The organism is Gaetbulibacter sp. PBL-D1, assembly GCF_050509525.1.
In the GTDB taxonomy this organism is placed as follows: domain Bacteria; phylum Bacteroidota; class Bacteroidia; order Flavobacteriales; family Flavobacteriaceae; genus Gaetbulibacter_B; species Gaetbulibacter_B jejuensis.
This window is the reverse complement of sequence record NZ_JBNWKB010000007.1, coordinates 115,344-173,014: the sequence shown is the minus strand read 5'-3', so window position 1 is coordinate 173,014 and position 57,671 is coordinate 115,344. Positions and strand designations below refer to the sequence as shown.

At 32.1% G+C, this 57,671-nt stretch carries 58 protein-coding genes and 1 tRNA gene (2 of these 59 cut by a window edge); 18 read left to right on the top strand and 41 right to left on the bottom strand.

Going from position 1 to position 57,671, the window contains the following annotated elements; translation table 11 throughout:
- From ACQ0RB_RS07970 to arsB, 4 genes are all read left to right on the top strand, one after another.
- On the top strand, positions 1-155 hold the 3' portion of the coding sequence (locus ACQ0RB_RS07970; protein WP_129760861.1) for an ArsR/SmtB family transcription factor. Its footprint begins 178 nt before the window's first position; 155 of the gene's 333 nt are visible here — the last part of the coding sequence; its start codon lies off the left edge, out of view; it ends in the stop codon at positions 153-155.
- A 48-nt stretch (positions 156-203) separates the two neighbouring features.
- Positions 204-671 carry a DUF6428 family protein gene (locus ACQ0RB_RS07965; RefSeq protein WP_430497673.1) on the top strand — a complete coding sequence of 156 codons (468 nt, stop codon included), beginning with the start codon at positions 204-206 and terminating at the stop codon, positions 669-671.
- 213 nt (positions 672-884) lie between these two features.
- Complete coding sequence (locus ACQ0RB_RS07960) at positions 885-1,496, top strand: protein-tyrosine-phosphatase (protein ID WP_430497672.1); 612 nt, start codon at positions 885-887, stop codon at positions 1,494-1,496.
- A gap of 2 nt (positions 1,497-1,498) precedes the next feature.
- A complete protein-coding gene (gene arsB / locus ACQ0RB_RS07955) occupies positions 1,499-2,539 on the top strand; it encodes an ACR3 family arsenite efflux transporter (RefSeq protein WP_430497670.1) in 1,041 nt (346 codons plus the stop codon).
- Positions 2,540-2,693: 154 nt separating this feature from the next.
- On the opposite strand, the gene ACQ0RB_RS07950 is transcribed toward arsB, so the two are convergent.
- The 15 genes from ACQ0RB_RS07950 to ACQ0RB_RS07880 form a co-directional block, all read right to left on the bottom strand.
- On the bottom strand, positions 2,694-3,140 hold the full coding sequence (locus ACQ0RB_RS07950; protein ID WP_430497668.1) for a YtxH domain-containing protein: 447 nt from the start codon (positions 3,138-3,140) through the stop codon (positions 2,694-2,696).
- 55 nt (positions 3,141-3,195) lie between these two features.
- Positions 3,196-3,582, bottom strand: a complete 387-nt coding sequence (locus ACQ0RB_RS07945; RefSeq protein WP_418510561.1) for a VOC family protein — start codon at positions 3,580-3,582, stop codon at positions 3,196-3,198.
- A gap of 1 nt (position 3,583) precedes the next feature.
- Positions 3,584-4,042: a DUF1801 domain-containing protein gene (locus tag ACQ0RB_RS07940; protein ID WP_430497665.1), complete on the bottom strand. Its 459-nt coding sequence runs from the start codon at positions 4,040-4,042 to the stop codon at positions 3,584-3,586.
- A 6-nt stretch (positions 4,043-4,048) separates the two neighbouring features.
- Positions 4,049-4,558 (bottom strand): DUF4199 domain-containing protein, encoded by a 510-nt coding sequence (locus tag ACQ0RB_RS07935; protein WP_430497664.1) that lies wholly within the window; start codon positions 4,556-4,558, stop codon positions 4,049-4,051.
- A gap of 38 nt (positions 4,559-4,596) precedes the next feature.
- Positions 4,597-4,968: a VOC family protein gene (locus ACQ0RB_RS07930; RefSeq protein ID WP_430497693.1), complete on the bottom strand. Its 372-nt coding sequence runs from the start codon at positions 4,966-4,968 to the stop codon at positions 4,597-4,599.
- 108 nt (positions 4,969-5,076) lie between these two features.
- Positions 5,077-5,487, bottom strand: coding sequence for a response regulator transcription factor (locus tag ACQ0RB_RS07925; protein WP_430497662.1), 411 nt, complete (start codon positions 5,485-5,487; stop codon positions 5,077-5,079).
- A 9-nt stretch (positions 5,488-5,496) separates the two neighbouring features.
- The gene (locus tag ACQ0RB_RS07920) at positions 5,497-6,432 is read right to left on the bottom strand and encodes a 2-hydroxyacid dehydrogenase (RefSeq protein ID WP_430497660.1); all 936 of its coding nucleotides are present in this window, start codon (positions 6,430-6,432) and stop codon (positions 5,497-5,499) included.
- A gap of 3 nt (positions 6,433-6,435) precedes the next feature.
- Positions 6,436-7,806: a magnesium transporter gene (gene mgtE, locus ACQ0RB_RS07915; protein WP_262733310.1), complete on the bottom strand. Its 1,371-nt coding sequence runs from the start codon at positions 7,804-7,806 to the stop codon at positions 6,436-6,438.
- A gap of 42 nt (positions 7,807-7,848) precedes the next feature.
- Positions 7,849-8,628, bottom strand: coding sequence for a 16S rRNA (adenine(1518)-N(6)/adenine(1519)-N(6))-dimethyltransferase RsmA (gene rsmA / locus ACQ0RB_RS07910; RefSeq protein WP_430497658.1), 780 nt, complete (start codon positions 8,626-8,628; stop codon positions 7,849-7,851).
- Between the two features lie 5 nt (positions 8,629-8,633).
- Positions 8,634-8,957 (bottom strand): DUF4286 family protein, encoded by a 324-nt coding sequence (locus tag ACQ0RB_RS07905; protein WP_430497656.1) that lies wholly within the window; start codon positions 8,955-8,957, stop codon positions 8,634-8,636.
- A gap of 51 nt (positions 8,958-9,008) precedes the next feature.
- Complete coding sequence (locus ACQ0RB_RS07900; protein ID WP_430497655.1) at positions 9,009-9,518, bottom strand: GNAT family N-acetyltransferase; 510 nt, start codon at positions 9,516-9,518, stop codon at positions 9,009-9,011.
- Between the two features lie 5 nt (positions 9,519-9,523).
- Positions 9,524-11,299, bottom strand: a complete 1,776-nt coding sequence (locus ACQ0RB_RS07895) for a tetratricopeptide repeat protein (RefSeq protein WP_430497653.1) — start codon at positions 11,297-11,299, stop codon at positions 9,524-9,526.
- Between the two features lie 433 nt (positions 11,300-11,732).
- A complete protein-coding gene (gene serS, locus ACQ0RB_RS07890; RefSeq protein WP_430497651.1) occupies positions 11,733-13,001 on the bottom strand; it encodes a serine--tRNA ligase in 1,269 nt (422 codons plus the stop codon).
- A 45-nt stretch (positions 13,002-13,046) separates the two neighbouring features.
- Positions 13,047-14,360, bottom strand: coding sequence for an HTTM domain-containing protein (locus tag ACQ0RB_RS07885; protein WP_430497650.1), 1,314 nt, complete (start codon positions 14,358-14,360; stop codon positions 13,047-13,049).
- Entirely contained in the window at positions 14,361-15,281 is a 921-nt protein-coding gene (locus ACQ0RB_RS07880) for a bifunctional riboflavin kinase/FAD synthetase (RefSeq protein WP_430497648.1), read from the bottom strand. It abuts the gene before it with no gap.
- Between the two features lie 195 nt (positions 15,282-15,476).
- On the opposite strand from ACQ0RB_RS07880, the gene ACQ0RB_RS07875 reads away from it, so the two are divergent.
- Positions 15,477-18,476, top strand: a complete 3,000-nt coding sequence (locus ACQ0RB_RS07875) for a reprolysin-like metallopeptidase (RefSeq protein WP_430497647.1) — start codon at positions 15,477-15,479, stop codon at positions 18,474-18,476.
- 50 nt (positions 18,477-18,526) lie between these two features.
- On the opposite strand, the gene pth is transcribed toward ACQ0RB_RS07875, so the two are convergent.
- From pth to ACQ0RB_RS07860, 3 genes are all read right to left on the bottom strand, one after another.
- On the bottom strand, positions 18,527-19,159 hold the full coding sequence (gene pth / locus ACQ0RB_RS07870; protein ID WP_131508746.1) for an aminoacyl-tRNA hydrolase: 633 nt from the start codon (positions 19,157-19,159) through the stop codon (positions 18,527-18,529).
- Between the two features lie 77 nt (positions 19,160-19,236).
- Entirely contained in the window at positions 19,237-19,872 is a 636-nt protein-coding gene (locus ACQ0RB_RS07865; RefSeq protein ID WP_262733301.1) for a 50S ribosomal protein L25/general stress protein Ctc, read from the bottom strand.
- A gap of 90 nt (positions 19,873-19,962) precedes the next feature.
- Positions 19,963-20,904, bottom strand: coding sequence for a ribose-phosphate pyrophosphokinase (locus ACQ0RB_RS07860; protein WP_129760882.1), 942 nt, complete (start codon positions 20,902-20,904; stop codon positions 19,963-19,965).
- Positions 20,905-21,049: 145 nt separating this feature from the next.
- Between ACQ0RB_RS07860 and ACQ0RB_RS07855 the strand changes: the two genes are divergently transcribed.
- Positions 21,050-21,131 (top strand) — tRNA-Leu (locus ACQ0RB_RS07855).
- A gap of 514 nt (positions 21,132-21,645) precedes the next feature.
- On the top strand, positions 21,646-22,608 hold the full coding sequence (locus ACQ0RB_RS07850) for a hypothetical protein (RefSeq protein WP_430497644.1): 963 nt from the start codon (positions 21,646-21,648) through the stop codon (positions 22,606-22,608).
- A gap of 371 nt (positions 22,609-22,979) precedes the next feature.
- Here ACQ0RB_RS07850 and ACQ0RB_RS07845 read toward each other — a convergent pair whose 3' ends face one another.
- Both ACQ0RB_RS07845 and ACQ0RB_RS07840 read right to left on the bottom strand, forming a co-directional pair.
- Positions 22,980-23,792 carry a hypothetical protein gene (locus tag ACQ0RB_RS07845; protein ID WP_430497642.1) on the bottom strand — a complete coding sequence of 271 codons (813 nt, stop codon included), beginning with the start codon at positions 23,790-23,792 and terminating at the stop codon, positions 22,980-22,982.
- Positions 23,793-24,103: 311 nt separating this feature from the next.
- Complete coding sequence (locus ACQ0RB_RS07840; protein WP_430497640.1) at positions 24,104-24,334, bottom strand: hypothetical protein; 231 nt, start codon at positions 24,332-24,334, stop codon at positions 24,104-24,106.
- 180 nt (positions 24,335-24,514) lie between these two features.
- Between ACQ0RB_RS07840 and ACQ0RB_RS07835 the strand changes: the two genes are divergently transcribed.
- The gene (locus tag ACQ0RB_RS07835; protein WP_430497638.1) at positions 24,515-24,676 is read left to right on the top strand and encodes a hypothetical protein; all 162 of its coding nucleotides are present in this window, start codon (positions 24,515-24,517) and stop codon (positions 24,674-24,676) included.
- Between the two features lie 514 nt (positions 24,677-25,190).
- Positions 25,191-25,433, top strand: coding sequence for a hypothetical protein (locus ACQ0RB_RS07830; protein ID WP_430497636.1), 243 nt, complete (start codon positions 25,191-25,193; stop codon positions 25,431-25,433).
- Positions 25,434-25,960: 527 nt separating this feature from the next.
- Here the strand turns inward: ACQ0RB_RS07830 and ACQ0RB_RS07825 are convergent.
- The 7 genes from ACQ0RB_RS07825 to ACQ0RB_RS07795 all read right to left on the bottom strand — a co-directional run bounded on the left by ACQ0RB_RS07825 (position 25,961) and on the right by ACQ0RB_RS07795 (position 32,864).
- Positions 25,961-26,914 (bottom strand): DUF6371 domain-containing protein, encoded by a 954-nt coding sequence (locus ACQ0RB_RS07825; RefSeq protein WP_430497634.1) that lies wholly within the window; start codon positions 26,912-26,914, stop codon positions 25,961-25,963.
- A 212-nt stretch (positions 26,915-27,126) separates the two neighbouring features.
- Positions 27,127-28,512 carry a DUF3987 domain-containing protein gene (locus tag ACQ0RB_RS07820; RefSeq protein ID WP_430497633.1) on the bottom strand — a complete coding sequence of 462 codons (1,386 nt, stop codon included), beginning with the start codon at positions 28,510-28,512 and terminating at the stop codon, positions 27,127-27,129.
- Positions 28,513-28,524: 12 nt separating this feature from the next.
- The gene (locus ACQ0RB_RS07815) at positions 28,525-28,797 is read right to left on the bottom strand and encodes a helix-turn-helix transcriptional regulator (protein WP_430497631.1); all 273 of its coding nucleotides are present in this window, start codon (positions 28,795-28,797) and stop codon (positions 28,525-28,527) included.
- Positions 28,798-28,880: 83 nt separating this feature from the next.
- Entirely contained in the window at positions 28,881-29,702 is an 822-nt protein-coding gene (locus ACQ0RB_RS07810) for a hypothetical protein (protein ID WP_430497629.1), read from the bottom strand.
- Entirely contained in the window at positions 29,699-30,958 is a 1,260-nt protein-coding gene (locus ACQ0RB_RS07805) for a tyrosine-type recombinase/integrase (RefSeq protein ID WP_430497627.1), read from the bottom strand. The genes ACQ0RB_RS07810 and ACQ0RB_RS07805 overlap by 4 nt, the downstream gene beginning before the upstream one ends.
- Before the next feature lie 203 nt (positions 30,959-31,161).
- Entirely contained in the window at positions 31,162-31,611 is a 450-nt protein-coding gene (locus tag ACQ0RB_RS07800) for a LexA family protein (RefSeq protein ID WP_131508755.1), read from the bottom strand.
- Positions 31,602-32,864 (bottom strand): Y-family DNA polymerase, encoded by a 1,263-nt coding sequence (locus tag ACQ0RB_RS07795; RefSeq protein ID WP_430497626.1) that lies wholly within the window; start codon positions 32,862-32,864, stop codon positions 31,602-31,604. The genes ACQ0RB_RS07800 and ACQ0RB_RS07795 overlap by 10 nt, the downstream gene beginning before the upstream one ends.
- A 121-nt stretch (positions 32,865-32,985) precedes the next feature.
- Here ACQ0RB_RS07795 and ACQ0RB_RS07790 point away from each other — a divergent pair, with 121 nt between their 5' ends.
- The 3 genes from ACQ0RB_RS07790 to ACQ0RB_RS07780 all read left to right on the top strand — a co-directional run bounded on the left by ACQ0RB_RS07790 (position 32,986) and on the right by ACQ0RB_RS07780 (position 35,716).
- On the top strand, positions 32,986-33,576 hold the full coding sequence (locus ACQ0RB_RS07790; RefSeq protein WP_129760885.1) for a HupE/UreJ family protein: 591 nt from the start codon (positions 32,986-32,988) through the stop codon (positions 33,574-33,576).
- A 110-nt stretch (positions 33,577-33,686) separates the two neighbouring features.
- Positions 33,687-34,118, top strand: coding sequence for a deoxycytidylate deaminase (locus ACQ0RB_RS07785; protein WP_129760886.1), 432 nt, complete (start codon positions 33,687-33,689; stop codon positions 34,116-34,118).
- On the top strand, positions 34,118-35,716 hold the full coding sequence (locus ACQ0RB_RS07780) for a S41 family peptidase (RefSeq protein WP_430497623.1): 1,599 nt from the start codon (positions 34,118-34,120) through the stop codon (positions 35,714-35,716). The genes ACQ0RB_RS07785 and ACQ0RB_RS07780 overlap by 1 nt, the downstream gene beginning before the upstream one ends.
- On the opposite strand, the gene ACQ0RB_RS07775 is transcribed toward ACQ0RB_RS07780, so the two are convergent.
- Genes ACQ0RB_RS07775 through ACQ0RB_RS07765 form a run of 3 tightly spaced genes read right to left on the bottom strand, consistent with a single transcriptional unit; the run spans position 35,713 to position 37,118 of the window.
- Entirely contained in the window at positions 35,713-36,315 is a 603-nt protein-coding gene (locus ACQ0RB_RS07775) for an NAD(P)/FAD-dependent oxidoreductase (protein WP_262733295.1), read from the bottom strand. The two genes, ACQ0RB_RS07780 and ACQ0RB_RS07775, sit on opposite strands and share 4 nt — an antisense overlap.
- A complete protein-coding gene (locus ACQ0RB_RS07770) occupies positions 36,315-36,518 on the bottom strand; it encodes a hypothetical protein (protein WP_430497621.1) in 204 nt (67 codons plus the stop codon). Before ACQ0RB_RS07770 ends, ACQ0RB_RS07775 begins: the two co-directional genes overlap by 1 nt.
- Before the next feature lie 12 nt (positions 36,519-36,530).
- On the bottom strand, positions 36,531-37,118 hold the full coding sequence (locus ACQ0RB_RS07765; protein ID WP_129760890.1) for a MarC family protein: 588 nt from the start codon (positions 37,116-37,118) through the stop codon (positions 36,531-36,533).
- 115 nt (positions 37,119-37,233) lie between these two features.
- Between ACQ0RB_RS07765 and ACQ0RB_RS07760 the strand changes: the two genes are divergently transcribed.
- Positions 37,234-37,803: a DUF3109 family protein gene (locus tag ACQ0RB_RS07760; RefSeq protein WP_131508842.1), complete on the top strand. Its 570-nt coding sequence runs from the start codon at positions 37,234-37,236 to the stop codon at positions 37,801-37,803.
- A 2-nt stretch (positions 37,804-37,805) separates the two neighbouring features.
- On the opposite strand, the gene ACQ0RB_RS07755 is transcribed toward ACQ0RB_RS07760, so the two are convergent.
- Both ACQ0RB_RS07755 and ACQ0RB_RS07750 read right to left on the bottom strand, forming a co-directional pair.
- A complete protein-coding gene (locus ACQ0RB_RS07755) occupies positions 37,806-39,794 on the bottom strand; it encodes a tetratricopeptide repeat-containing sensor histidine kinase (protein ID WP_430497618.1) in 1,989 nt (662 codons plus the stop codon).
- 1 nt (position 39,795) lies between these two features.
- Complete coding sequence (locus tag ACQ0RB_RS07750; RefSeq protein ID WP_131508762.1) at positions 39,796-40,530, bottom strand: LytR/AlgR family response regulator transcription factor; 735 nt, start codon at positions 40,528-40,530, stop codon at positions 39,796-39,798.
- 465 nt (positions 40,531-40,995) lie between these two features.
- On the opposite strand from ACQ0RB_RS07750, the gene ACQ0RB_RS07745 reads away from it, so the two are divergent.
- A complete protein-coding gene (locus ACQ0RB_RS07745) occupies positions 40,996-41,520 on the top strand; it encodes an RDD family protein (protein ID WP_430497616.1) in 525 nt (174 codons plus the stop codon).
- A 4-nt stretch (positions 41,521-41,524) separates the two neighbouring features.
- Here the strand turns inward: ACQ0RB_RS07745 and ACQ0RB_RS07740 are convergent, their stop codons facing one another.
- Positions 41,525-43,825, bottom strand: a complete 2,301-nt coding sequence (locus ACQ0RB_RS07740) for an inorganic phosphate transporter (protein WP_430497614.1) — start codon at positions 43,823-43,825, stop codon at positions 41,525-41,527.
- Positions 43,826-44,125: 300 nt separating this feature from the next.
- On the opposite strand from ACQ0RB_RS07740, the gene ACQ0RB_RS07735 reads away from it, so the two are divergent.
- The gene (locus ACQ0RB_RS07735) at positions 44,126-44,476 is read left to right on the top strand and encodes a toxin-antitoxin system YwqK family antitoxin (protein WP_129760896.1); all 351 of its coding nucleotides are present in this window, start codon (positions 44,126-44,128) and stop codon (positions 44,474-44,476) included.
- Positions 44,477-44,551: 75 nt separating this feature from the next.
- On the opposite strand, the gene ACQ0RB_RS07730 is transcribed toward ACQ0RB_RS07735, so the two are convergent.
- Together ACQ0RB_RS07730 and ACQ0RB_RS07725 are read right to left on the bottom strand one after the other, a co-directional pair.
- Positions 44,552-47,389 carry a TonB-dependent receptor gene (locus ACQ0RB_RS07730; protein WP_131508766.1) on the bottom strand — a complete coding sequence of 946 codons (2,838 nt, stop codon included), beginning with the start codon at positions 47,387-47,389 and terminating at the stop codon, positions 44,552-44,554.
- Between the two features lie 93 nt (positions 47,390-47,482).
- Positions 47,483-48,754 (bottom strand): hypothetical protein, encoded by a 1,272-nt coding sequence (locus ACQ0RB_RS07725; protein ID WP_131508767.1) that lies wholly within the window; start codon positions 48,752-48,754, stop codon positions 47,483-47,485.
- Positions 48,755-48,956: 202 nt separating this feature from the next.
- Here ACQ0RB_RS07725 and ACQ0RB_RS07720 point away from each other — a divergent pair, with 202 nt between their 5' ends.
- Entirely contained in the window at positions 48,957-50,300 is a 1,344-nt protein-coding gene (locus ACQ0RB_RS07720; protein ID WP_430497612.1) for a deoxyguanosinetriphosphate triphosphohydrolase, read from the top strand.
- Positions 50,301-50,479: 179 nt separating this feature from the next.
- Entirely contained in the window at positions 50,480-50,647 is a 168-nt protein-coding gene (locus tag ACQ0RB_RS07715; RefSeq protein ID WP_161566756.1) for a hypothetical protein, read from the top strand.
- On the opposite strand, the gene ACQ0RB_RS07710 is transcribed toward ACQ0RB_RS07715, so the two are convergent.
- Entirely contained in the window at positions 50,621-52,405 is a 1,785-nt protein-coding gene (locus ACQ0RB_RS07710) for a 1-deoxy-D-xylulose-5-phosphate synthase (protein WP_430497610.1), read from the bottom strand. The genes ACQ0RB_RS07715 and ACQ0RB_RS07710 overlap by 27 nt on opposite strands.
- Before the next feature lie 22 nt (positions 52,406-52,427).
- The gene (locus tag ACQ0RB_RS07705; RefSeq protein ID WP_430497608.1) at positions 52,428-53,453 is read right to left on the bottom strand and encodes an energy transducer TonB; all 1,026 of its coding nucleotides are present in this window, start codon (positions 53,451-53,453) and stop codon (positions 52,428-52,430) included.
- 79 nt (positions 53,454-53,532) lie between these two features.
- Between ACQ0RB_RS07705 and ACQ0RB_RS07700 the strand changes: the two genes are divergently transcribed.
- The gene (locus ACQ0RB_RS07700) at positions 53,533-53,982 is read left to right on the top strand and encodes a nucleoside deaminase (protein ID WP_131508771.1); all 450 of its coding nucleotides are present in this window, start codon (positions 53,533-53,535) and stop codon (positions 53,980-53,982) included.
- Positions 53,983-54,045: 63 nt separating this feature from the next.
- Here the strand turns inward: ACQ0RB_RS07700 and ACQ0RB_RS07695 are convergent, their stop codons facing one another.
- The 4 genes from ACQ0RB_RS07695 to aspS form a co-directional block, all read right to left on the bottom strand.
- Entirely contained in the window at positions 54,046-54,237 is a 192-nt protein-coding gene (locus ACQ0RB_RS07695; RefSeq protein WP_129760902.1) for a cold-shock protein, read from the bottom strand.
- 88 nt (positions 54,238-54,325) lie between these two features.
- Positions 54,326-54,568: a hypothetical protein gene (locus tag ACQ0RB_RS07690; RefSeq protein ID WP_131508772.1), complete on the bottom strand. Its 243-nt coding sequence runs from the start codon at positions 54,566-54,568 to the stop codon at positions 54,326-54,328.
- Positions 54,565-56,340, bottom strand: a complete 1,776-nt coding sequence (locus ACQ0RB_RS07685) for a chloride channel protein (protein WP_430497605.1) — start codon at positions 56,338-56,340, stop codon at positions 54,565-54,567. The genes ACQ0RB_RS07690 and ACQ0RB_RS07685 overlap by 4 nt, the downstream gene beginning before the upstream one ends.
- Before the next feature lie 45 nt (positions 56,341-56,385).
- Positions 56,386-57,671: the 3' portion of an aspartate--tRNA ligase gene (gene aspS / locus ACQ0RB_RS07680; protein WP_430497603.1), read on the bottom strand. It continues 469 nt past the right edge of the window; 1,286 of the gene's 1,755 nt are visible here — the last part of the coding sequence; its start codon lies beyond the right edge, outside the window; the stop codon is at positions 56,386-56,388.

Here is a 57,671-nt window from a genome sequence, read left to right as displayed (position 1 = left end):
ATTTAAAAGAACTAAAACAATTAGGTTTAATTAAAGGCACAATTGAAGGCACAAGTGTGTGTTACTGTATTGATACTAATAATTGGAGCCAAATGAAGCAATTACTTGCAGAGTTCTTAGATCAAGATATGGATGATGCATCTAATTGCTGCTAAAAAAATTTATCTTAATTAATCGCAATATCGCAATAAAACAATATTAAAATGAAACTTTCAGAATTAAAAACAAATTTAAAACCATTACAGCAGATTGCATTTCAACTGCCAAATGGTAGTTTAGTACCAAGTCATTTTCATGTGACTGAAGTAGGGCAAATTGATAAAAAATTTATCGATTGTGGAGGCACATTACGTAACGAGAGCGTTATAAGTTTACAGCTTTGGAGTGCAAATGATTATAATCACAGGCTGCATCCAGAAAAGTTAATCCATATTATAGAACTTTCTGAAGCTAAACTAGGCTTGGAAAATTTAGACATTGAAGTAGAATACCAAGGAGAGTCTATTCAAAAATATGGGTTAGAGTTTGATGGTACTCACTTTTTATTAACCACAAAACAGACTGATTGTTTAGCAAAAGACAATTGTGGAATTCCTGTAAAAAAACCAAAACTAAAACTAGCCGATTTAAGTAACGAACCATGTTGCTCACCAGATGGTAATTGCTGTTAATACAATAATAACTTTACCTGTTGTACATTTTGAGAATTTTTTCAGCAAAACTGTCAGTTCGAGTGAAATTCTAAAAGAATTTTGTATCGAGAACAAGTTTTTAGAAGCTTAAATTCTATTCTCGATACGATTTTCACTTTGTTTCAAAAAATCACTCGAATTGACAAATTTATTCTCAAAATGCACAATGATTTAACGTTTTAAAATTTAGTTATGTTTGAAAAACTAACCTCAGTAATTGAAAGTTTAACTACAAATTCAATTTCAGAAGACCGAAAAGAGACACTGCAGCCACTTGTAGGGTTTATTCAAAGTAAAATTGATAATGGACAACCTGTTAATATTAATTTTATTTGTACCCATAATTCCCGAAGAAGTCATTTAGCACAAATTTGGTCACAAGCTATAGCACAACATTTCGGTTTTCATACAGTAACATGCTATTCAGGAGGAACAGAAGTTACTGCATTGTTTCCTATGGTTGTAAACGTATTAGAGCAATCAGGTTTTGAAATTCAAAAACTGTCTGAAGCATATAATCCTGTATATGCCATTAAATATGCTGAAAATGCGCAACCTATCATTGGCTTTTCTAAGCGTATGGATAATACTTTTAACCCAACTTCGGGTTTTGCTGCAATAATGACTTGCTCGCAAGCCGATGAAGGTTGTCCTTTTGTACCAGGAGCTGAGAAACGTATTCCTATTACTTTTGAAGATCCTAAAGCTTTTGATGGTACTCCAGAACAAGAAGCAAAATATAAAGAGCGTAGCTTGCAAATAGCAGCAGAGCTATTTTATGTGTTTTCTAATGTAAATCAATAATTATGAGTGCAAAAAAATCACTTAGCTTTTTAGACAAAAACTTAACCCTTTGGATTTTCTTAGCTATGGCATTAGGTGTTGCTTTAGGATACTTTGTGCCAACAATTCCTGAGCGTATAAATACTATGAGTAGTGGAGCTACTAACATTCCCATAGCTATTGGGTTGATTGTAATGATGTATCCTCCATTAGCAAAAGTTAACTATGCACTGTTACCAAAGGTGTTTAAAAATGTGAAGATTCTATCCATTTCTTTGGTGCTCAATTGGATTATTGGTCCTGTGTTAATGTTTGCCTTAGCCATTATCTTTTTACAAGACTATCCTGAATATATGGTTGGGTTAATACTAATTGGGTTAGCACGTTGTATTGCTATGGTTTTAGTTTGGAATGACCTTGCAGAAGGTAGTAGCGAGTATGGAGCAGGATTAGTAGCCTTAAACAGCATTTTTCAGGTGTTTGCCTATAGTTTTTATGCTTGGATATTTATAACTGTATTACCACCATATTTTGGATTTGAAGGAGCTATTGTAGACATATCCATAGCTACAATTGCTGAAAGTGTAGCAATTTATCTTGGTTTACCTTTTGTTTTAGGAATTTTAAGCCGATTGATTTTAGTAAAGCTCAAAGGAGAAGATTGGTATAACAATACATTTATCCCTAAAGTTTCACCATTAACTTTAATCGCATTATTATTTACAATTATAGTCATGTTTTCTTTAAAAGGAGAACTGATTGTTGAAATTCCAATGGATGTTGTTATTATAGCTATTCCGTTGCTATTGTATTTTACCATAATGTTCATTATTGGCTTTTTTGTAACAAAAGCTATGGGAGCAGATTATAATAAAACCACAGCTGTGGCTTTTACAGCAGCAGGTAATAATTTTGAATTAGCAATTGCTGTTGCTATTGCAGTGTTTGGGCTAAACTCTGGTCAAGCATTTGCAGGTGTTATAGGTCCATTAGTTGAAGTTCCTGCATTAATACTATTAGTTAAAGTAGCCTTTTGGCTCAGAAAAAAATATTTTTTAGCATAAAAAAAGAGGCTGCCTAAAAAAGTGTCATTCAGAGTAAAACAAAAAACCTCAAATTTTATAATGTATTGATTTTATAATTATGAGATTTTTCACTTTAGTTCAAAATGACAAAATAAATTCTTTTTTTGACGACCTCTTTAAAAAGTTGTATTTATTATAAGGATTTAAACCAATCCTGAAATTGATTGCCAAGTAGGAAAACGGTTTTTTTCTTGCCACTTAATGCTCCAACTAAGCTCATTATCCATAAGATTACTGTTAATATCCATCCAACAAAATTAACAATAGGAATTAGCCCAAGAACAATACCAATTATAGCAATGCCCAACATTTGTCTTATATAAAAAGAAGCGTATTCTGTTTTTTTCTCGCTGCTATTCATAATTAAGGCAATTATCCATCCTATTAAAGTGATGTGGGCAATTACAGCAACATTTTTACCATCACTGAGCACTTCAGCGGCATCTTCAGAAAATTCTTTTGCTTTTTCTTTAGCGTCATCAGCAATATCTTCTGCTTTGTCTGCTGCTTTTTTTGCACCATCTTTTGCGTCGTCTAACATATCGTTAAGGTCGTCGCTTAAATTTTTTTCATCTGACATTTGTAAATTTGTTTATATGGTTAGAAGTCTAAAGGTAACAAAAAAATATAATGGTTTACAAAAAAGCTTTATCAATAGGTTCCCAAAGTTCAATTTTGTTGCCATCATTATCCATAATCCAACCAAATTTTCCGTAGCTGTATTCTTCCATTTCTCCAACAATGGTAACACCTTCGTCTTTTAATGTTTTTAGTAATTCTTCAAGATTTTCTACGCGATAATTAAACATAAAATCTTTTTTTGAAGGCTGATAATACGCTGTGTCTTCAGTAAATGGACTCCATTGTGTTGAGCAATCGTTACCTTCTTTATCTTTCCACCAAAAGGTACAGCCATAATCATCGGTGTTAAACCCTAAATGCTTTTTGTACCAGTCTTTTGTTGCTTTTGGATCTTTTGTTTTAAAGAACAATCCGCCAATACCTGTAACGCGTTTTTTCATTTTATTTCTTTTTAAGGTTGGTTTCGTATATGTCTATCCATTGATCTGGAGTTAATTTTGTGCAGAGTTCAGCAATTAATTCCATTGGAATATCATTAATACGCTTAAAACGCACGCAACTTTTCCCCATATCTAGCTTGTACTTACTGTGTTTTGGGTATTCGTTTACAAACCAATCATGTATTTCTGGTACTGCATAAATACCACTATGGTAAAGATTTATTGAGTTTTTTTGTGAAGCAAAACTCATGAATGGTAATGGTTCTTCTGGTGTGCAATGGTAACCATCAGGATATTTGCTATGTGGTACATAATAGCCTATCATACCATATTGAATACCTTCTTCAAAGCCTTTTGGTAAGTTGGCCTTAATGGTTTTGCGTAATGTTTTTAAAACGTCTTGACGTTCTTCCGGAACTTGACTTATATAATCTTCGGGAGATGATGCTTTGTATTGCATAATAATTTATTTTTTTCGTTGTAAAATTAAAGCAGATATTAAAGATAGCACAAACCCAATTAACACAACGGTTACAAACATTAAGGCAGCCATAAATCCAGAGCCACCATAATCTTGCATTTGTTGTGTGAGTTCAGCTTTTTTAGCTTCTAGTTCTGCACCAGAGTAAGTACTTTCATAAGTTTTTAAAGTGACTTCTAAATATTCTGAAGCAAAATCAGGGTTAATTACGGTTGTATATATATAATCAACCATAGCAATTCCAAGTCCAGTTAAAGCTGAAATTAATAAGCCAATAACCAAAGCTTTTCCAAAACTTACAGCACCATTATTTACTTTGTCGCGATAGTGTTTTATCCCAAAAAAGATAAATGATAATGAGGCAATCATTGACGCATAACCAATAACTTCTTGAGCCGAATAGCTTAAGTTTTTACCAAAGGTTAATGCTAAAAAGAATAAAACAGCGGCAGTTATAAGTCCGTAGCCACCATATTTTAGTACAGTTTTTTTCATGTTGTTAGTTAGTTAGTTTTATAAGTTAAAAAAGGGTTTTAAATATGTTGATCAATTAATATAGTATTACCATCAGGATCGGTTACAACCAAACTTGCAGGTCCTGTGGTTGTCTCGTCTGCTTCACTTTGTAACGCTATGTTTTTACTTTTTAAATGCTGCTGAATTTGCCTAACATCAGTAAACGCATCTAATGTTTTTGCATTTTCGTCCCAACCAGGATTAAAGGTAAGTATGTTGTTTTTAAACATACCTTGAAACAAGCCTACTAAAGCCTTACCATTTTTCATGATGAGGTAGTTTTTTTCTAAATCACCAGCAAAAACGGTGAATCCTAAATTTTCATAAAAAGTTTTTGAAACAGTAATGTCTTTTACGCTTAAACTGATTGAAAATGCGCCTAATTCCATAATTGAGTGGTATTGATTAATTATTGATACAAAACTACGAGAAGCCTTTAAAAATCGACTCATACTAAAGTACCAAACCGTTAGTACTTTGGTCTAAAATACATAATTTCACAGTATTTGAAGCTCTTTTGCAACTTGAAGTGCTTGCGTGCGTCTTTTGGCATTTAGTTTTACCAATAAGTTAGATACATGCGTTTTTATGGTGCTTTCTGATAGGAATAATGTCTCTGCAATTTCTTTGTTTGATAATCCTTGAGCAATATGTTGAAGCACTTCATATTCTCTCGATGTAATATCTAATTCTTTTATTTTATTGTGATCAATTTCGGTTGTATCAACAGTTTCTTTTTGAAGACTTTTTTTGTTGAGGTAAATACCAACAATTAGGAAAACAATCGCAATAACAGCAATTATAATTTCAATGTTTACATTTCCAGATATGATAGCGTATTTACTAACCTGAAAAAGTAGTAACAAGGCAAAAATTAAACCAGTAAAAACAGCTATTGTTTTTTTCATAGTTGAAAGTTAACAAAATCTAGCTTTAATTTTATCAACGATGGTTTGCGCTAGTTTCTCTTTACTTTCAACTGTCCAGCCAGCTACATGAGGTGTAAGTAATACATTTTCGGCTTGAATGATGTATTGAAATGCCTCTGGCATATCAGAAGAAAATAGGCTTTCAAAAGAGGCTTTTTCATATTCTAAAACGTCTAATCCTGCACCTAAAATTTTACCACTTTTTAAAGCTGAAACCAAATCAGTAGTTACAACACTTTTTCCGCGTGCTGTATTAATGAGCCAAAACGGTTTTTGAAACCCGTTAATAAAATCAGCATTAACCATATTTAACGTTAGTGGTGTTTGCGGTGTGTGTAAACTTAAAACATCAGTGTTTTTTTGTAAAGTTTCAAACGATACTTGTTTGCAGTTATCGTCGCCAACATTAGGTTTTATATCATAGCAAAGAACTTCAACATCAAACCCACGAAGTTTTTTAGCAAAGGCTTTTCCCATGTTGCCATAACCAATAAGTCCAACGGTTTTGCCATCTAGCTCAATACCTCTATTGGCTTCACGTAACCATTGACCATGTCGTACTTCGTTATCAGCTTTATTGAGCTTGTTGAATAAGGAAAGCAACATTCCTAAAGCGTGTTCGCCAACAGCATTGCGATTGCCTTCTGGTGCTGAAATTAAATAAATGCCTTTACTTTCGGCATAATCACAATCTATGTTTTCTAAACCAGCACCAACACGACCTATAAACTTTAAGTTTGTGGCAGCATCAAGAAACTGTTTGTCTATAGTAAAACGACTTCTTATTACAATACCATCATACTCATGAATTTTTGCTTCAACATCAGTTTTTGATGAGGTGTAATCTTCATGATTTGTAAATCCTGATGCATTAAGTTGATTAATGAGAAGCTCGTGATTAGTATCTAGATGTAGGACTTTCATAAGTTAAATCCCTAAAATAAGTTTAGCTATGGTAAAGTAAATTAAGATTCCAAAAATATCATTGCTGGTAGTGATAAAAGGTCCTGTTGCAATAGCAGGATCAATACCACGTTTGTCAAGGAATAATGGTACAAAAGTTCCTATTAAACCAGCTACTATAATTACTACAACTAACGAAATTGAAATAGCAAAAGCAGTTGCGGCTTCTTGTTGCGTTGCCCAAACAAAAAGGAACAAGAAAATAGCCAAAATAACTCCATTAAGAGCTGCTAAAAGCATTTCTTTCATTAAACGACTGTTAATACTTCCTTTTATATCATCATTTGCTAAACCTTGCACAATAATTGCGCTAGATTGTACACCTACATTACCAGCCATTGCTGCAATAAGTGGTGTGAAAAAGAATAGGATTGCATATTTTGAAAACGCTTCGTGAAAACCTTCCATAATTAAAAAGGCTCCAACACCACCAACAAGTCCTAAAAATAACCAAGGTATACGTGCTCTGGTAAGTTTCCAAACGCTATCATCAGAGTCTACATCTTGAGAGATACCTGCAGCTAACTGGTAATCTTTATCGGCTTCTTCTTTTAAAACGTCAACAATATCATCAATAGTAATTCTACCTAAAAGTGTTTGATTGTCATCTACAACAGGAATCGCTTCCAAATCGTATTTTGCCATAACTCTTGCCACATCTTCAACATCGTCTTGTACATGAACCCAATCCACATTGCTGTTGGAGATATCAGCAATTTTTTGATCGCTTTTAGCAACAATTAAATCTTTAAGCGAAAGTCTACCAATAAGTTTATTTTGTTTTGATACAACATATATAGAGTGTACTCTTGTAACCTCTTTGGCTTGTCCACGAATACGACGTAAGCATCCAGCAACAGTCCAGGTTTCATACACTTTTACAAGCTCTTTTGCCATGAGTCCACCAGCTGTATCTTCGTCATAAGCCAAAAGCTCTTCAATTTCGGCTTTATGCTCTTGGTCTTCAATGTTTGAAATTACTTCGGCTTGACGTTCTTCAGGAAGTTCGGCAATAATATCTGCTGCATCATCAGTATCCAACTCTTCAATTTCATCGGCAATTTCTTTAGCAGAAAGATTTTTTAGGACTTTTTCTCGATTGTCTTCATCGAGTTCCATTAACACATCCGAAGTGGTTTCAGAATCAAGAAGTTTTATAACATAAGTCGCATCTTCAAGATCTAGTTCGTCTAAAACTTCGGCAATATCAGCATAGTGAAACTCACTAAAAAGCGTGTTGAGTTCCTTATCGTTTTTCTCTTCGATAAGAACTTCTACTTGCTCGATGAGTTCATCTGTTAGTTCAAATTGTATGTGCTCTTTTTCCTCTTGCATAAAATTTCTTGTCGTTGCACACTGTCGAAGTGACAAATTGTGTTATTCTTGAGTGTCGTTTTCAATTAATTGCGTGAGAGTTATAAATTCTTCAACGCTTAACTGCTCAGGACGTTTGCCAAATATAACATTTGCTTTTAAATTATCTGACAAATTGAATGTTTTTAAACTGTTACGAAGTGTTTTTCGGCGTTGTTGAAATCCTTGTTTTACAACCTTGAAAAATAAGGTTTCGTCACATGGTAAGGTGTAGTTTTCTTTTCTTGTTAATAAAAGTACACCTGAATCTACTTTTGGTGGTGGATTAAACACCGAAGGTGGAACTGTAAATAAATATTCAGCATTGTAAAATGCTTGTGTTAAAACAGATAAAATACCGTATACTTTACTGCCTTCTTTAGAGCAAATACGTTGCGCAACTTCTTTTTGAAACATTCCAGAAAATTCTGGAATTTGGTCGCGCATTTCTAAAGTTTTAAATACAATTTGTGATGAAATATTATATGGGTAATTTCCTATGATAGCAAAAGGCTGCTCGCCAAAAACTTTTGTGATATCGTATTTTAAAAAGTCTTGCTCTATAACTCTATCAGCAAGATTTAGGTAATTGGCTTTAAGATACTCAACCGATTCTGTATCAATTTCAATAACGTGGGTTGTGAGGTCTTTTTTGAGCAAATATTTAGTAAGCACACCCATTCCTGGACCAATTTCTAAAACATGTTTATAACCTTTAAGCGATAAGCTATCGGCAATTTTTTCGGCAATAGATTCATCGGTTAAAAAGTGTTGTCCTAAGTGTTTTTTTGCTTTTACAGACATTGTTGTTAGTTAAAAGTTACTGAAAATTCATCAACTATTTCTAGTTCGGTTCTAAATGCAAGCATTTTGTCAGCAAAACGTTTTAGTCCGTCTTGTCGTAAAGCATCAGCATGATTGTTGTAATAGTCTTCTAAATCGGTTCTTGATTTTGCACGATATTGAATGGAGTAGGTTGTGCCTCCCATTTTTTCTTCAATAAGTACTTTGGTTAACTTAGCTTCAGTGAAATGACCTGTTGCCAAAACCAATGCAATGTGGTTTTTTATCCAATTGAGCCACTCTTCATGTATGCTTTCGTCAATATTAACGGTTACGTTGTATATTATCATGGTTGTTATTTTAATGGATTCCGAACTGGTTACGGAAAGGCAAAACTTGTATTATAGTGTTTTTGCAAATAACAGGAGTTCTTCATCATCTTCAAAAGGTTTTACTCTTTTTTCATAAGATAAGCCTAATTTTTCTAATAGTTTAATTGAATTTGTATTAGTAGGCAATGTGATTGCTGTTATTTTTTTTAGTTTGAATTGGTCTTTGGCAAGTTTTATAATTTCAGAAGACGCTTCAAACCCATAACCTTTACCTTCATAATTAGGAAGTAGCGAAAAACCAATATCTACATATTCTAACTCATCGCGTTTTACCAAACCACAAGTACCAATTGATTTTAGACTTTCATCTTTTAGTTGAATTTTATAAAACCCAAATCCGTGAGTGTCGTAACTTTTTAAGGTTCTTTCTTTTAAATAGTCTTCAGCTTGAGCAACAGTTCTCACATTTCGGTCACCAATATATTTCAACCAATGAGGGGAATTCATGAGTTCTAGTATAAAAGGAGCATCTTCTAAAGTGATTTTAGAAAGCTGAAGGCGGTTGGTTTCAACAAGCATAAGGTTTAGTTTATAGTATCACCACGTAGCATCCTGAAGTTTTTCCTGGCTTCAACAAAATAAATACTGTCTTGATGATTAAATATGATTTTTTCGTAAAGTGCTTTAGCTTCTTCGGATTCGCCTAAAATATTATTGTAAAGTTCAGCTAAAAAATAGTAAGCATCGTCAATTAAAATACTGTCACTAAAGTCTGTTATAATTTTTTGATAGTTAACCGTTGCTTTTTCATACTGTTTCTTTTTTTCGAAAAGTTGTGCTTGCATTAACAAAGCTTGACCTTCAATACTTTCACCTTCATGCTCTGTAAGAATCTTGTCTAAAAGTGTTATGGCTTCATCAGTTTTATTTTGAAATGCCATAAGGTCTGCTTTTGCATAAAGCTTTAACGCTACGTGTAAAGAATCTTCATATTTATTGTCAGAAATAAGTAGTTTTAAATCTAAAGCATCATTAGCAATAAGCTGCGATGTTGATGATTTTAAAATTTTAAGTTGCGATTCAGCCCAATCAAAATCACCTTTATAATAACTAGTTTTGGCAACTTTAAAACGTGCATCTTGCGAAATGGTACTGTTTTTTAAATTGGCTTGTATTTGAGAATAGTAAATAAGTGCTTCATTAAATTTTTCTTGATACACTAAAACATCACCAAGTTTTAGCTTTACAGTAGCTTTTTGAAATTCAGAAACATTAAGGTTTAAAGTTTCTTTTAAGAATTTGCTTGCATCTTCAGGTTTGTGTAAGTGAAACGCCAAAAAATCGCCATAAGCAATTTGTAAAGAAAGGGTTTGCTCATACCTACCATATTGATTAAAAAGCGCTAGATACTTATCGTTTATCGCATTAAAATCTTTTTTAGTAGCATTTATGGTTTCTATCTCCAATAAAAATTGATGTGCTCTTAAAAGACTAGAAATATCTTGTGAATTTTCTAATACAAAATTGAATATTTCGGTTGCAGTACTGTATTGTTTTTCATCTAGAGTTGTAAGTGCAAGTTCAATAATTCGGTCTAGACTTTCAGGGTTTCTTCTATAAAGTGCTTTCTCTTGAGTAAAGGATTTGTTATACTCTTTTTCTTGAACAAACAACCAGCTCAGTAACTCATACCAATACACATCAGGATTGGTTTGCAACTTTTTAAGTAATAACCGTTTTAAGAAAATGTTGTTTTCGTTTTCGCTGTTTTCTGAGACAAAATCGCTAAAAGCGCGCTTTGAGTTATTTAAAAAGCTAGGGTTGGTTTCTATATAATCTATATAGTTAGAAAACATTTGTTCCACATTACCTTGCTCACCATAAATTCGTGCCAGCTGAATGTTATAGTTTTGTTTAGGATTAAGTTCAGCACCTTTTTTATAGGCAGAAATGGCATAATCTAAAAGTGAATGATTTTCAAATTGTCTAGCAATACTACTTGTATAAATAGGTTTTTCATCGATTTTTAAAAGCGCATCGTTATAGTATTTTTTTGCAGTTTCTATACTGTCTTGTAGTTGATAGTTGTAACCCAATTCAACCATAAGGGTTGGAAAAGTACTTTTCTCTAAACGTTGGAGCAATAGGTTTTGAACTTCTGTATAACGTTCTAGCTGTTGTAATGTTTCAACTATTTTGTAAAGGTAAGTTGTACTTGGTTTTTCAGTATATAATTTTTGGTATTCAATAAGGGCTTTTTCAAATTCACCACGTTTAAAATAATCGCTTGCCAACTGCTCACTTTGGGCAAGCATTAAAGTGCTACACAGTATTAGGGCAAAAGTTAATATCCTCTTCATAAAGCTAATTTAAATAAACAACCTAAATATAGGTTTTGGTGCGCTTATTTCGATTATTTAGTAAATATAACAAATGCTAGCTTTGGATATTGTAAATGTTTTGATAAAAAAAATGCCTAAACGCAAGTTTAGGCATTACCAACCAAAATAAATGTGCTATTAACCATTATTTTAAAAAAATGATTCAGTTATTCTGCTCTGGCATTTTTTATTGTTAACCAAAGGTATATTCTAAAAGAAAATTTTACTGACCATAACGACCAGCGAAACCAGTATTATAATGCGTTTGATATTTTTCATAAGTAGGTTAGCTTTTAATACTTTACTAACATCAAAAAATTTTATGAAAAAACAAAAGAAAACGCTAAAAATTCGTTAAACAACGTCTTTTTTTAGCGTTTTATCGAAATTTGTAGAAAAAATACTACAGATTTTAGATTTTATCAAATCCAGTATAAGGAACTAGAACATCAGGGATTTTTATACCATCTTCAGTTTGGTAATTTTCTAAAATTCCTGCAAGCACTCTTGGTAGAGCCAATGAGCTTCCATTTAGGGTATGTGCTAATTCATTTTTACCTTCAGAATTTTTAAAACGTAATTTTAAGCGGTTTGCTTGAAAGGTTTCAAAATTTGATACTGAAGAAATCTCTAACCAACGGTCTTGAGCAGTTGAGAATACTTCAAAATCGTAGGTTAATGCTGATGTAAATCCTAAGTCACCACCACATAAACGTAAAATTCTGTAAGGTAATTTCAGTTCTTTTAAAATGGTTTTTATATGCTCTACCATTTCGTCTAGAGCTGTATAAGAACGCTCAGGATGTTCAACACGTAAAATTTCAACTTTATCAAATTGATGTAGTCGATTTAACCCTCTAACGTGTGCGCCATAACTTCCTGCTTCACGACGAAAGCAAGGTGTGTAGCCTGTAATACCTATTGGTAAATCGCTTTCGTTAAGTAAGGTATCTCTAAATAAATTGGTTCCAGGAACTTCAGCAGTTGGAATTAAATATAAGTTGTCACCAGTAACGTGGTACATTTGCCCTTCTTTATCTGGCAATTGTCCTGTTCCAAAACCAGACGCTTCATTAACCAAATGTGGTAATTGGAACTCCGTATAACCTGCTTCGGTATTTTTATCTAAAAAGTAAGCAATAAGCGCACGTTGTAATCTTGCACCTTTACCTTTATACACAGGAAATCCTGCTCCAGTAATTTTATTACCCAATTCAAAATCGATAATATCATACTTTTTAGCTAATTCCCAATGTGGTAATGCACCATCAACTAATTTAGGAATGTCACCTTCTCTATACACTTCTTCGTTATCCTCATCGGTATTTCCTTTAGGAACACTTTGGTGAGGTACATTTGGTAGTTGGTATAAAAGTGCGTTTAGTGCATCAGCTTTATCATTAAGCTCTTGCTCTAATTGTTTAGTGTCTTCTTTAAGTTGAGTTGTTTTTTCTTTTAAAGCATTGGCTTCTTGTGCTTTTCCAGATTTAAACAAGTTCCCTATTTCTTTGGAGATACTATTAGATTCAGCTTTTAAGTTATCTAAAGTTGCTTGAAGATTTCTTCGGTCTTCATCTAAAGTAATAACATCGTTTATAGATTGTTCAGCATCAATATTACGTTTTGCTAAACGCTCAATAACCAACTCTTTGTTTTCTCTAATAAAAGGGACTTGTAACATGGTGTGAAAAATTTAAGCGACAAATTTAATGAATTGCCAAAACATTTAATCGAGTTTTGAAGGTAAAATCCACGAGCTGTGTTTAAAAACATCCCATTTTACATTGGCAAGGTCAATATTAGGGTCGATAAGCTGTTGTCTTGGTCTTCCATTTACGCTTATGCTGCAGTTTACAAAGACTTGCACGTCAAATCCTTTTTTTGCAAAATCTTGTTTTAAATGTTGTGCAAATTGCCAGATGACATCTGGTTTGGTGGTTGCTCCTCGTTGTTGTTTTCTGGTTAAATAGTCGTTTAATTTAACAGGTAATACATTGTTAGTGTTTTTGTCAATGACTTTATAAGTACAAAACCCACTTTTTGAGCGCAGCATCATTCGCCATGACAGTCTGTGACCTTCTTCGGTCCAAAGCACATTATCATGAATAAAATGATGACGAATAGGTAATAGTACTTGAATAATAAAATACACTGAAAATAACCCTACATAAAATTGATTTCCTTTAGGGATGATAACTTCAGCTTCATTATAAAACGGTTTCTTTTTTAAGAATATATTTTGAATGGTTTTAGGCTCAAAAAAGAACAAAATAAAGGCTAAAGACAAATATGGAAAAATACCTACATGAAAAATGAATGAATTGAACAGATGAAAGAAAATAGAAATGATAAACGCAAATTTCCTTGTTCTTTTCCATAGTAACAACGGAATGATAAGTCCGTCAAACAAAATGCCTCCATAAGCCAGCATATAGTGTAACCACTTGTATTGTAAAATATCACCAACTAAAACAAAATGTTGTTTGGCTTTCATCATGAGTTCAATAGTAGTGGTGTTTAACCAATCAGGATATATCTTGGCAATTGAGGCGTATGTGTATACAATAAAGAGCTGAATAACAAACACATATTTGCACCACTGTGGCATTGAGCCTCTTTTTAATTTCGGGTTTTGTTTGGCATCAATAGAAAGGTAAGTGTGCGCAGGTTGAAACACCATTATGGCACTCAATAACATTAATAAATAGTAGTGATTGTTATAAGACGATTTTTGCATAAAGTAAGTGGCAGACCACATGATGGTAAATGCAAACATGCTCCATCTGTATTTATAACCTATCATTACAAAAAGGCCAAATATTCCCATAATTGCATAATAGAGATACATCCAGTTTCCTGGTAAAGGCTGTAACCATTCAAACCCTATAAATGTAAAAGTAAATTCAGGTTCAATAAGTGTTCGTTTTACCCAACCAGTAAAGATGGCTCCAACACTTTCTAAGAAAATAAGTAGTCCAAAAATAATTCGGAATACAATTAATGCACTGTTGTCAATATGTTTAAATAAAAACCTGTTCATCTAGTTAAATAAAGTTAATGCTATTTCTTTGTCTTTGTTGAGTTGTTCTTTAAGTAATTCAACCGAATCAAATTTTTGCTCGTCTCTAAGTCTGTCAATTAATTCCACTTGTATTGAAGTGTCATAAATATCTTCATTAAAATTGAAAAAGTGTACTTCAATAGATTGCGTTTTTCCATTAACAGTAGGGTTGGTTCCAATATTCATCATCCCATAAACTGTAGAGTTGTTAATATTAGATTGCACTACATAAGCACCATTTTTTGGGATGAGTTTATAATCTTCAGGTATTTTAACATTAGCAGTAGGAAATCCTATTTTACTACCAATTTGTTTTCCTTTTATAACATTTCCAGTTAAAAAATAATTGTAACCTAAATACGTATTTGCGGTTTTAACATCACCATTATTTAAGGCATTTCTAATTTTAGTTGAACTAATAGCAACATCTTCAATGTCTTTAACAGAAATTTCTTCTACTTCAAAATCAAATTGAGCACCATAATCTTTCAGGTCTTCAATGTTTGCGCTTCTATTTCTTCCAAACCTATGGTCGTAACCAATGATAACGTGTTTAACGTTTAATTCATCAACTAAAATATGCTTTACATAATCGTTAGCTGATAGTCTAGAAAAATCTTGAGTAAACTTTTTTATAATAAGATTATCAATACCAATTTGAGACAAAATAGTTTTACGCTCATCAATAGTATTCAACAATTTAATATCAGCATGAGTTTGCAATACCATTCTAGGATGTGGAAAGAATGTTAGCAATGAAGATTCTAAGTTTTTTTCTTTTGCAACAGTTATTAACCTATTAATTATTTTTTGATGTCCTAAATGGACACCATCAAAAGTACCAATAGTAAGTACTGATGGCGCTTTAGAATAGGAAGTTAGGGAATTATATATTTTCAAAAGATTTTTTTGTAAAAATAGCTAATAAGCATTGAAATAAAAAGGAAGATATGAAAGGTAATAACTTCACAAATATTACAGTTTATTTATGTTAAAAAATCACATTTTGTTAAAGAAAACTTAATATAACAATTGATTTTGATTAAATTTGGAGGATGTTTATAGATATTACCTTTTTTAATTAATACAAATTTTATGAAAACAAGATTACATTATGTTTTTTCTTTAGTGTTGGCTTTGATTTGTTTTTCTGGGTTTAGTCAGAAGAATAATTGGAAAAAGCTTTCAAACTATAATGATTCAGAAGGAACATCAAAATTTCACTTAGAAAAAGATAAGGTTAATTACTTTGAATTGAGTGATTTAGATTTTAAACAAAGCCTTATACAAACACCAACTAGAGGATCTAATACTATTTCTAATGTAGTAGTTACAGTACCTGGACATGAAGGGAACTTTGAACGTTTTGAGTTGTATGAAGCACCTGTTTTTGAGCCTTCATTATCTGCACAATATCCTGAAATTAAATCTTATGTTGGGTTTGGTATTGACTCTCCAGGTTCAAGACTTAGAATGAGCGTTAGCCCACAAGGTGTTCAAACTATGATCACATATCAAGATAAAGAAGCTGTGTTTATGATGCCAGTGGCACATGAATCTAATACATACATAGTATATAACAAAAGTTCTAGAGGAGATTATATTGATGAGTTTGTTTGTTCTACTATAGACGAATTAAAAGAGGTTGATTACACTCAAGCCTCAACAATGCGAGATGCTGACGACCAAACCTTACGTACATATAGGTTGGCTGTTTCGGTTAATGGCGAATATACTCAATACCATGGAGGAACTGTTCCTGCAGCTTTAGCGGCTATTAACGCTACAATCACTAGAGTAAATGAAGTATATGAAACCGATATGGCGATCAGATTTCAATTAGTTAATGCTAACGAATTGATTTTTACTAATCCAGCAACAGATCCTTATTCTAACAATATAAATCAATGGAATGTTCAACTTCAAAATACTTTAACAAATACCATTGGAAATGCTGCTTATGACATAGGTCATATGTTTGGTGCTTCTGGTGGAGGAGGTAATGCTGGTTGTATTGGATGTGTTTGTGAAGACGATACTGCGTCAACTACTGATCAAAACAAAGGTTCAGGAATTACTTCACCAGCTGACGGTATTCCTGAAGGAGACAATTTTGACATTGACTATGTGGCTCATGAAATTGGCCATCAAATGGGAGCTAATCATACTTTTGCTTTTAGTATTGAAGGGACAGGAGTAAACTCAGAGCCAGGTAGTGGAACTACCATTATGGGTTATGCAGGAATAACTGGGGCTAACAATGTGCAACTACATAGTGATCCTTATTTTCATTACCATAGTATCAACCAAATTTTAAACAATGTAGCTACAGCTCCAAACAACTGTGCTACAACAATAGCTATTGGAAACAACCCTCCTATTGCAGATGCAGGTAGTGATTATCATATTCCGCCAGGTACAGCTTATATATTAAAAGGTTCTGCAACAGATCTTGATGGAGGTGATACCTTAACATATTGTTGGGAGCAAACAGATAGTGGAACTGTTACTAACAGTACGTTTGGTCCTACGTTAACCTCAGGATCAATGAACAGATCTTTACCACCATCGACCTCTCCAGATAGATATATCCCAAATTGGGATAGAGTGGTTGCAGGTCAACTTACAGAGACAAGCCCTAGTATTGGGTCTGATTGGGAAACGGTTGCTACAGTAGCTAGAACATTAAATTGGGCTTTGACAGTTAGAGATAGAGAACCAACAGCTACAGGGTTACAAGGGCAGTCAAGTTTTGATTTAACGCAGGTTATTGTTGAAAATGTCCCTGCTTTTACTGTGCCAGGGCTCCCAAATTGGGCGTCTGGGTCTTCGCAAACCGTTTATTGGAATGTTGGGCAAACAACAAATTCAACTATTAACTGCCAAAATGTGAATATTAAATTTTCTACTGATGGAGGGTTAACTTTTCCTACAGTATTAGCATCTAACACACCAAATGACGGGTCGCAAATTATTACCGTACCGAGTATAGCAAATACTAATAATGCTAGAATTATGGTAGAAGCTGCCGATAACATTTTTTATGCGTTGTCTCCTGTGTTTAGCATCAATAATTCTGCGGATTTTGCATTAAACAGCACTAACGACTCTCAGTCAGTGTGTTCTGAAGATTCTGTCACTTATAATATGAATTTTATTACTAGTAATGGGTTTTCTGAAACAACAACATTTAGTGTTACTGGAAATCCTGCAGGATCTAATGTAGTAATCACGCCAGCAAGTTTAAATAGCTCTGGAACATTTACAGTTCAAATTAATAATTTAGCAACAGTACCACCTAATGATTATAATTTAACTGTTACGGGAACTTCTAGCTCTCTAACAAAAAACACGGATTTAGCATTAGGTGTGTCTGACGGTGTTTGTCCTTCTTCAGGAAATACACAATATCAAACAAGTACAACAGGAGTGATATTTAATACTATAAGTAATTTAAATAACGGAAAGCCATCTGGCTATAGTGATTATACGTCGCTTTCTACTGATATAAACAAGGAAAGCACTTACGAATTATCTGTTTATGTGAATACAGATGGTCCATATCAAACAGGAACTATTGTTTGGATAGATTGGAACCAAAACTGTGAGTTTGAAGATGCTACTGAAGGATATAGTTTAGGAGTTGGAAGTTCTACAGCTAATGGACAACCTAGTGGCTCTCCTTTAAATATTACAGTGCCTGAATACGCACTTTTAGGGACAACCGTTATGAGGGTTTCTACTCAGTTTGGAGCATACCCAACAGCTTGTAATACTGACTTTGATGGAGAAGTTGAAGATTATACTGTTAATGTACTAGCTTCATTATCTATTGAAGATCATGAGTTATCTAATTTTATGATTTATCCAAACCCAAACAATGGAAACTTTACGATTAAATTTAATTCGCTTTCAGCTAATAATATTGATGTTAATGTCTATGATATTAGAGGGAGAAGAATTTTAGAGAATACTTACTCTAATTCAGGTAATTTTAATGAAACCATTAACTTAGGTAATGCTCAATCAGGTATGTACTTAGTGACTGTAAATGATGGTGTAAATAAAACCACTAAAAAGATTATTGTAGAGTAGTCGTTTTTTAGTTTGAAATAAAAAAAAAGAGGAGCTGTAAGCTCCTCTTTTTATTTTCCATTAAAAGTATTCATAGTATTGTTTACACCTGCTGTAGCAAATGATTTTATAATCTCAACCGATTTTTCTAAGCGTTCTTTTAGTTGAGTCGATTCTTCTTCTGTCCATTCTCCTAAAACATAATCTACTTGCTTGCCTTTGCTAAAACTATCGCTTATTCCAAATCTAAATCTGTTGTATTTGGTGGTTTGTAATTTGTTTTGAGTGTCCTTTAATCCGTTATGACCACCATCACTACCTTTTGTTTTAAGACGTAGTGTTCCAAAAGGAAGGTTTAAATCATCAGTAATAACTAACAAATTTTCAAGAGGAATTTTTTCCTTGGTCATCCAGTATAGTATGGCTTTTCCGCTTAAATTCATGTAGGTGTTAGGTTTTAATAATAGTAACTGTCTGCCCTTAATTTTATAAGTACATAAATCACCTAATTTTTGAGTTTCAAAAGTAAGCGACTCGTTTTCCGCTAAAAAATCTAAAATCTTAAACCCAATGTTATGGCGTGTGTTTTCATACTCGCTACCAATATTTCCTAATCCAACTATTAAAAATTTCTTCATTACTTGTTCTTCTTCGTTAAAGGAAGTTTGTTTTTTCTTAAATATGTTAAACAGAAATTTACACATTTTTATCAATTTCTGTAAAAGTAAAAAAGCATCCTGAGTTATCAGAATGCTTTTTATAATTTAAACTATTAAGTTTTTTAAGCTTCAGCAGGAGCTTCTCCTTCTGCTGCTGGTGCTTCAGCTCCTTCTTCTAGTTCTTCTTCATCTTCATCATCAGTCATAACTGATGCTCTTGCACGTTTAACTTGACAAACAACAGTGTTGTCTGGGTGCATGATTGTAAAGTCATCACTAGCTAATGCAGTTACATATAATTTACCACCAATCTTTAAAGGTGTAATATCAGCCTCTAAAAAGTCTGGTAAGTTTGCTGGTAAAGCTTTTACTTTTAACTTACGATTGTTCTTTCTAAGAACACCACCATTTAATACACCTCTAGAAGTTCCTATAATGTGAACAGGAATTTCCATAGTAATTGGTTTGTCTGGGAATAACTGGTAAAAATCTATGTGTAAGATTTTATCTGTTACTGGGTGAAACTGGATGTCTTGTAACACAGCATCGAAAGTGTCACCATTGTCTAAAGCAATCACAACTGTATGCGCGTTAGGCGTATAAACCAGTTTTGAGAATGCTAATTCATCTGCAGAGAAATGCACTGGTTTATCTCCTCCGTATAATACGCAAGGAACCTGACCAGCATTACGTAAGGCTTTTGTTGCTTTTTTGCCCACGCTTTCTCTTTGAGATCCGTTGATTGTAATTGATTTCATAATTGTTTATTTATTATTACTTATTTGTGTTATGGAAACTTCGTTGATTAAAAATCAACTTGTTTTCATTATTTATATAATTATTAAAAATTACATTACAAATTTTGAACTAATTGATTTGTTGTAATGTACATTTTGCATTACATCAGCAAAAAGTTCAGCACAGCTTAAAATTCTAACTTTTTCACAAGCTTGTTTAGAAGGGATCGAATCGGTAACAATTAATTCTTCTAACTTAGAATTTTCTATTTTTTCATAAGCACTTCCAGATAGAATTGGGTGTGTACAAATAGCTCTTACACTTTTTGCGCCTCTTTCCATCATCAAGTCAGCTGCTTTTGTTAGCGTTCCTGCCGTATCTACCATATCGTCTACAAGAACAACATTTTTACCAGTAACGTCTCCAATTAATTCCATATGTGAAATAACATTGGCCTTGGCACGTTGCTTGTAACAGATAACTACATCACTTTCTAAAGCTTTAGAATAAGCATAAGCTCTTTTTGAACCTCCCATATCAGGAGATGCAATGGTTAGGTTATCTAGATTTAAGCTTTTTAGATATGGTAAAAATATTGTAGATGCAAATAAATGATCTACAGGTTTTTCAAAGAATCCTTGGATTTGATCAGCATGCAAGTCCATAGTAATAATACGTGTTGCACCAGCAGCTTCTAACATTTTTGCTACTAATTTTGCAGCAATAGGAACTCTAGGTTTGTCTTTTCTGTCTTGTCTTGCCCAACCAAAGTAAGGTAAAACAGCAGTAATGTGTCTTGCAGATGCACGTTTTGCTGCATCTATCATTAACAACATTTCCATTAAATTTTCAGGACCAGGATGTGTAGATCCAATAATGAAAATTCGGGTTCCTCTTATTGATTCTTCGTATGATGGCTGAAACTCACCATCGCTGTAAGTTGATGTAATAACATTACCTAATTTCACTCCAAAATTAGCTGCAATTTTCTCAGCAAGTTCTTTACTTTGAGTACATCCAAAAATCTTTGCTTCTGTGCTTACATTTGGCATTTGTAAAATATTGTTTTGTAACGTATTAAATCGCCTTTGTTAAATGAGGTGCAAATTTAGGAATTTATTTGAACTGAAAAAGCATAAAACCCACTATTTTTGATTGTTGGTATAGAATTATTTTATAGTTTTGCAATCCAAATTTGCTCAAGTGGCGGAATTGGTAGACGCGCTGGATTCAAAATCCAGTTTCTTCGGAAGTGTGGGTTCGATTCCCACCTTGAGTACTTAATTTAACCGTAAATCATTTATATTGAATGATTTACGGTTTTTTTTATTTGCAACTTAGTCATTGATTAGTCAAATAATTTATTATGAATCATAAAGAAGTTAAGGAGCTTCTTAACGAAGCGGAAAGATGTTTTAGAATAGAATATATTCAAGAGAAGATTATGTTGTTATACTTGAGGAGTTAGAAAAGGAGATTGTTAAAGCAGAAAACAATTTGTGGAATAAAAATGGCAAAAATATTAAACTATAGTTGTCTTCGTGTTGTAGGTAAGTTATTTTTGGTCATTAAATACTGGCCAAGCTCTTCCTAAAAGTAAAAGTCCTGCAAACCAAATAATTATTCCGAATATTATGTCAATCATCAGAAGAGCTATTAGTGTTAAGAGGCTTTTCATCCTTTTTTTGTGTCATTTTGTCAAAAATAAATTACTGAAGTGTGAAAATAAAGATATATTAGCTTTTCTCCCCTTAAATATATTTTTTTAATTTCTGATTAAACTCTATAATTTTATGAAAATACCAAGTCTATTGATTACTATTACCAAAGGATTATTCAAAAACATTTTATATGTTGCTATTTTTTTTGGGTTCTTATTTTTGTCTTTTGGTTATACGAATTTTATAATTACTGGAGAATCTGCCTGGAAAGAAGTTTTTAAAGTTGCAGGCTCAATCATTTTGTCAAGTGGTGTATTTATGGCTATTGCCAAATCGATACAATTTACAGATATTTTCAAAGACGAGTTAAGAAAGGTTATTTATTCAACCGAGCATTTAATTTTAAGAACAGACTTGGAGGATATTTGGCAAAAAGTTACTGATTCATTATGTCAGCAAAAATTTTCAGCTATTAATAGAAAACTCCTGAAAAATATTAAAGATTATTATCTACCAATAAATCAAGATTATTATTACAAAGACTATAATTTAGATGCTGATATTGAAGTTGACCAAGAAAATGATGGATATGTTTTAATTCAAGAGGAAACAAAAGTAATCGTGGTTGTAGAGAATAAAAAAGGATGTGATTATACTTTCTCAGGTGTAATCCCTTACCCTGAAGACGATAATAATAGGACTTTTTATGAGTTATATGATTTAGAGATTAATGGTAAGAAAGTAGAATTAAAAAATAATCTCCATTTAAAAACTACTAAAGCAAATGGTTTTATTAGTGTGGATTTTAGTTATCATTGTAACTCATCTAAAACAGAATATACTATTGTTAGAAAAGAAAGAAAAAGGTATGCATTATCCGTCAATCCATATAGATCACACAGAGCTGTTTGTTTATATAATAATTTTTTCTTAGATTTAAACTATCCAAAAGACATGGAAATTGAATGGATTGATATGGGAGTTTTGGGTAAATGGAGTAAAAACAGAAGAGATACTAATTCTTCAAATAGAATTAAAGCTCAGTATAATGGATTGATTTTTAGAAATCAAGGATTTTTATTAATTTTTAGTTAAAATTCTTGAGTATGCGTACTTTTGCATAATATTTGTCGTTTTTATCACACAACAATTAAATAAACATTATATGAAAAATCCAAGAGACATAGTGACGGGGTGAATAAAGCTTAAAGCATAATTTTAAATTATGCTTTATTTACAGGCGAAAGACTTTTATAACCTAACAAACTCTTAATTAATAGTAAAAAGTTTACAATGGGTTCTGAAGAATATATTTCTGAGTTAAAACATTTAAAGTTTAAATATGAATATTTATCTTTGTTAAGTAAGCTTTCATTAAGTATATAGCCCAACGCTTCTAACAAAATAAACAATGCCCTAGCTAAAACTAGGGCATTGTTATAATTTGCTGTACATCTTTTTTAATCTCAGGATTCTTTTTTAGATGCTTTTTCTTTTTCATTACTCAATAAATACATTGCACCAAATCCAACAAGCATCCAAATCATTCCTGATGTATTTGAGGTATTATCTGAAGGTTTAGTAGGTGGCTCATTAATTATATTAATTCCTGGATCGCTTATAGTATTTTGCGTAATCTGTAACATCTCTATTACTAAACTAGCAGGTAAGTTTAACTGCAGCTGAATGTACTCGTTTGTATTTATTGTTTTAGAAGTTAATCTTGACGATACCGAAATTGATTTTTCTTGGATGTAATTGTTTAGTTCTGTTTCTAGTAAGTTTATTTGGAAAGTTAAAAACTGGTTTCTTACTTTCAAAGCATTCATAGTAAGCCCATTTTCTCCATTTATTAGTACGAATGATCTGTACCATTTGATCAATCCTAAAAACTCATTCACAGAATTATAGTAATCAGTGAAATCACCTATAGAAGGTGTTTGATTGTTAAATTGCTTTAATCTTAAAAAATATTGCTTAAAAAATGGTAAAAAACGGTGCTCTACCCACAAGTCAAGCATGTTTTCTTCGTACTCATTTAAAGATACCAATTGTTCAAAGTATCCAGACTCCCTAAACAAGTTGGCGGAACCATTATTGTTTCCAATGCCAAAAGTAAAACCACCTCCATCAAATGCATCGTGTGCGATCTCTAAAATAAATAATGGATTATGGGAGACTTCCACAATTGCGGAAACAACATTGTTTATTGTTTTTTTCAACCAGCTAAAAAAGCCTCTTAAAGCTGCTGGATTTTCAGGGTAAATTTGGGTTTTCATAACATATAAATTTATATCAAATATATATAAAAACTATTAAAAATGAATAATGAATAGATGTTATCTATTTTGTGCTGATTAATAAATGACCTAACAAGTAATATTGATAGAATGTTGAAGTAGAAGTTGTTGCACTACAACTTTTTGCCTCTTAACACAACTAAAAAGCAAAAAAAGTGGTGTTTTACTGTTACTAAAGCCTGGTGTAGCTATATAGTTGCACTACAACGTTGTACAACCATATTATAAACTGGAGTATAAAAAATCCGCTAGATTACATGAAAGAGCAGTTATATACAATTTACCAAAAGTTAGAAATTAATATTTGAATATTTATCTAAGTCCTTTCCGTATTTAAAGGCTGTTATTTCTGTAATGGTATTGTGTTCTGCGCTATAGTGTACTTCTACAAAGAACCTATCAATTGCGTAGCAGTTTATTCTTTGTGTTTTAGTTATGTAGTTATCCAAGAAAACACCCTTATCCCAAACAGTAGCATGCTTTTCATCTAATGTGAGTGAATTAAATTCGTATAAGGTCATTTTTTAATTTATAATCTCTTAAAAATAGATAATATTCTTTTTTCTATAGAACGCTAATAGATTTTTTTAGAAACTATTTAATGTTAAGAACTTGTTGAAAAGATTTACATCAATCATCCTAATTAAGAGGGTTTTATGGTTAAATTTATCTTGCTATTAAGAATAAAAAAACAATTAATTATGGCTACAACACAAAGTACAAAGGCAAAGACAATTAGATTAAATCCGAGTGTTATTGCTAAAATTGAAAAACTAGCAGAAGAAGAAAACCGTAATTTTTCAAATATGGTTGAAACTATTTTGCTGAAGGTCGCAAAATGCCCTAATTTAATTAGGACATAGAAAAAAACAAAGGGTACTACGCCAATAGTACCCTTTTATTTAACACGACAGAGAAGCGTGTTTTAATATTACTTCTCTACCAAATACAATTTAGTAAAATGAGTGTTACTCGCACAACTACTAAAACTGTATATGTAACGGTTAAAACCCCATACGGAACTAAGAGAGTTCCTATGAAGGTTACAACCAAAGTAACTACCTCGAGGTAGTTTTTACAGTAACGCTAATTGATTGAACAATAGTATTTCTCTTAGCGAAAAAGTAATCTAAAGACTTTAAAAATATATCTAAAGTTGAAAGTTACATTAAGATTGGCTTCATAAACCATAACTTAAACACTCCAATAGATTACATTAATCAAAGCCAATGTTACAGCATTGGCTTTTTTAATATACGTAAAATTAACGTTTTAGTCGTAAACTATGCGACTTTTAGTGTTAATTTTTTTATTTTTTATTAACATATAAGCACTTATATATGTATTTTTGATTTAAATAAATGCTTTTATAAAAATATGAACAAAAGGGTTAAAGAAGTTATCGTTGCTATTCAGAACAGTAAAATTGTCTATGCAGATACTAACCTTAATACTTTTGTTAGGATATTAAAAGTTCTTGAGCCAAATACTCCGTCAAAGGATACTTTAAAAAGACATCTTGATTTAAGAGGGTTTTACTACTTTACGACAGATTTTGGAACAGCGTATCATATTTGTAGATATGACAATCCAAATTATGTAGGTCTTAAAAGAAATTAGTAGTGTTTAACTTTGAATATCTTATAATTATCAAATTCAATAGGAAATTCTTCTCTCCTTATTAAGGTCCAATAACTCGGAAAGCTTTCATCTTTAACAAACTCTGTTATCTTTCTTAGGTTTCCAAACGTACAATACAGTTATGTGGTTGTGCTGCCACGCTGCCCAGCCATATAGACTAAAATTATATATGTGTTTCTATAAATGGACTGAATAATTTATTATTTTAACTTCATAAATAAAGAAGGTGTACCAAAAATGTAGGAATGATGATTGATATAATATTCAGTATAGTGGTTTGGTTCATAGGTCTTATCCTTCTGGGAAAGGCATGGGAAGTCTTTAATAATGATTCTGAATAGTTTTATTACACTAAACTTACATTGTTTTGTTGCTTTTAGGTGCTGAAGGAAAATATTGTTGTACAACAATATTTTGCAATTTCTATTTTTAACTATTTTGTTTTTAGGTTTTTATGATATTCATGAGGTGAGGTTGTGCTGCAACTAACGTGCTTTATTTTTGCGTTAGTTTACGTTTATTTTTCTAAAAATATCCTCTAAATCATTACCGTAAACACCTTCTTTCTTTAATTCATCGTCTGAGCGACCATTTGTCAGATCCCAAATTTTAGCGAAAACTCCCATTTTACGTAATTCCAAAACTTTCTTTTTTATGATTTCTACGGATTGGTTTTCCATGTCTGGTATTATCAATACTTTATGACCTATTAGGCAATTGTATTTTTCGCGTTTAAAACCGTTTTTGCCACCATAAGACAACCAGGTATATCTAGGTAGTAAAATAGATCCCACTATTGCAGTTTTCTCACTTTCTACCAAAATAATGGTCTGCCTTCCTTTAAGGTTGTCAATTATTAAATGTTCACCAAAAAGGCAAGAATAAAAACCGTCTTTATTAGTGTATATGTGATTAAACCTTTCTGTTCTTCTTCCATTTCTTTTATAATAGGATAATTTGCATTTTTGAACCTGGAGGTTCTTATTTATCTCCCAAAACATAGCTGCGCCATCGCTATGTGTACCAATCAAATAGTCTTCTTTAACGTTGTCTGTTTTTACGTTCCCATACGTTTTTCGCAGGTATAAAAGTAAGTTGTTCTCTGGCTTAACTAGTATTGATTCTATGGCAATTTTTTCTTCAATAAAGTTTTGTTTTGACTGTTCATGTTTCTTTTCAAGCTTTTTTAAATTTTGAAGTGGAGTATAGTTGTATAATTGCTCGTACCTTCCTAAAGTATCATTGTAAGTGAAGCGATTGCCTTCTTCATCCTCATAAATAGGAGGTGGTAGCGTTGCTTTGCTGCAGCTATGACAAAATCCAAATTGTTCTGGCAACCCTATATAGTTAACAAACTTTAAGCTGCCACTAGATCCTTTGTTTTTTTTATGGCAGCATGGTGTGATTAGATTAGGGTTTCTTTTGGTTGAAAATTTTAAATCTAACTTGATTCTTTTCATCTTTAATTATATTTAAGGTTCTTGGAAACATGAAACTGGAAACTTTTTAAGAATATCCCTTTGTTTAAAGGTGTTATTGACGTTTTTTTAAAAACCTGAGTTTCCTTTAAAAATTCAACTTTTTCATTTTTAACATATTTAGGAAACTTTTTGAGTAAATAGGAAACTCTGATTTTTCAAGTTATAATGTGGGTTTTGGGCAGTTTTATGAGTTAGTTTCCTGTTTCGTATGGTGGTAAATACTTTTTAAAGAGCTTTGAAACTTGACCTTTGCTTATATTTAGAATTGATTTTATTACAGTTTGAGCATTATTAACGTTGTTTTTTGTTGCTCTGGTGATTAATTCTTTCCTGAAATCATTTTCATTTATTTTTTCTGGCTTTTGCTCTAAAATTAGTTTGAAATTGGTATAATAAAACTCTATTACTAAAATTGATAATTTTACCGTTTGTTTATTAATAGAATTGTTAAAAGTTTTTGTTTTGGCGTTTTTTATTAAATGAATTAAAAGAATCATTTTATGAATATTGATTTCCATTTTTGAAGTATAAGCCTTAAGGATTTTTGGTAATTTTTCCTTTCTTGAAATTAATTCCTGAGCATATTTCATAAGTTCTTTTTCAGCTTCTATAGAATAGCCTATTCTTTGTTTTTCAGCTGCTCTCTCAAGTCCAAATCTTTGATCTAAAAGGCTTATTAATCCTAACTTATAATTTTCATAGACTAGAGGGCTTAAGTTTTCTTTTGACAGTAAAGTGTTTTTTGTCAATTTATTAGTGAACAAAATGCGGTCAATCAAACCACTTTCTAAATTGCCGTTTGAAAATAGTTTAGGAGTAAACTCGGTTTGTATTGCACCCAGCAGTGTTATGTAAGATTCTGGTAACCTAAAGCTTTGAGTAGTTTTGCGTGAAATATCTATATGGGAATTGGTATTCCCTTGTAAAAAAAACACTCTCCATTCACTACCCTGAGTACTGTTGTTGTCAGCCATTTTTGTAATTAATCCCATTAATTCATCCATATAGACACCTATCGAATAAGGGTTGTTAAAATGACTATATATAGCTGATTCAATAGTAGCATTTTGAAGAAGTAACTGTTTCCTTCTAACTTCTAAATCTGAGTTGTTGTTTACTGTTTCTTTTAGTTTTTGAGTATCTAATCTGAAATCATTATAAAACCTGTCGTCATGATCTTTTAGAGGTTTTGTTGCTATATTCATAGGCTCAGATTTTGTATCTCCTCTATCTGAAATTATAGCGAAGTATAGATTTGCATAATTTGTGTAGTTTAGAATATGGGTATTGAACGCTAACCCAGCTGCATTACTATACGCAAACAAAATTGAGCTAAACATAAATTCTTTAGGTATTCTTTTGTGTTTAAAATTTTCATTTATAAACTCTTGAAGTTCTGAGGGGAGAGATAAAAGAATCGCTTCAAATTGATTCAAAGCTTTTTGTTTGTCATCAACTATTATGTCATTTATATTTTCTTCAATCTCTGCTAATGTTGGAAATTCTTTACTATCTTTACCTTGATTTGTGACTAAATCATTGGTGCTGTTTTCAGCGCCTTTTTTCTTTTCTACCATATTCTTTTTGGATTAAGAGTTTAGCGCTTTTAATATTTCGGATTTCAGATAGTAAACACGATTACCTATTTTTTTTGACGGTAATTTTCCTTTCTTGGTGTATGACCATAATGTTGAAAGGTTTATACTAAGTAACTGACAAGTTTCTTCTCTTGTTAGCAAGCTGTCACTATTATCAGTTTTGCTTAGTTCTTTCTTGAAATTTTCTAATTCTTTTTTTACACTGTCAGATATTAAAGTTGAGAGCTCTGAGGGTGTTGTTTGGATGATTTTTACTTCACTCATAATAATTGTTTTTTATTGTTATGAGTGTAAAGGTTTTAGGGATTGATGAAGGATAAAATCCCTAAATTGATTTTTAGATTGATTTACTCCTTTTTAAATTTAATTTTTTGTAAATAATCTTTAATGTTTTCAGTGTTTTTAGGGTATTGTAGGTGATTAGGTTCGTTTAAACATATTTTAATATATCTAACAATTGTATCAACCTTTTCGGTGTCAAAGTTGATAAACTTCATTATTAATCTTGCGGTTGTGTTTATGCTATTATTTTTAACTAGATGTGATAATAAGCCAGTTTCGTATAAATAAGCTAACTTTTCTATATCGTTTAGTTGGTTGTCGAATGACACCTTTTCAGAAGTAACCGCAAATTTACTATTCTCAATTCTAGTAAGTTCGTTTTTAAGAATTTTTATTGCCTTTTTTAGATTCCTTTTGAGTGCATTATATTGTCTTACATTTAAAAAAAGAATATATGCATCACAACCTAACTCAAATTCAGGTGTGATGTTTTCTATTTTGATTAAACTATTCTTAAGAAAGTATTTCATGTTTTTTATCTGTACTTTTATGTAATCTTCCTCTTCATACCCTGTTAAAACATCATTATAATTGGACATATCTCTTAGTACACATTTTACCAAGACATTATAGTTAGTGCCTTTAAAATGGTAGTATTCTTCCTCTGTAGCTCTCTTAACTAGTTCGTTGTACTTTTCTTGTATTTCACCAACAATATCTTTTTGGTATAAATTATTAAAGTATTTTTTTGGGTTTTTATATAATTTTTCCCAAATTTCTGGAGCAGAATTTAAATTACCCTCATCATCCAAGCCAATGCCAGATATTTCTGCAAATGCTTTGTACCCTAAATCATCTAAATTCGAATAAAGCTCTTCAATAGTCATAAACTCTTTTTTAAAGAATTGAACATATTTTTATAAATAAGATTAGTAAAATCCTCATTTGACTTTCCTATATATTTCAAAAAATCTTTTTCTGATACATGACCTGTAACTTTCATTATCAATGAGTTAGGCATTTGTCCATAATAATTTGAGGCAAAAGAACGTCGGCAAGTATGTCCAGTAATTAATTCATATTTTTTGTAAACACCTTTCTTTTTCCGGTTTGTTTCAGGGTCTAATTTATAGTGTTCTAATTCTTGATCTATACCGCAAATTTCACAAAGTTTTTTAACATATTTGTTGAAGTTTACTTTTGAAATTTTATATGGGAATCCATCTTTGATTACTTCTTCGGCAATTGGATTTAAGGGTACTTCTATTATTTTATTTCCTTTTTGTTGTGAAAACCTAATTAATCTAAAATCATTATTTATTGATGTGTAAAAGTTCTTTTCAGTGATTCCTAACAAATCATCAAGTCTTTGTCCAATTTCACAACCAAATAACAACCATTTTTTCACGTTTAATAAGCTTTTATTTTTTATCTCAGAATCACGAATTTGCACTAATTCTTTTCTGTTTAAAATGACAACATCTTCTTTTTCTTCCCTTAGAGCTTTTATGTGTCTTAATTGAGGGTTTATTAAAATACCATGTCCTTCAGCTTCAAAGCAAATTCCTTTTAGATCGCTTATTTTCTTGTTAGCGGTACTAATTTTGTAGTTTTCATTGTTTAGTAACCAATTGCTAAACCTGTTTATATAGTCTCTATCGATTGACTTTATTGATATATCTTTTTCGTTATTGTATTTTTTTAAAACAACCTTAAGGTTTTTATAGCCTTTAATTCTGTTTTGAGAAAGTCCAATAGAGCCTTTGCCATTTTTCCTTGTATGCGCATTTTCTAGAATGTAATCTATAATTCCAAAAACTGTTTCAAAAGGATTTTTGAAGTCAGTTCTGTTGAAGAATTGCCTTATTTTAGTTTCAACCCATAATCCGTCAATTATTTTTCCCGAAGAATTATCCTCATTATATTCATCCAAAATATAACTTTCAAGCTTTAACAATTTAGACTTGATCTCTTTTGTGGATTTATCTTTTGTTATTGGGTAATTTGTTTTCTTGCTCCAATTATTAGGGTTGATAACTAATCCAGTTTTTCGTTTCACATTGAATTTTGTGCTGTCAGAAAATCTGAGATAAATTGGAGCTGAACTCTTTTTGCTTTGTAAATAATACTTTGTGGCTGCCATTGATACAAATATATTATTTAGTCATTATTTAGTCAAAAAAACTGCAATTTAATTCAATTTATATATATGTGTTTATATGATTTTGATAATATTATGTTGACTTACAGTGTTTTTAAATGTATATGGGTTTGTTTGAATTTAAATTTTCGATTCCCACCTTGAGTACTAAAAGCTTCAAGTTTATATTAACTTGGAGTTTTTTTTTACAACTTTTTTATAACATGAGTTACAATTCCCCAAATTTGAAAATCGTTATCATTGGTTACTAATAATGGCTCATAAGCAGGGTTTTCTGGTTGAAGGTAAACACCTTCTTTAGTCACTCTCAAACGTTTTACAGTAAATTCGCCATCAATAAAACATACTGCAATTTTATTGTGTTGCGGTTCTAAACTTTTGTCTACAACCAGTAAATCGCCATCATCCAATCCTGCACCAATCATGGATTGACCACTTACTCTAGCATAAAATGTAGCTTCTTTGTTTTTAACTAAAGTCTTGTCTAAACTTATTTTAAATTCTTTAAAATCATCAGCAGGTGATGGAAATCCAGCAGAAATACCTGTTTGCGCAAGCACAACTTCTAAATCGTGAGAATCATCAGGAGAGTAGAATTCTAATGCGTTTTTTGGTGTTAAGAATTTTAATGACATTTTACAGTAAGTATTTCGTTAATATTTGTGGTGTATCTTGGAGATAATCGTTCTTGACGCATTTTCCAGGTGCGTTTTAAATCTTGATTACCTATTTTTATTTTGTAGGTTTCATATTTTTGGTTTAATACATCAATAGAGTGCATTAATGAAGAATGTTTTGGATTTTCATGAATAAATAAATCTAGTTGATGATTGTCAGTTGGTACCAAGCCAGTAACAATAACGCCAGCGCGCTTGTACTTAATTCCAGATTTATAAATTTCAGAAACTGCTTTTACAGCACATTGGCTAATAGTTAACGAGGAATCGGTTGGGTAGGGTAAAGCAACCATTTTGCTCGCTTTATGTTGTGGTAGTTCTTTTTTATGTCTGTCGCTACTCAGTAATACTACTATTGCATGACAACGCGATTTTTGTTTTCGGAGTTTTTCAGCACAACTAGTAGCAAATGTAGAAATACGCTCTTTTATGTTTTCTAGGTCTGAATAGGTGTATTCAAAACTTCGGGTTGTAGCAATAGAGCGTTTAGGTTCTCTGTATTCTAAAGGTATTTTAGAGATGCCTTCTAAATCTTTTTTTAATCGCCATTCAGTAATTGAAAAATTAGATTTAACCCATTCATCTGAAAGTTGAGTGAAATCAAAAGCGGTATGACATTGCTTTGCTTTTAATCGTTTTTGTAGCCTGTAACCAATTCCCCAAACATCTTCAATCTTTAGCCATTTTAAGGCTTTAATGCGTTTTTCTTCAGAGTCAATAACATAAACGCCTTTGGTTTGCTTAGGAAATTTTCGTGCTATTTTATTGGCTACTTTAGAAAGTGCTTTTGTAGGTGCAATACCAACACAGGTAGGAATTCCTGTCCATTTTAATATGCGTAGCCTAATGTCATTTCCGTAGGAATTAAAGTCATAGTTTTTAAACCCTTTAAATTGTAAAAAGGCTTCGTCTATACTATACACTTCTACATCTGGAGTAAATTGTTCTAATATCTTCATAACACGACTACTCATGTCGCCATACAATGGATAGTTTGAAGAAAACACATGAATATTGTTTGCCTTAAAAAACGCATCATATTTAAACGCAGGAGCTCCCATGGGTAAACCCAACGCTTTGGCTTCATCACTACGCGATATTACACAGCCATCATTGTTTGATAATATTGCAACAGGCTTATGATTTAATTGAGGTTGGAATACGCGTTCGCAAGAGGCATAAAAATTATTACAATCTACAAGTGCAAACATGCGTATAAAATTAATGCAAATGGCTTTATAATTATAATTTTTTGTGGGTCAGTTATGTTAAAATTTGTTTTGCAGATACGTTATTAATTGTAACTTTGAATTAACCCAAATACAATAAACGATGCTTGACGATTTTTTGTCCAACTTACAACATGGAATTTACCATATCCTAAACGTAAATGCCTACGAACACATTGTTTTTTTAATTGTGTTAGCAGTGCCTTATTTGTTTAAGGACTGGAAACGTATATTACTTTTAATAACAGTTTTTACTTTAGGGCATACCGTTTCTTTGCTGTTGGCTACTTACAATGTAATTAGCGTTAACAGTAGTTTGGTTGGTTTTTTAATACCACTTATAATACTTGTTGTAGCACTTTATAATGTATTTACAGCAGGTAAAAAAGCGCATAACGAAAAGGTCGGTATACTATTTTTGTCAACGCTATTTTTTGGTTTAATACATGGCTTAGGTTATGTAGGCACTTTTGAGTCTCTTATAAAAGCATCAGATAATAAATTACTTTCGGCATTAGAGATTTCGTTAGGTATAGAAGTAGGGCAAATTATAGTTGCTTTTATTGTTGTGTTTTTAGGATTCTTATGTCAAACCATTTTTAGGTTTTCTAAACGCGACTGGGTTATGGTTGTTTCTGCTATAGTTGTTGGGTTACTTATACCAATGCTTATTCGAAGTAATATATTTTCGTAGAAATTATATTTTTTTTGATAAAATTTTAACGCATAATTATTATAAATTAAACTGCGAAGCACTTATATTCGTTAAATGTTTGATTTTAAACGCACAATTCAAATTAATTAATGCCAAAAGAAAAACAATTAAGATACGATAAAGCTTATCTTAGAATAGCAAAAGAATGGGGAAAACTGTCACATTGCAAGCGTAAACAAGTAGGCGCTTTAATAGTAAAGGACAGAATGATAATTTCTGATGGTTATAATGGTACACCAACTGGTTTTGAAAATTACTGTGAGGATGATGAAGGCTACACAAAATGGTATGTATTACATGCCGAAGCCAATGCTATTTTAAAAGTAGCAGCATCAACACAGTCTTGCAAAGGAGCAACACTTTACATTACGTTGTCACCATGCAAAGAGTGTAGTAAACTTATTCATCAAGCAGGTATTGTTAGAGTAGTGTATAGTGCTGCATATAAAGATGATTCAGGTTTAAAGTTTTTAGAAAAAGCAGGAATTGAATTACAATTAATAGAAGATGTAAAAGCATAATGTCATTTCAAAAAAAATACATACCACTTATTATAGGTGTTGCTGTTGCAGCAGGTGTTTTTATTGGAGGTAAATTAAACTTTACAGATACTTCAGATAGATTATTTACATCAAATAGTAAAAAAGATAAACTCAATAGGTTAATAGACTATATTGATTATGAGTATGTTGACGAGGTAAATACTGATAGTATTGTTGATGTAACTGTAAATGGGATTTTAGACAATCTCGATCCACATTCTACTTATATTCCAAAAAGCGAATTACAACGTGTTACCGAAAACATGAAAGGTGATTTTATTGGTATAGGTGTAAGTTTTTATACTTATAAAGATACTGTTACAGTAATAAGACCAACCGAAGGAGGTCCGAGTGAGAAAGCAGGAATAAAAGGTGGTGACCGAATTATTATGGCTGATGGCGATTCTATTTTTGGAAGAGAATGGAGTAATGAAGCTATTATTGAAAAACTTAAAGGCGAGAAAAACACCAAAGTTCATTTAAAAGTTTTAAGAAAAGGAGAGGACGAACTTCTAGATTTTACTGTAAAACGAACCGATATTCCTATTAAAAGTGTTGATGCTGCTTATATGCTTACCAACAAATTGGGTTATATAAAAATCAATCGTTTTGCAGAGTCTACCTATAAAGAATTTAAAAAAGCATTAGATAAACTACAAAATCAAGGTGCAACCCAATTGGCATTAGATTTAAGAGATAATCCAGGAGGTTTTCTTGGAGTTGCTGAACAAATTATAGATGAGTTTTTAGAAGACGATAAACTGATTTTATTTACTAAAAACAAATCAGGAAAAATTGAGAAAAGCTACGCTACGCGAAGAGGCGATTTTGAAGAAGGTGAAGTTTATATTCTTATTAATGAAAACTCAGCATCAGCAAGCGAGATAGTTGCAGGCGCTTTACAAGATAATGACAAAGGAACCATTGTTGGTCGTCGTTCTTATGGAAAAGGACTGGTACAACGCGAAATGGCTTTAGGAGATGGTAGTGCTGTGCGCTTAACGGTTTCAAGGTATTACACACCTACAGGACGTTCTATACAACGACCATATCATAATGGTAATAGTGACGATTACTATAACGATTATTACAAGCGTTTAAGTAGTGGAGAGTTGAGTGAACAAGAAAATATAAAGGTTGCCGATTCTTTAAAATTTACAACACCTAACGGAAAAGTGGTATATGGTGGAGGAGGTATTATTCCTGATATTTTTGTGCCACTAGATACTAGTATTCAAAACGAAACCTTAAACTACATAAGACGTAGAGGTTACATAAGTAATTTTGTATTTGAAGAATTAGATAGAGATCGAAGTGTTTATGAAAACGTAACTAAAGACGATTTTATAACCAATTTTGAAGTAAGCGATGACATTGTTATAAAGTTTCAGGATTATCTAAACCTAAAAGAGCGTACTAAAATCACATTTGTAGCGTATCATGATGCAATGAAGCAACTTATAAAAGCAGACTTAGCAGACCAGTTATATGGTGGAAATGCCAGTGAGCAAATTATAAATGAAAAGGATGAAATGATTTTAGAAGTGATTAAGCTTAGTGAAGATGAAAACTTCTAAACCTTATCATGCACATGGCTTTGCTTACCATTATTCCATAACGTAAGAATATCAGTCGCTACTTGTGCACCACTACCTGATGCAATAGCGAATTGACTTCTCCAACCAGCTAATGTGCCAGCAACATATAAACCTTCTTCTATTAAATGATCATCGTTTTTAAGCCAAATACGGTCTTTTTCTATAGCAGCTCTTGGGTGAGGTTCTACATAGTTTTCCAATCCTTTAATAGATAAAAGATTGGTGTAGCCAACAGCTACAACCACAGTTTTAGATTGATAACTACTTTTATTGGTAGTAACAGTAAAATAGTTGTCAGTTTTAGAAATCTCTAAAACTTTTTCGTTGTCTATCTGTTCAACATGAGGATAACGAGATGCTAAATGCATTTTACCATTTTCTAGAATAGCTTCTCCTGTAGTGCCTTCGGCTAAACCAAGTACATTATAAAATAAAGCGTTTTGTAAATGAGACGCTTTTTGATGCACAATAATACCTATTTTTTTGTCTTCAGCGTAGGGCTTTAATTTAGCAGAACCTAACACTAATGCGCAAGACATACCTGCTGCTCCACCTCCAATAATTAAAGTGTCAAACATTATTTATTCTCTTTAGTTTTTTTCTCAATTAATTTTGAGGTTCTCAATATTTGTAACAAAACAATTGCGCAAAGTGAGGTTAAAATAGTGATAAGAGCAATAACACTTTGTCCTTCAAAAGGAGCATTAACATCTACTTGAGTGATATTAAAAATTATTAATGCACTAGCAATAACAGTTACTATTATGGTGAAAATTTTCATTTAATATAAGTTTTAAACAACTTCAAACAGCGCTTTAATGTTGTGAGCAAACAGTTTTACAGCGATTGCTAATAATACAACACCAAACACCTTACGGATAATATTAATTCCGTTTTGGCCAATTAAACGCTCAATTTTAGAAGAGGTTTTTAATACTATAAATATAATAATTACATTTAGTACTACAGCAATTATAATATTTTCAATTCTATATTCAGCACGCAAAGAAAGCAGTGTGGTTAAACTTCCTGGTCCTGCAATTAATGGGAAAGCCAAAGGGAACACCGAAGCTGTCATAGCAGTGTTTTCATCTTCTTTGTATAAAGTGATACCCAAAATCATTTCTAAGGCAATAAAGAATAAAATAAAGGCACCAGCTACTGCAAATGAGTTAACACCAACACCAATTAATGACAGAATTGTTTTTCCTAAAAACAAAAACATAATCATTATAATACCAGCAATTATTGAAGCCTTTTCACTTTGAATATGACCTACTTTTTTACGTAAGTCGATAATGATAGGAATATTACCAATAATATCTATTACAGCAAATAATACCATAAAAGCCGTAAATATTTCTTTAACATCGAATTGCATCAGAATAGGGTTTTAAATTTTTTGCAAATTTCGGTAATTATAAATGAAATATGCTATTAAATAACAGTAAAGTTTATTTGCTTTTTTTATGCTGAATATAACCTATATTTGCTGCATGTTTCAGTTAGGAAAAACCATAGTTTCAGAAGATATTATAGAAAATGACTTTGTTTGTAACCTTTCGGCATGCAAAGGTGCGTGTTGTATTGATGGTGATGCAGGAGCTCCATTGGAGGAAGATGAGACAAAAATTCTAGAAGATATTTATCCTAAAGTAAAGCCTTTTTTAAGAAAAGAAGGGATTGCGTCAATAGAAGAACAAGGTACTTTTATTACCACAGAAGATGGTGAGTTTGAAACGCCTTTAATTGATGGCGCTGATTGTGCTTATGTTATTTTTGATAAAAAAGGAACTGCACTTTGTGCTATTGAAGAAGCTTACAACCAAGGAGAAGTCAACTGGAAAAAACCAGTATCTTGTCATTTATATCCTATTAGAGTTAAGGACTACAGCGAGTTTTCAGCAGTTAATTATAATAGATGGCACATTTGTGATGATGCGTGTACGTTGGGAAAAGAACTTCAGGTTCCTATATATAAATTCGTAAAGGAAGCACTAATACGAAAGTTTGGAGAAGATTGGTATATGGAGCTCGAAAAAGTAGCTCAAAAACAAGACCGATAGTTTTAAGCAGTTCTTAAAGCTTGAGTTTGTATAGGGATATCAATAATTACTTTTGTACCAACAGGTTTTTGTTGGTTGTCATAAAGATCATCTATCTTTAATTTGTACTGACTGGTATATCCTTTTGAAAAGTTTGATAATCGTGCTTTTGTTATAGCAATACCTACTGATTTTCGTTTTAATAGTTTACTCTTATTAATTTTTTCAGATTCTTTTCTACCTATTCCATTATCAGAAATAGTAACAGTAACATAATCATTAGAAGATTTTGTAACATGAAGGTCAATTTTTTTATTGTCCTTTTTGGTAGATAACCCATGCCAAAGTGCATTTTCTAAAAAAGGTTGAAAAATCATTGAAGGTACTTTTACACTTGCGGTATTTATCGTGTCGTCAATATGAATTTTAAAATTGATTTCGTTAGAAAAACGAATGTTTTCAATATTCATGTAAAGCCTCATAGTGTCCAACTCGTCTTCTAAAGAAATTTCCTTTTCGGTTGAAGCAATGAGTATTTTTCTAATAAGCTTTGAGAATTTGTTTAGGTAATAAACAGCGTTTTCTTTTTCGTTGTTTATAATATAGAGCTTTATTGAGTTTAGAGAATTAAAGATAAAATGAGGGTTCATTTGACTCCTTAACATATCTTGCTCTAAGGTTAAAATTTGTTTTTCTTGCTCTAGTTGTCGTTGTCTGTTAAGTGTAATTATAACTCCAGCAACAAGTATTAGGCCTACTAGTGTGTACCAAAATATTTTTTTGTTTTTCTCAAGCTTGGATTTTACCATTTCATTTTCGCTAGCAAGCGCACGAATTTGATTGTTTTTTATTTCGTTTTCATACTGAACAATAATATCATTAACATACTGTAGGTTTCTTTCGTTTGAGATGGTTTCTTCAAGCTCTATAGAGGTTTTGTAATGCTGCATAGCAGTTTTATAGTCTCCTTTTTTGGTGTATAAATCAGATAAATGTTCATTGGCTTCAACTACTGCAGATTTTAATCCGTAAGTTTCTCCAACTTTTAATGCTTTTTTTAAGTTGTCTTCAGCTTCAGCATCTAAATTTAACTCTATTTGAGCCCAACCTAAGTTGGTGTAAGACGAAGCAATATAAAATTGGTCTCCAACCTGAAGTGCTTTTTCTAGAGCATCTTCAAGTATGGTTTTAGCATCGTTATATTTACCTTGTTTGATGTAGATTTTCCCTATACTATTAAAGCAAATTACGCGTCCTATTTCGGAGTCTATTTCGTTGTTATACTGTAATGAAGTTTGGTAATCTTTTAAAGCGTCTTCTAAGTTGCCCTTGGCTTCTTTAGCATATCCAATGTTTTGATAGTTTATGGCTAGTCCTAACTTATTATTAGCTTCGGTTTCAAAAACTAGAGATTTACTAAACTGTGCAATTGCCAAGTCGTATTGTTTTAATGCTAAGTAGATATTACCCATACTATTTTGAGAAACAGCTATACTGTGTTTCATTTCCTCTGATGGGTTTTTGAACGAATTAGCAATATCCAATGCTTTTTTATGATAATCTAAAGCGGGTTTTACTAAGTCCATCCTACGATACACAACACCTAGCATGTTTAGATTAATAACTTCTAGTTCTTGATTTTTTGCTTCTACAGCAATTTCTTTTGATTTTAAATGAGTTTCTATTGCTTTATCATATAGCGAGACATTTCGGTATATAGTTCCTAGTGCATTTAGTCCATAGCTTTCACCTTCAAGATATTCAAGTTTTTTAGACTTAGAGACTAGCTCTTTCATAATAATGCTGTCGTACTTGGTTCTATAAAATATAGAGTCTAAAACAGTGTAAGAGTTAGGTTTTGTGTCTAAAACATTTTCAAGTAAGACTTTAAAGTCTGTATTTTTATTGTTTTGAGCGCTTATACTTAAAATACCTATGCAATTAACGCATAGTAACAAGAAAATGACTAGAGCTTTTTTACTGTAAGTTGTATTTGCCAATAAATTGTGCATGCTATAATTTTTCTAAAAAATCAGATTTACGTTGTCTGGCTACAGGTATTTTGTGGTTAGATTGCATAACAACATAGCCTTCATTTTTTATAAACTCTTTTATCTTATTAAGGTTAATAATAAAAGAGTTGTGTATTCTAAAAAAGTAATGTTCTGGTAAAATTTCGTTGACTTCTTTTAATTTTTTTGTAGCTACAATTTTTTGTCCATCGGCTAAAAATATAGTGCTATAATTTCCATCAGATTCAACAAATAAAATATCATCAAGAGTAACGAATATGAGTTTTCCATCGGTATTAATGGTAATCTTTTTTTGGTCAAATTTAGCATTAAAGTTTATGAGAGCCTTTTCGATTTTTGATGAATTTAAAAGTCTGGAATTAAACTTTTTGATTTTTTTTATTGTGTCTTGAAGATCATCAGAGTCTATAGGTTTTAAAAGATAATCTATAGCTTCGTGTTTTAAAGCTTTAATGGCATATTCATTATATGCTGTAGTGATTACAACAGCAAAATCCTTGTGTTGTAACTTGTCTAAAAATTGAAATCCATCCATTGCTGGCATTTGAATGTCTAAAAACAGACAATCAGGAGTATTGTATTCTAAGTATTCTAGGGCAACTTCAGGGTCAGAGAATGTTTTTGTTATTTCTATCTCATTACTAAAATTAGTTAATTCCCAAGATAAACTTTGAATAGCTTTTGGCTCATCGTCAACTATTACAGCTTTTATCATAATATCAAATATAACAATATATTATCTGCAACTTTAAATATATGTGTGGTTTGACAGAGTTTTTGTGTAATATGTTAAATATTAACGTTAAATAATGCGTTTTTGACAAAATAAATCAAATTCCTACTTACCAACTATACAATTTTCATAACCATTTATACAAACCTAATTTACAAACCAATTTAATTTATAGATATTTGGTGTAACAAATTTTTATAGAAACCTAACCATAATATAAAGTGATCGTGGGGATTCACTTATCTGATTAAATGCTATTAATCAACAAATAAAAGTCAGGTTTATTCCTGACTTTTATATTTTCCACAGGGTTTAAGGTGACTATCCTTTTAATTTAAATAAAAAGTTTTAGTTAGTTTAGTTAATTATTGGGGAAAAAGAGAGCTTGTCTAGGCTCTCTTTTTTGTTTTGTAAGTTTTCTCGTATTACTTTTGGTTAAATCGCAATATGCACATAGCTCAACAAAAACAAATCATACCTGTGGAAATTACTGAAGATTTACTAGCAAGCAAAGGCAAGCGTTTTGTTAACCATCTTATAGATTTAGTGCCACAATACGCAGTTATATATGGACTGTCTTATGGGTTTTACTATTTAGGGGAGTTTACAGGAAATTATGCATTGAGTGATTGGTTTAATGGAATGTCTACAGTAATGGACTACGTTTTTACTTATTTACTATTACTTATCTATTACACCTTAATGGAAGGGTATACCGAAAGAACATTAGGTAAATATGTAACAAGAACAAAAGTCATTAAAATTGACGCTGAACCTATAACGTTAAAAGATGCTTTTATAAGAAGCCTGTGTAGATTAATTCCTTTTGATATGTTATCCTTTTTAGGAACAAATGGTAAAGGATGGCACGATTCTATCTCAAAAACTTATGTTGTTGACATTGATAAATTTGAATCTAAAAAGCAAACCGAAATTAACCTTGAAGCTATTGGTAATACTCTAATCGAGTAAACTACTATTCTTCTTCAGACGATTTAGATTTGTTTTTGTCTACAGGTATAGTTGCAGGTACAACGGTATCGTCATAAGCCTGATAATACTCTTCTAGTAAATTCATAGTAGCTGTAAGCAAATCTTTAGTTTCTAATAGAATGCTGAAATAAAGTGTCGTGTTTTTAGGACTCGATTCTTCAGTTCGAGTACGCTCCACTTGCTTTTGAATTTTTTGGGTAAGCGTATCAAAAATCACTTTTTTATTGTTAAGCACTTTGCCAATTTCTTCAAAAGTTTCGGAGTCAAATGAAGTTTTTGTATCATCAAATAAACGTTGAATTAGGTCATCAACCTCTTTAAGTTCCTTTATTTGACTAAACTTAAGCTTTTTGTGATTGTTGTTAATGTGTTTGTGGCTTACCTTAGAAATGTATTCTAAAGATTGCGCCATATCTTGCAAGTAACTTAAAATATTGATGTAAAAATTACTCGCATTAACACTTGGGTCTTCAAGATTTTTAATAAAATAGAAGATGTTATCTCTTAAATCTTCAATCTCAGAAGATAGTTTTTCAATATTCTTTTTATTCTTTTTAAGTGCGTTTAGGTTTTGAGTAGCTAATCCATTAATTGCACCAGAATATATTTTATTTCCTCTTTTAATAACGTTTGAAATGTTACCAGCACTTTCAACGATAACGCCTTGTAGCGAGCTACTTTCAGCTTTATTTAAACTATCAGTTTCTTTAATTGATAAAGATTTTTTTCTGTGGTTTAAATAGTTTTTTACAAGAAGAATTATGGCAATAGTTAATAATGCAGATAGCGCATAACCTTTTCCGTAAAATAATATTACAGCCATAATAGCAGCAGCAGTAAATGCGCATAAAGCAGTTAAGAACCAGCCACCAATAACATTTAAAACTCCAGCAACTCTGTAAACAGCACTTTCACTTCCCCAAGCTCTATCAGCTAATGATGTACCCATTGCAACCATAAATGTTACATAAGTGGTTGATAAAGGTAATTTCATTGATGTTGCTATAGAAATAAGTACACTAGCAACCATAAGGTTTACTGATGCTCTTACAAGGTCAAAAGCTGGTGCATCTTCTTTAGATGAGGTATAAGAAAGTACAGGTTTAACAAACTGTTTTTCAATTTTTTCTTTAGCAGAAGCAGAAAGAAGACTATTGAAGCTACTTGACATAGCAATACTTCCTCTAACGATACTACGCGATAAAAAGTTTGGTTCAAAACGCTCTTTTACATCATCTTGACGAGATAAATCTACTGATGTTTTTACAACAGCCTTTGCTTTACTAGAAAACCATAAGGTAAGCACCATTATTAATCCTGCAATAAGTAAAAGGTAAGGTTCAGTTTTAACCTTTTCAGCTAAAGAGCCCATGCTAAATTCAGTAGGCAAAATACCACTAGCAGACCATTTATTGAAAGAGTCAAAAGCAGCAATAGGAACACCAATAAAGTTTACAAGGTCGTTTCCTGCAAAAGCCATAGCTAACGCAAAAGTTCCTATGATGATAATCATTTTGTAAATATTGGTTTTAAATGCAGAGATAACAACCATTGATATTAAAGACCAAGCAATAAGGTTGATGCCTAAAAAAGCAAGAGTGTTTTCTTGTACTAAGTCTAAAAAGTTACCACTCATAAATGTTGCACTTTTTAAACCTTTTATTATTATGAAATAAAGTATTGAAGTTACTGCAAACCCACTAAATACAGCTCCATACCAACTTGGTTTAGATTCGAATTTAAACGACAATAAAATTCTTGATATGAACTGAATTAGTGCACCAACACTAAATGCTATAACTACTGAGAGCAAAATACCCAATATAATTTCAATAGCTTTCTCGTTATTGATATATGTCCCAAGATCTAGAATGCTTTGAGTGTCATCAGCATTTATTTTAAGTAAAGCCACACAAACCGAAGCTCCTAATAATTCAAATACAATAGATACAGTAGTTGAAGTAGGTAATCCAAGTGTATTAAAGAAATCTAGCAAAAGAATATCTGTTATCATTACAGCCATAAAAATGACCATGATTTCATCAAACATAAATTGCCCAGGATTAAAGATACCCTTTCTTGCAACTTCCATCATTCCGCTAGATGATAACGCTCCAAGAGCAACACCAAGACTAGCGACTATCATTATAGTTTTAAACGTAATTGCTTTAGAACCTATAGCAGAGTTTAAAAAGTTAACAGCATCATTACTAACACCAACTACAAGGTCAGCTATTGCTAAAAAAGCTAAAGCGACCAACATGTAGATATAAATATTTTCCATTAAGAAAGAGTCAAAATTTAATTAGCAAATTTCTTGTTTTAAATTGAACGAAATGTTACCAAAATGTTATGTTCTTTTTAACTAACATATATTATAGAAGTAGGTTAGCTATTGTTTTCATTATGAAATGTGAAATTCCAATGTAAAATTTTTAATTTTTTAAAAAATTAAATAATTGCAAATCAGTGTTTTATAATTTCAATGTTAATTTAATGTTATGTAAGTGTTATCAAAATGTTTTAAAATTGTAAATATATCTTTATATTTGTTACATAATCATTAATTAAAACCCAAAGTAACATGAAAAATATAGTATTAGTTGTATTGATGTTGGTGTCTAGTTTAAGTTTTGCTCAGGTAGATGCTAAGGTAGAAAAAAAAGGAGATTTAACTATGGTTACTTATTATCATGATAATGGTAATGTTGAACAAGAAGGAACTTTTAATGCTAAGGGTGAATTGCATGGTGTTTGGACAAGTTACGATTTAAAAGGTAATAAAGTTGCTGTTGGTAATTATAACAATGGTAAAAAATCTGGTAAATGGTTTTTTTGGGTAGATGATACACTAAAAGAAGTAGACTACAAAGATTCTAAAATTGCTAGTGTACAAGAGTGGAAACAATCTACTGATGTAGCTATAAGAAATTAAGTTTATTTTTATTAAATTAAAGCAAAAAGGCACTCTGAAAAGAGTGCCTTTTTTTATTTTATAAAACTAATTTGATTAAAATTTAAAGCTATAACCTAAAGAAAATTCAATTCCTGGATCTCTTAATGAGAATATTTGATCATCTGCTCTAAAAGATTCTGATAAGCTTTCTTTCTTATCGTTTAATAGGTTGCTTATTTTTAATTCTATAGAAGAGTTTTTGGTCTCTCCAAAAGCTTTGTTTAATGTAAAGTTTAAACTGTTAAAAGGCTGTGTGTAAACATCAGGAACAATTCCTGTTCCAACAACCTCAAGTGTTTTACCTTGTACATTATAAAATAATCCTGTTTGTAAACCAATGTCTTCGTTGTTGTAGTCTAAACCAATATTTAATAAAAATGGTGATTGTCCTTGTAGGTCACGCTCTCTATCTATTGATTCTCCTTCTCTTGCAGCAAGTACTCTACGGTTATATTCTTGTTGAGACATTTCAAGTTTTGAACTTATTACAGATACGTTAGCATTGAATTTAAGGTCATTTAAACTTTCTAAAATAAAGCCTAATCGTTGTCTAAATTCAAACTCACCACCTATTACAGTAGCATTACCTAAATTAGCAGGTGTTAATTGGTTTGCTGCTGATTCGAAAAATGTAATTTCGATAGGGTCTTTAAAGTCTTTATAAAAACCACTTATTGCAAACATTTGACCTGAATCGCCATAACGCTCATACCTTAAATCAAAGTTGTTGATGTAAGAAGGAACCAAGTCTAAATCACCAATAAACAGTCTGTTAGTAATTGGGTCATAGATTTGTGAGTTCGATTGTTCCTTAAATGATGGTCTAGCTGTAGTACGATAGTAAGAAGCTCTTAAATTTACATTGTCATTTAAAGAATAAATTAAGTTTGCTGATGGGAAAAAGTCAAACTTATCTTGAACTTCTTCTCTTTCATAAACAATGTCTTCTTGAGTATCTGCACCAGTATAATAAGCTTTAAAATACTCAGTTCTTAAACCTAAAACGGTCTTGAATTTCTCGGTAATGTTAAACTCATTAGAAATGTAAGTTGAAGCAATGTTATGTTCACCTTCATAAGCGTTATCTGGATTAAACGTATCACCAAAGGTAATATGAGTTCCGCTATCAGAGTCAGGTGTCCAAATGTTTTGAGTAGCTAATAAGTTATCTACATTTCCGTTTTCAATAAATGAATCGTCTCCAGTTATTTGAAAAGTGAATGCATCAATACTAAAATCTCTAAACTTATATACATAGCTACCACCAAACTTTAATTGCGCAGGACTATTAAAAAGGTTGTATTTTTTCTTTAAGTCAATTTTACCAACCCAGTTTTCTTCTTGAAGCCATCTCCAAATTCTTATTGGGTATGTAGCAGTACTAGGACTAATAACAAATGTGTTATTGTCTGAAGGTCTCAATGGTGTAATACGATGATCTTTGTCGTACACTTTAGAAAAGGTAGGAGAAAGTTTCCAATCTAAATTCCATGCATTTTCGTCATTGCTAAATCTATGACTACCACTAAGCAAAAAGTTAGTTACAGAACGCTCAGTATAAGTAAGTGCATTTTTATAGATAGGTGCTTGAGCTCCACCAGTTCCATCTTCAGAGATCTCTTGGTTATATACACCTGCAGTTGATTCACCATTTTGAATATGTAGTGCATTAAATTTATACTTTGACTTTTTAGTCTTAAGAGATACACCAGCAAGTCCATTTAAAATAATATTGTTAATACCTTCAGATCCTCTTGAGCTTAATGTGCTGTTAAGTTGGTATTCAGAAGGGTCACCATTTTGTCTTATCCAAGCTCCATCTATTCTTTCTTCATAAAAAGTTGTTTCATTTTTGTAAGAAAAAGAGGTTTGGTAACCTAGTTTCATGTCATTACCTAAATCATACTGATCACCAAGTGTAAAACCTAAGTCAAAATTCATTCCACTATTTTCTTGCTTAGCAGCTAATTCTTTATTGAATTTATCTGTTAAAGAAGTTAATAACAATCTGTTTTCAAAAGTACCAGGTATAGGTTGGTATCTGTTTATTGGAAGGTTTCTTGTGCCATCGTCATAACCAAAAAAATCAGTATCACTACCAGTATATGTCAAGTATTTGTCATTAAAGTGCATATCAGGATTGTATCCCATACCTAGAGAAATTGAAGACTCAAATTTATTTGGGAAATCTTTTGTGATAATATCAACTACACCACCTGTAAAATCAGCAGGATACTCAGCAGAAGCAGACTTTAAAACTATTACATTATCAAGTATACTTGTTGGGAATAAATCCATTTGAATTGTGTTTCTGTCTGGATCTAAACCAGGAATATCAACACCATTTAAAATAGATTTGGTATAACGGTCTCCAAGACCTCTAACATACACATATTTTCCACCTTGAATAGAAACACCAGGTACACTTTTTACAGCCGTAGCTACTGAACTTGCTCCACTACTTTTAATGGATTGAGCAGAAAGACCATCTAATAAAGTCACAGACTTTTTTTGCATGTTCAATACTGCATTTTCAGTATTTCTTTTTACTGTTGTGGTTACTACAACGGTTTCAAGTGAGTTTGTACTTAAGGTAACATCAATTACAGTAATTTCGTTAGACTTGATAACAATTTCACTTATTTCTTGAGTGTCATAACCAACAAAAGAAAATATTAAAGTATAAGTTCCAGGTTCTAATTCTAATTCATATTTTCCATCAAAGTCTGAAGTTGTACCAGTAGTAGTGCCTTTTACAAGTATGTTTGCAAAAGCCATAGGCTCAACAAACTCACCATCCATTACTGTTCCGGCAACTTTACCCTTTTGAGCATAAGAAAAAGAAACTGCAAGAAAGAAAAAGAAAATAAATGTAGATATATTTTTTTTCATAATAAATATTCTATAAACAATTGTCCACCCTATTTTAGTGGACAATTGTTTTTTTTAAGGGAGTTAAAACGTTGTCTAGATTAATGTCTAGATTTATTGCAAAGCACCAGAAGCACTAGCATAAGTCCAGTCAAAGTCTGATAAATCAGCTCCAACTGTTTGAGATCCTAGAGTTACAGCAGTAGCTTCAGATCCAAAACCTGTTACTGTTACAGTTTCAGCTTTATTTACAAAGATGTCTTCTACGTTAGCAACACCTGTAGGTAACACAATTTCCCAGTTGCTAAAAGTTACTAAACCGTCGTTGTAATTTGTTGCAACACCATCGTTGTCTAATTCAACATCTGACTCAGCTTTAAATCCGTAAGCAAGAATATTGTTTGTAGCTCCCATTGCATTACTTCTATAGTCAGCATACTCACCATCAGCAGTTACAGTGTTACCAATAATAGTTGCGTTTTGTAAAGTAAAAGAACCTGTTAAAGAACCTTCAGGACCATCAATTTCAAATGCGTGGTCAGAAGCTTCTCCTAATACTACAACAGCGTTATCAATAGTACCAGAGTAAGCTTGGTCAATATCTAGAGCGTCATCTCCTTGTCCCCAAACTAATAAGTTAGAAGCGTTAACTGAACCACCAAAGAATTCAATACCGTCGTCTACGTTAGCAACAACTTCAATATTGCTAATAAGAGTTCCAGTTCCAACACCACCTAGAGTTAAACCGTTAATTTCGTTACCTTCTCCAATTAAAGCTCCACCATGACGAATAGAAATGTATTGTAATACACCAGAGTTGTCAGCAGCATCAGAACCACCATAAAGACCAAATGTATCATCAGCAGGAATACCTTCTATTTGAGCTTCAGTAATATCTCCAGAGAAAGAACATGGAGCATAACCCATAACTAATAATCCTCCCCAAAGACCTCTATCATTTACATCTAGGTTAGTACCAGCAGTTTCTCCACAAGTAATGTTATCACTTGTAGAAGTAAAGATAATTGGCTGAGAAGCAGTTCCTACAGCGTTTATTTTAGCTCCTCTAGCAATAATTAATGCAGAAGCTAATGAACCAGTTCCTGGAGAACCTTTAATTATTGTACCTGGTTGGATAGTTAAAGTAGCACCATTGTCTACTACTACTTTTTGGTTTAAAACATAAATGTTGTCGCTAGACCAAGTTGTGTCTGAAGTAATTGCTCCTGTTACAGAAACAGTAGGACAAATATCTCCTCCACCATCTCCACCACCTTGGTTGATGATTGTAGTTTCCTCAATAATAATAGGAGTATCGTCATCTTTAAAACAGCCAGTAAATACTAATGATAGCATTGTTAATACGGCTAAAGTTAATTTTCTCATTTTACTTTTTTTTAAAATAGTTTTGTTATATTAAATCGATGCTGCAAAGAAACTGTTGAACTGTAAAGACAAGGTTAATCAGAAGTTAAACATTGGTAATAAAAAAGTTATTTAAATGTTACCAAACCTTGATTTTTTGAGTTTCTCAAAACATTAAATTAACATTGAATTAGCTATCTTGCGAGCACTTAATAATTTACTTATGAACTGGGAACAATTACTCTCTTTAAAACGATTTGGTGATACTAATAAAAGGCTAAGAAAGGAGCAGGATGAGACTAGATTAGGTTTTGAGGTTGATTATGATAGGGTTATATTTTCTTCAGAGTTTAGAAGTCTTCAAGACAAAACTCAAGTTATTCCACTTTCTAAAACCGATTTTGTTCATACTCGTTTAACGCACAGTTTAGAGGTAAGTGTCGTGGGTAGGTCTTTAGGTAGAAAGGCAGGACAAAGGTTAATAGAGAAGCATCCTTATTTACAAAATATTCATGGTTATCAAGCAAATGATTTTGGAGCTATTGTTGCCGCAGCTGCTTTAGCGCATGATATTGGCAATCCACCTTTTGGACATTCTGGAGAAAAAAGTATAGGAGAGTTTTTTAAAACAGGTAAAGGTGTAAAATTTAAAGATAAACTTACGAAAAAGGAGTATCAAGATTTATGCGACTTTGAAGGAAATGCCAATGGCTTTAAAATATTAACCGAGAGTAGACCAGGTAGAGAAGGAGGTTTAAGGTTGAGCTATGCAACCTTAGGTGCTTTTATAAAATACCCAAAAGAGTCATTGCCTAAAAAGCCAACAACTCATATTGCTGATAAAAAATATGGCTTTTTTCAAAGTGAAAAATCAGTGTTTTTAGATGTTGTTAAAGAATTAGGCCTTGTAAAGCGAAGTAATGATAATGATATTAGTTTTAGTAGACATCCACTAACTTACTTGGTTGAAGCTGCTGATGATATATGCTACACTATTATTGATTTTGAAGATGGTATCAATCTTGGGTTAATACAAGAAGAATATGCGCTAGAGTATCTTATTAATCTTGTTAGAGGCTCAATTAACACTTCAAAATACCATGAATTAACGACCACACAAGATAGAGTTAGTTATTTAAGAGCTTTAGCCATTAATACATTAATTAACGAAGCTGTTGAATTGTTTATTGAAAATGAAGAAGCTATTTTGGGTGGAACATTTTCCAAAGCCTTATTGGATTTGAGCAAATACAAAGCTCAAATAAAGGATATTATTCAAATAAGCATTTCAAATGTTTATCAGTCTGATGAGGTGATTGATAAAGAGATTTCTGGTTATGAAGTCTTAAATCAGTTATTGAGTGTATATACTGATGCAGTCGACAATAAATTGAATAATTCACTTTCTAGTTTTAATAGTTTAGTTTTAAAATCATTACCAAAAACTGTTAATTTGAATGATGATAATCTTTACAGTTGCCTAATGGCTGTATGTAATTATATTTCTAAACTTTCTGACAGTAATGCAATTTTAACCTATAGAAAACTTAAAGGTAATCACCTATAAATACTCAAATTGTTAATATAAATGTTGATAATTTTCAACTGTTTTTTTTAAAGTGGTTGAATTAAGCCTGAACTTTGAGAGTATTGATGGGAAATTAAATAATTGCATTTCGTCGATAAAATTTGTATTTTAACGATGATTTGTTATATTTGTTAACACAATCCCATAAATCTACTAAGATGAAAAAAAATCTATTAGGTGCGATAGTTATATTTTTTGTAACAGTAGCGTTTTTGCTAATGATTGACGATATCTCTAAAAGCAAAAATTCACAGCATGTACAAAATATTGATATGTACAATGTAGATCAGCAACCAGATTTAGCTACTACTGATACTGAGGAATAGGTCTTCAATAGTTTTAACCAAGCTATCTACATCCATTTTAGAAACCTTTTGTAATTGGTCAACAGTTCCATGTTGAATAAATTCATCAGGAATACCAACAATTTCTGTTTTTGCTGAGTAATCATATTTAGACTTAAACTCTAAAACTGCACTACCAAAGCCACCAACTACTGTTCCGTCTTCAACTGTTATTACAGCTTTAAATGTTTTAAAAATATGATGCAATAAACTCTCGTCAAGTGGTTTTACAAAGCGCATATCAAAATGAGCAATTGTATCAGTATGCTTGCAGTTTTCAATAGCATTTTCAACGTTTTTGTAAATAGAACCAATACTTAAAACAGCAACGTCTTTACCTTCTTTTAGTTGAATACCTTTACCTATTTGTAAAGCTTCAAAAGGGGTTTTCCAATCTATTACACTACCTCGTCCTCTAGGATACCTTATGGCAATTGGTTGGTCTAAACCTAATTGCGCAGTGTACATAATATTGCGTAATTCAATTTCGTTTCTAGGTGCAAAAACAATTAAATTAGGGATACATCGTAAGTAAGCCAAATCAAAAACACCATGATGTGTCGCTCCATCTTCACCAACCAATCCTGCTCTGTCCAAGCAAAAAATGACTGGAAGATTTTGAGTGGCAACATCGTGTATTACTTGGTCGTAAGCACGTTGTAAAAATGTAGAATAGATATTACAAAACACTGTAAAACCTTGAGTAACCAAACCAGCAGCAAAAGTTACTGCATGTTGTTCGGCAATACCAACGTCAAAAGCACGTTTAGGAAATTCTTTCATCATGTATTTTAATGAACTTCCGGTAGGCATCGCAGGAGTAATCCCAATTATGTTTTTGTTGTTTTTTGCAAGCTCAACAATAGTTAATCCAAATACATCCTGAAATTTAGGAGGTTGGCTAGAACCCGATTTAACAATCAGTTCTCCTGTTTTAGCATTGAACTTTCCAGGAGCGTGATATTTTACTTGATCGTTTTCAGCTTGCTTTAACCCTTTTCCTTTAGTAGTTATTATATGAAGAAACTTTGGTCCTTTAACGGTTTTTAGTCTGTTGAGTTCTGAGATTAAAAGCGGTAAATCATGTCCATCAACAGGCCCTGAATAGTTAAAGTTTAGAGCTTCAAAAATATTGTCTTGCTTTTGAGTGCCTTTTTTTACGTTGGTTAAATACTGTTTTAAAGCGCCAACACTTGGGTCTATTCCAATAGCATTGTCGTTTAAAATCACCAACAAATTAGCATCAGTTACGCCAGCATGATTAAGACCTTCAAAAGCCATTCCGCTTGCAATTGATGCATCACCAATGACTGCAATATGGTGTTTGTTTTCATCCTTTAATTGAGATGCAATTGCCATTCCTAAAGCTGCTGATATTGATGTAGAAGAATGCCCAACACCAAAGGTGTCAAACTCACTTTCGCTACGTTTAGGAAACCCACTAATGCCACCAAATTGCCTATTGGTGTCAAAAACGGTTTTTCTACCAGTTAAAATTTTATGCACATACGCTTGATGACCAACATCCCAAACCAAAATATCATCAGGTGTATTAAACACGTAATGTAACGCTATTGTAAGTTCTACCACACCAAGACTAGCACCAAGATGTCCTTCTTTAGTTGCGACAATGTTAATGATAAATTCACGTAGTTCTTTAGCAAGTTGAGGTAAATCATCAACTGATAACTGGCGTAAATCCTTAGGAACGTTAATATGGTCTAAATGTTTTTTTTGCACTATACAAAAGTACAAGAATTAATTAGTCTTTAATATCAAAAATAATAGGTAAAGAATATACTGATGCAACATTTTTATCACGCTGTTTTGCTGGAATAAATTGAGGAAGTAGCTTCATAACTCGTGTGGCTTCTTTATCAAAATAAGGATGAGGTGATCTTACTTTGATGTCTTTTGTAGTTCCTTGCTCATCTATAGTGAATTGGACATGAATTCTTTGTTTGCCAGATAAACCTAAATCTCCTTGCGGTATTTTAAAATTCTCATTCACAAATTCACCGATTTTTTTATTAAAATAATCTCGTTTTTCAACAACACTTAAACTTTTAGGTGTGTTTTTAAACTCAGGAGGATTTTCAACTTGAATAAAACCTAATATTATATTTTTTTCTTCGACTTCAAGCATTCCTTCAACTTCAATAATTTCTCCAGTTACATTAGGAATAGGGCAAAAAGGAGGAGCAGTAATTTCTGTAGAATCTTTTTTTGATGTCTGTGATGAAGCTTTATCAGTTTTTGGGTGTTCCTCAATTTCAATAACTATACCAGTTAACACAGGTTTTGGTGGTGGTTTAATGCCTTTAATAGTATCTTTTTTTGATGTCTTTTCTAGAGTTTCATTAAGTATTTGTTCAACATCTGTGTCAATTTCCCCCATTTTTTCAATAGTGTCTGTTTTTGTATCTATCAACTCAATACTTTCAATTTTCTTTGTATTGCCTTTTTCATCAGCACAACTAAAAATATTGGTTCCCATAGCTAATAATAATGCCAATAAAAATATTTTATGAAAACTCAGTGTTTGGTCAAAAACACTTTGAGACACTTTTAGATTAATGGTATCTAATTGACTTTGTTTAATGTGTCCACAAATGCGCTGGTGTTTGTTGGCATGGATAAAGTCTTGAATGTCATCAGTGGTCATATTTGTAAAGTCGACAACAGTTTTTGAACAAGATTGACAAAAACGCCCTTTTTCATTAGGTGTCATTTTCGACCAGTTTTCATGACATGGTTTGGGAATGGAAATTGAATAGTGAGGTTTCATAATTAATAGCTTTGTAGTTTGAATATCAAATTTCTTGCCGATTTGTTTTTGATTCAATTAGAATTGTATTTTTACAACCATGGAAAACCCTTTTGACGATACCTATTTTATGAAAAAAGCTTTGCAGGAAGCTGAAATTGCTTTTGAAAAAGGCGAAATTCCTGTTGGAGCTGTTATTGTAATTGAAGATAGAATTATAGCAAGAGCACACAACCTTACTGAGTTACTCAATGATGTTACTGCTCATGCCGAAATGCAAGCCATTACTGCTGCAGCAAATTTTTTAGGAGGCAAATATCTGCACAACTGTACATTGTATGTCACACTTGAACCTTGCCAGATGTGTGCAGGCGCATTGTATTGGAGTCAAATATCTAAGATAGTGTATGGAGCTAGTGATGAAGAACGTGGTTGTATAAACCTTAAAACAAAACTACATCCAAAAACTAAAATGGTAGGAGGTGTACTGCAAGACGAAGCTTCGCAACTGTTAAAGCGTTTTTTTATTGAAAAACGCAATTTAAATTAGGGCATAAAAAAACGCCCAACATTTCTGTTGAGCGTTGAAACTGTGATAAATAAAGTATATCGCTTAGAGAACTTGCACGTTAGCGGCAACCATCCCTTTTCTTCCTTCTTCTTCTGTGTACTCCACACTATCGCCTTCACGAAGTTCAACACCATTTAGGTTTGAAACGTGTACGAAAATGTCTTTTCCTGTTTCGTCGTTGGTAATGAATCCAAATCCTTTTGAATCATTAAAAAATTTAACTGTTCCAGTCATTGTAAAAAAATATTAATTAAAGGACAAAGGTATAATATTAAATGAAGCAATATGTTAACAAATTGTATTTTTATTAAAAAATTGATAATCAGCGTTTTTTTTCACGATTTCGCATTTTTTCTAAATTCTCATTGGTAATCATATAGTCTTTAAGATTTTTATCTTTCCATCTGTAGTAAGAAAACAACGGAAACACAACAAAGAACAATCCTACCACACCTAATCCAATAAGTTTTTGAGAGTATTCTGCATCAATAACAAAACCACAGATAATAGATGCTAGTGAAGCAAAAAACGCAATGCCTGTAAAAATTTTTATAAATCGAATCATGATGTAAAATTAATCAATTCGCGTCTATAGGCAGTGAGTAATTTAGATTTTGACACAAACCCATAGTACTTCCCATCTTTTATCACTGGTAAATTCCAAGCTCCAGAATCTTGAAAGCGTTGCATTACCTTTTGCATGGAATCTTCATTGTAGTTTATATAATCTGGTGGATTATGCATAAAGGTTTCAACTGAGGTAGTGTTATATAAACTTTGGTCAAACATCACATTTCTTATATCATCCAGTAAAATAATACCAACCAATCGTTTGTCTTCATCTACAACAGGAAACAAATTTCTGCTTGATTTTGCAACACCTTTGTGAAGCATTTTGCCTAGAGACATTTCAGGGTGTAAAAGCGTAAAATCATTTTCAATCACACTATCTAAAGTCATTAATGTTAATACACTTTTGTCTTTATTATGAGTTAACAAAGCGCCTTTTTCAGCCAATTCTTTAGTGTAAATAGTGTGCTCAACAGCATTTTTTGTAATAATGAACGACATAGAAACTGTAATCATTAACGGAACAAAAAGTTCGTAGCCACCAGTAATTTCGGCAATTAAAAATATAGCAGTTAAAGGCGCGTGAAGTACACCAGCAATTAATCCTGCCATTCCTATTAAAGTGAAATTAGATTCAGAAACATTAAAATTTAGTCCAAGATTATTAATGATTTTTGCCACAACATTTCCTAAGGCACTACCCATAACCATTGTTGGGATGATAATACCACCAGCTCCACCAGCAGCAAGAGTTGTGGTCATGGCAATGGCTTTAAAAATTGTAATTCCTATTAATAAAGCAATAACCACCCAAATGTTTTCAGTAAAAGCGTCAAAAGGAGTTTTTCCTAATGCTTTTAGATGGTTGTCGTGTAATAAATCATTTATAAAACCAAAACCTTCACCATATAAAGGCGGAATAAAATAAAGCATAGTACCTATTGCTAAACCACCTATTATTAACTTTTGACCATTGGTTTTAAACCGATTAAAAAATGCATAAACGCCAAAGTATATTTTAGAAAAATAAATGGAAGCTATTCCTGTTCCAATACCAAGTACTAAGTAAAACAGCGTGTCTTTAATGGTGAATTTATCAACAACGGTAAAGTTGAACAGCACTTCATCACCTAAAAAGAAATAAGATGTCAATACCGAAGATACCGAAGCAATTAAAAGCGGAAGCAACGAAGCAAATGTGAGGTCTAAACTAAAGACTTCAATAGCAAAAATAATTGCTGCAATAGGTGATTTAAAAATAGAAGCTATAGCACCTGCTGATGCACAACCTATTAATAAAGTTCTTGTTTTTCTATCGATATGAAATAATTGACCAATATTAGAACTTATAGCCGAAGCGGAAGCTATTGCAGGACCTAATAATCCTACCGAACCACCAAAACCTACTGTTATTGGAGCAGTAATTAAAGGTAAGTAAATTTTACTTCGCTTTAATAAACCATTCTTTTTTGAGAGTGAAAATAGTATGGTTGGGATAGCGTGTTCAATAGGTTGTTTTGAAATATGCTTAACAAATAAATACACTAACCACAACCCAATAATTGGAAAAATGAAGTAAAAACTACTTTGAGAAAAAGTAATGGTTTCTAAAAACCACTCAATACCATAGGTGATATTTTTTATGATTACTGAAACAATTCCAGCTAGTAAACCAATTAAAATACTTAAAAGGAATACAAAGTTTTTATGGGAAATATACTTGTATCTCCAAATATGTATTCGTTTTAAGAATGATTTTGTTGGCATAAATTAAAACTACTAAAAAATCCTGCAATTAGCAGGATTTTATTTTTATGATTTTAAATTGAGTTTTAAATTGAGTTCCGTGAGTTGCTCTTCATCAATAGGAGCAGGAGCGTCTATCATAACATCTCGACCAGAATTGTTTTTTGGGAATGCAATAAAATCTCTAATGGTTTCTTGACCTCCAAGAATAGCCACTAATCTATCTAGTCCAAAAGCTAATCCACCATGAGGAGGAGCTCCATATTCAAAGGCATTCATAAGGAAACCAAACTGTGCTTTTGCTTCTTCTTCGGTAAACCCTAAATAGTCAAACATTAAGGCTTGCGTTTTTTTATCATGAATTCTAATAGAACCACCACCAATTTCGTTTCCGTTTAACACTAAATCATAAGCGTTTGCTTTAACAGCTCCAGGATTGGTTTCTAAAAGTTCCAGTTGTCCTGGTTTTGGAGACGTAAATGGATGGTGCATGGCATGGTAACGCTCTGTGTCTTCATCCCATTCTAATAATGGAAAATCCATTACCCAAAGTGGTGCAAATTCATTTGGTTTTCTTAATCCTAAACGTTCAGCAAGCTCCATACGTAAAGCACTTAACTGTGTTCTTACTTTATTTGTGTCACCAGATAGCACACAAATTAAATCTCCTGCTTTAGCTCCAGTTACTTCAGCCCATTTAGCTAAATCGTCTTGGTCATAAAACTTATCCACTGAAGATTTGAAAGTACCATCATCATTACAACGACAATACACCATTCCTAAAGCGCCAACTTGCGGACGTTTTACCCAGTCAATAAGCTTGTCTATCTCTTTTCTTGTGTAACTGTTTCCTCCAGGAACAGCGATTCCTACTACTAATTCAGCGTTGTTAAAAACACCAAAGTCTTTATGTTGTGCTACTTCGTTAAGTTCTCCAAACTCCATTCCAAAACGAATGTCTGGTTTGTCGTTTCCATACAAGCGCATAGCATCGTCATAAAGCATTCTTGGGAATTCTTGAATATCAACTCCATTTACTTCTTTAAGTAAATGACGTGTTAAACCTTCAAAAGCGTTTAAGATATCTTCTTGCTCTACAAACGCCATTTCGCAGTCTATTTGTGTAAACTCAGGTTGTCTGTCGGCACGTAAATCTTCATCTCTAAAGCATTTTACAATTTGAAAATATTTATCCATTCCACCAACCATAAGCAATTGCTTAAAAGTTTGAGGTGATTGCGGAAGCGCATAAAATTGACCTTCGTTCATACGAGAAGGTACCACAAAATCGCGAGCTCCTTCAGGAGTAGACTTAATTAAATAAGGAGTTTCTACTTCTATAAAACCTTCTT

Excerpts from the sequence above, each read along its gene's own strand:
- ACQ0RB_RS07830 (WP_430497636.1), top strand. The coding sequence starts at position 25,191 with ATGAACAAAAGGGTTAAAGAAGTTATCGTTGCTATTCAGAACAGTAAA.
- ACQ0RB_RS07810 (WP_430497629.1), bottom strand. The coding sequence starts at position 29,702 with ATGACTATTGAAGAGCTTTATTCGAATTTAGATGATTTAGGGTACAAA.
- ACQ0RB_RS07735 (WP_129760896.1), top strand. The coding sequence starts at position 44,126 with ATGAAAAATATAGTATTAGTTGTATTGATGTTGGTGTCTAGTTTAAGT.
- ACQ0RB_RS07775 (WP_262733295.1), bottom strand. The coding sequence starts at position 36,315 with ATGTTTGACACTTTAATTATTGGAGGTGGAGCAGCAGGTATGTCTTGC.
- ACQ0RB_RS07900 (WP_430497655.1), bottom strand. The coding sequence starts at position 9,518 with ATGCTTGTTGAAACCAACCGCCTTCAGCTTTCTAAAATCACTTTAGAA.
- ACQ0RB_RS07965 (WP_430497673.1), top strand. The coding sequence starts at position 204 with ATGAAACTTTCAGAATTAAAAACAAATTTAAAACCATTACAGCAGATT.
- ACQ0RB_RS07950 (WP_430497668.1), bottom strand. The coding sequence starts at position 3,140 with ATGTCAGATGAAAAAAATTTAAGCGACGACCTTAACGATATGTTAGAC.
- ACQ0RB_RS07805 (WP_430497627.1), bottom strand. The coding sequence starts at position 30,958 with ATGGCAGCCACAAAGTATTATTTACAAAGCAAAAAGAGTTCAGCTCCA.
- ACQ0RB_RS07800 (WP_131508755.1), bottom strand. The coding sequence starts at position 31,611 with ATGTCATTAAAATTCTTAACACCAAAAAACGCATTAGAATTCTACTCT.
- ACQ0RB_RS07695 (WP_129760902.1), bottom strand. The coding sequence starts at position 54,237 with ATGACTGGAACAGTTAAATTTTTTAATGATTCAAAAGGATTTGGATTC.
- ACQ0RB_RS07720 (WP_430497612.1), top strand. The coding sequence starts at position 48,957 with ATGAACTGGGAACAATTACTCTCTTTAAAACGATTTGGTGATACTAAT.
- ACQ0RB_RS07945 (WP_418510561.1), bottom strand. The coding sequence starts at position 3,582 with ATGAAAAAACGCGTTACAGGTATTGGCGGATTGTTCTTTAAAACAAAA.
- ACQ0RB_RS07960 (WP_430497672.1), top strand. The coding sequence starts at position 885 with ATGTTTGAAAAACTAACCTCAGTAATTGAAAGTTTAACTACAAATTCA.
- ACQ0RB_RS07895 (WP_430497653.1), bottom strand. The coding sequence starts at position 11,299 with ATGAAGAGGATATTAACTTTTGCCCTAATACTGTGTAGCACTTTAATG.
- ACQ0RB_RS07730 (WP_131508766.1), bottom strand. The coding sequence starts at position 47,389 with ATGAAAAAAAATATATCTACATTTATTTTCTTTTTCTTTCTTGCAGTT.
- ACQ0RB_RS07845 (WP_430497642.1), bottom strand. The coding sequence starts at position 23,792 with ATGAAAACCCAAATTTACCCTGAAAATCCAGCAGCTTTAAGAGGCTTT.
- ACQ0RB_RS07815 (WP_430497631.1), bottom strand. The coding sequence starts at position 28,797 with ATGAGTGAAGTAAAAATCATCCAAACAACACCCTCAGAGCTCTCAACT.
- ACQ0RB_RS07715 (WP_161566756.1), top strand. The coding sequence starts at position 50,480 with ATGAAAAAAAATCTATTAGGTGCGATAGTTATATTTTTTGTAACAGTA.
- ACQ0RB_RS07905 (WP_430497656.1), bottom strand. The coding sequence starts at position 8,957 with ATGATAATATACAACGTAACCGTTAATATTGACGAAAGCATACATGAA.
- ACQ0RB_RS07780 (WP_430497623.1), top strand. The coding sequence starts at position 34,118 with ATGTCATTTCAAAAAAAATACATACCACTTATTATAGGTGTTGCTGTT.
- ACQ0RB_RS07860 (WP_129760882.1), bottom strand. The coding sequence starts at position 20,904 with ATGCCAAATGTAAGCACAGAAGCAAAGATTTTTGGATGTACTCAAAGT.
- ACQ0RB_RS07790 (WP_129760885.1), top strand. The coding sequence starts at position 32,986 with ATGCTTGACGATTTTTTGTCCAACTTACAACATGGAATTTACCATATC.
- pth (WP_131508746.1), bottom strand. The coding sequence starts at position 19,159 with ATGTGTAAATTTCTGTTTAACATATTTAAGAAAAAACAAACTTCCTTT.
- serS (WP_430497651.1), bottom strand. The coding sequence starts at position 13,001 with ATGTTACAAGTCCCTTTTATTAGAGAAAACAAAGAGTTGGTTATTGAG.
- rsmA (WP_430497658.1), bottom strand. The coding sequence starts at position 8,628 with ATGTCTGTAAAAGCAAAAAAACACTTAGGACAACACTTTTTAACCGAT.
- ACQ0RB_RS07925 (WP_430497662.1), bottom strand. The coding sequence starts at position 5,487 with ATGAAAAAAACAATAGCTGTTTTTACTGGTTTAATTTTTGCCTTGTTA.
- arsB (WP_430497670.1), top strand. The coding sequence starts at position 1,499 with ATGAGTGCAAAAAAATCACTTAGCTTTTTAGACAAAAACTTAACCCTT.
- ACQ0RB_RS07835 (WP_430497638.1), top strand. The coding sequence starts at position 24,515 with ATGGCTACAACACAAAGTACAAAGGCAAAGACAATTAGATTAAATCCG.
- ACQ0RB_RS07795 (WP_430497626.1), bottom strand. The coding sequence starts at position 32,864 with ATGTTTGCACTTGTAGATTGTAATAATTTTTATGCCTCTTGCGAACGC.
- ACQ0RB_RS07920 (WP_430497660.1), bottom strand. The coding sequence starts at position 6,432 with ATGAAAGTCCTACATCTAGATACTAATCACGAGCTTCTCATTAATCAA.
- ACQ0RB_RS07825 (WP_430497634.1), bottom strand. The coding sequence starts at position 26,914 with ATGAAAAGAATCAAGTTAGATTTAAAATTTTCAACCAAAAGAAACCCT.
- ACQ0RB_RS07725 (WP_131508767.1), bottom strand. The coding sequence starts at position 48,754 with ATGAGAAAATTAACTTTAGCCGTATTAACAATGCTATCATTAGTATTT.
- ACQ0RB_RS07690 (WP_131508772.1), bottom strand. The coding sequence starts at position 54,568 with ATGATTCGATTTATAAAAATTTTTACAGGCATTGCGTTTTTTGCTTCA.
- ACQ0RB_RS07820 (WP_430497633.1), bottom strand. The coding sequence starts at position 28,512 with ATGGTAGAAAAGAAAAAAGGCGCTGAAAACAGCACCAATGATTTAGTC.
- ACQ0RB_RS07755 (WP_430497618.1), bottom strand. The coding sequence starts at position 39,794 with ATGCACAATTTATTGGCAAATACAACTTACAGTAAAAAAGCTCTAGTC.
- ACQ0RB_RS07885 (WP_430497650.1), bottom strand. The coding sequence starts at position 14,360 with ATGAACAGGTTTTTATTTAAACATATTGACAACAGTGCATTAATTGTA.
- ACQ0RB_RS07705 (WP_430497608.1), bottom strand. The coding sequence starts at position 53,453 with ATGAAACCTCACTATTCAATTTCCATTCCCAAACCATGTCATGAAAAC.
- ACQ0RB_RS07850 (WP_430497644.1), top strand. The coding sequence starts at position 21,646 with ATGAAAATACCAAGTCTATTGATTACTATTACCAAAGGATTATTCAAA.
- ACQ0RB_RS07740 (WP_430497614.1), bottom strand. The coding sequence starts at position 43,825 with ATGGAAAATATTTATATCTACATGTTGGTCGCTTTAGCTTTTTTAGCA.
- ACQ0RB_RS07940 (WP_430497665.1), bottom strand. The coding sequence starts at position 4,042 with ATGCAATACAAAGCATCATCTCCCGAAGATTATATAAGTCAAGTTCCG.
- ACQ0RB_RS07770 (WP_430497621.1), bottom strand. The coding sequence starts at position 36,518 with ATGAAAATTTTCACCATAATAGTAACTGTTATTGCTAGTGCATTAATA.
- ACQ0RB_RS07840 (WP_430497640.1), bottom strand. The coding sequence starts at position 24,334 with ATGACCTTATACGAATTTAATTCACTCACATTAGATGAAAAGCATGCT.
- ACQ0RB_RS07935 (WP_430497664.1), bottom strand. The coding sequence starts at position 4,558 with ATGAAAAAAACTGTACTAAAATATGGTGGCTACGGACTTATAACTGCC.
- mgtE (WP_262733310.1), bottom strand. The coding sequence starts at position 7,806 with ATGCAAGAGGAAAAAGAGCACATACAATTTGAACTAACAGATGAACTC.
- ACQ0RB_RS07865 (WP_262733301.1), bottom strand. The coding sequence starts at position 19,872 with ATGAAATCAATTACAATCAACGGATCTCAAAGAGAAAGCGTGGGCAAA.
- ACQ0RB_RS07745 (WP_430497616.1), top strand. The coding sequence starts at position 40,996 with ATGCACATAGCTCAACAAAAACAAATCATACCTGTGGAAATTACTGAA.
- ACQ0RB_RS07700 (WP_131508771.1), top strand. The coding sequence starts at position 53,533 with ATGGAAAACCCTTTTGACGATACCTATTTTATGAAAAAAGCTTTGCAG.
- ACQ0RB_RS07765 (WP_129760890.1), bottom strand. The coding sequence starts at position 37,118 with ATGCAATTCGATGTTAAAGAAATATTTACGGCTTTTATGGTATTATTT.
- ACQ0RB_RS07785 (WP_129760886.1), top strand. The coding sequence starts at position 33,687 with ATGCCAAAAGAAAAACAATTAAGATACGATAAAGCTTATCTTAGAATA.
- ACQ0RB_RS07875 (WP_430497647.1), top strand. The coding sequence starts at position 15,477 with ATGAAAACAAGATTACATTATGTTTTTTCTTTAGTGTTGGCTTTGATT.
- ACQ0RB_RS07685 (WP_430497605.1), bottom strand. The coding sequence starts at position 56,340 with ATGCCAACAAAATCATTCTTAAAACGAATACATATTTGGAGATACAAG.
- ACQ0RB_RS07930 (WP_430497693.1), bottom strand. The coding sequence starts at position 4,968 with ATGGAATTAGGCGCATTTTCAATCAGTTTAAGCGTAAAAGACATTACT.
- ACQ0RB_RS07760 (WP_131508842.1), top strand. The coding sequence starts at position 37,234 with ATGTTTCAGTTAGGAAAAACCATAGTTTCAGAAGATATTATAGAAAAT.
- ACQ0RB_RS07750 (WP_131508762.1), bottom strand. The coding sequence starts at position 40,530 with ATGATAAAAGCTGTAATAGTTGACGATGAGCCAAAAGCTATTCAAAGT.